A 57,671-nucleotide genomic window follows, 5' to 3' on the forward strand; every position below is an offset into this window, starting at 1 on the left:
GCTGGAAACCGGCCGCGACCGCCGCCGCTTCGCAAGCCTTGAGGATTTGCCCGCCCAGGCCGCGCCGTGTCCAGCCGGGTTTGACAAAAAAAGCACGGATACGGGCGGCATCGATCTTCGGGTCAAGCCGGTTATCCTCCCGTCCCGCCAGGGCATCCGCGCCATAAAGCGTCTTGCGGAAGCTCCAGCCGCCACAGGCAACGATCTCGCCCGATGTCTCGATCACGAAATAAGTCTGGTCGATGATCAGTTGCGTATCGACGCCGAACACCGTGCCGAGCGCCGCCCGGCGCTGGGCTTCGCTGTAATCGTCCGCCTGGAGGGTCATGACGGATTCGGCAATCAGATTTTTCAGGACGGGAATATCCGCCATTGCGGCGGGACGCAGGATAAAGCTCATAGATGGAGCAATATCAGCGCGATCAGCGCGGGCAAGGCCTGAATGACGAGGATCGACTTTTTGACGGTAAAGCCGCCATAAAGCCCGGCCACGATCACGCAGGTCAGGAAGAATATCTTGATATAGAAGCCGTCGTGCGGCGCCAGAAGTCCCCAGATCAGGCCGGCGGCCAGAAAGCCGTTATAGAGCCCCTGATTGGCGGCGAGCTTGGCGGATTGCGCCGCGAATTCCGGCGTCAGGCCGAAAATGCGCCGCCCGAGCGGCGTCTGCCACAGGAACATCTCCAGAATCAGGAAACCGATATGCAGGGCGGCGACAAGGCCGGTGATAATATTGGCGATGGTGTGCATGACAGGCTCCCTGTTGTTGACAACAGGGTGGGCCAGCCCTTGCCAAAGCGCAATGAAAAAAGCACTCTCGGCATCATTGCCAAGGAGTACCCCATGACCGATCTCTACTCTATCCCCCTGAAACGTATCGACGGTACGCCGACCACGCTGGCGGCCTTCAGGGGCAAGGTGCTGCTGGCCGTCAATGTGGCCTCGAAATGCGGGCTGACGCCGCAATATGAGAGTCTGGAAGCCCTCTATCGCCAGAAATCGGCTGACGATCTGGAAATCCTTGGTTTTCCGGCCAATAATTTCCTTGGCCAGGAACCCGGCACCGACGCCGAAATCGCCGATTTCTGTGCCACCAGCTATGATGTCACCTTCCCTATGTTCGCCAAGATCAGCGTGGTGGGCGCAGATAAGCATCCCCTTTATGATGTTTTCACCAAAGCGCAACCTAATGCCGTCAGCGCCGGTCCCATGCGCGAGCGACTGGAAAAGTTCGGCATCCCGGTCAGCCCCGAAGGCGAGGTTCTGTGGAATTTCGAAAAGTTCCTGATCAGCAAGGACGGCCAGGTGGTCGAACGCTTCGCGCCGGATGTGACCGCCGATGATCCGCGCCTTGTGGCCTCCATCGAGCGCGAACTGGCGAAATGAAACAGGCGGCAATCAAAACGTTGCCGCCAAGCTTATGACTTTATTACAGTTTGCCGGCCTGTCCGGCATTTAGACCCGATACAGCCTGCCCTATCCCTGATTTATCGTTTCAATCATGGGAGGTTTTCTTATGGCTAAAGGTATTTTGTTGTGGCTGCTGGGGGTGCCTATCCCCGTGATCATCATCCTGGCCCTTCTGTTTCACTGATCGGAGGGCAAGACATGGCACTCCCTGATCCCCTCACGGCGACCGACGGCCCCAACCTCGAATCGTCAAAATCCGGCATTCACTGGGCGTCTATCCTTGGCGGTGCCGCGGCGGCCGCGGCGATTTCCGCCATCCTCCTGCCGCTTGGCTCGGCGCTCGGCTTTGCCTCGACCTCGGCCTATAATCCCGGCGAAAGCCTGGTGACCTTCACCGCCGGCATGGCCATCTGGCTGGTGGTGATGCAGTGGGCGTCTTCCGGCGTTGGCGGCTATATCGCCGGCCGGCTGCGCGTCAAATGGGCCGACACCCACAGCGATGAAGTCTTCTTCCGCGATACGGCGCACGGCTTCCTGGCCTGGGCCGTGGCCACTTTGTTCACCTTCACCCTTGCGGCCTGCGTGGCCCTGGGTGCGGTCAATGCCGGCGTCCAGGCGGGCGCCACCGTGGCGGCTGGCGCTGCGGCCGGTGCCGCCGGCAATGCCGACGACCTGGGTTATTACTCTGACAGCCTCTACCGCACAACGACTCCGGCCACGCCCGCAACAGCCGCAGACGTCAGCGCGGAGACCACGCGCATCCTGGCCAATGGCGCCAGGACCGGTGTCATTCCGCCCGCCGATCGCACCTATCTGTCTGCTCAGGTCGCCGCCCGTACCGGCCTTTCCAAGCCCGAGGCCGAAGCGCGCGTCAATAATACATTGGCCCAGATCGATGTCGCAAAGGCCAAGGCGACCAAGGCTGCGGAAGATGCCCGCAAGGCCATGGTCGCCTTCCATACAGCCCTGTGCATTTCCCTGCTGGTCGGCGCCTTTATCGCCTGCGTCACAGCGGCACTGGGCGGCAGGCTGCGCGACAACTACTAAAACCACAACCTGCTTCAATAGGGCCGGGGCCAGATGGAAACATCCGGCACCGGCTTTTTTGTTGCCCCACGCCCAATTATACAATATGTATGATGTATTATATATAAATAGGAAACGCGCCTATGCCCAAGCTCAACCGCCGCCACTTCCTTGCCGTCAGCGGACTGGCGGCGGCTTCCGCCCAGGCATCGAGCATACAGGCCGCCGCAATGCCTTTCGGTGTAACCGATCTGCGTGCCGAACAGACGACCGAACTGCTGGGCACGCAGGTCCGCGAGCCGCGCCTGTCGTGGCGGCTGACCGGCCCAGAACGCGATCCGGAGCGCGGCCTGATGCAGACCAGCTATCGCATCCGCGCCGCTTCCACGCCCGATACGACAAAGGCCGATCTGTGGGACTCCGGAGTCGTCAATGCGAGCGATTGCTTCGATATTCCTTACAAAGGCACGGCGCTCAAATCGATGCAGCGCGTTTGGTGGTCAGTCGAGATCACCGATAATAAGGGCCGTACGGCCGCATCGGCCACAACCTGGTTCGAGACCGGCCTGCTCGATCCGGCCGACTGGCGGGCGCAATGGATCATCGCCGAGGACAACCTGGCCGCCGGTGATCGCGCCGCCGCCCTGCAATGGATCTGGTCGCCCAAGGCACTCGACGATCGTCTACACGCCTTCCGGCTCGATTTCGATGCGCCGGCCAATCTCGCGTCCTCCGAAGTATTGATTTCCGGCAAGGACTGGATCAGGGGCGTCTGGGCGAATGGCGAAACCCTGCCCCTGCCCGACCAGCCGGTGCCCAATTGGGGCACGCTGGTGCCGGTGCCCGCCAAAATCGCGCCCGGTCGTAACAGTGTCTGCGTCCTGTTACAGGCCGAAACCACCGGCTTTTTTCCGGTCGATGGCGGCGCCTTCGCGGCCCTGATCCGGCTGCATCTGGCCGATGGTTCCATTCAGCGCTTCGTCAGTGGCCCGGACTGGAAGGTCCGCCCGCTGCCGCCTGAAAACTGGTGGGCCGCCGGTTTCGACGCCAGCGACTGGGACAAGGCGCAAAAATCCGGCTCAGATGCCCAGAACGATCCCCGTCCGGCAGAGCCGGCCCTGCATCTGCGCACAGCCTTCACGTCAAAGGGCAAGGTTGTCAATGCCCGCCTCTACGCCACGGCCCTGGGCGCCTATGACGCCCACCTCAATGGCGAACGCGTCTCACCGGCGCGTTTATCGCCTGAAATCAGCGTGGCGCGCGACCATATCTTCTACCAGACCTTCGATGTCACCAAATTGGTCCATGCGGGTGAAAACGCTTTGGACATCACGGTCGGCGACGGCTGGTATGCCGGCGCCTTCGGCTGGCGACTGGAGCGCTATGGCTTCGGCCCCGCGCCGCGCCGTCTGCTGGCGCAACTGCGGCTCGACTATGCCGATGGCACCACGGACTGGATTGTCACTGATGACAAATGGCGCATTGGTCCCTCGCCAATCGTCACCTCGGAAATCTATAATGGCGAAGTGTACGATGCACGCCTCGAAACACCGGGCTGGGACAAGCCCGGCTTTAAACAGAACTGGCCCGCCGCCCAGATCGGCGAGGCACCGAAAACCCACATTCTGGCCCAGACCAGTCCCCTTTTAATGCCCGTGGCCAAACGCCGTGCCGCGAAGATTACGCAGCCGAAACCCGGCGTCTATGTCTTCGATTTTGGCCAGAATTTCGCCGGCTGGGCGCGATTGTCCGCCAAGGGCAAGGCCGGTCACACCATCACTCTGAAATTCGCCGAATACCTCAAGGCCGATGGCGAGGTAGACCAGGCCAATCTGCGCATGGCCAAATGCCAGGACCACTACACCCTGCGCGGCGACGAAAATGGCGAGACCTGGGAGCCGAGCTTTACCTATCACGGCTTCCGCTATATCCAGGTCGAAAACTATCCCAGCGTGCCGAAAGCGGCCGATATCGAGGGCATTGTTGTCACCACGGCCTGCAAGGTCACTGGCGATATGAGGTTCGACTCCGCGCTGATCCAGCAATTCTGGAACAACGCCATGTGGAGCCAGCGCTCCAACTTTTTCGGTGTGCCGACCGATTGCCCGCAGCGCGACGAGCGGATGGGCTGGATGGGTGACATCCAGGTCTTTCTCGATGCCGCCGCCTTCAATATGGAGGTAGATCCCTTCATCCGGCGCTTCCTCAACGAGGTCCGGGCCGCCCAGACGCCGGAAGGCGCCTACCCGATCGTCGTACCGCAGCCCCTGTCCTTCCCGGATATCGTGACCGCGGGCTGGTCGGAGGCCGGCATTATTTTGCCGTGGACCCTGTGGAAGCGCTATGGCGACACCGCCGTGGTCAACGAAAACTGGGCCGCCATGACGGCGTGGATGGATTACCTGCTCAGGCATAATCCGGACTATATCTGGCGTCACGAACGCGGGCTCGATCTCGGCGACTGGCTGTCGGTCGATGCCGTCAAGCCCGACGACGAGACGACGCCGCGCATCCTCTGCGCCACCGCCTACTGGGCCTATTGCGCCGACCTGATGACCGATATGGCGCACGCCACCGGCCGCAGCGACCTGGCGACGAGATATGCCGATCTGCGCGCCAGAATCGGCGCGGCTTATGCCAGGGGATTCATCGATGCCAACGGCAAGGCCGGTAATGGCAGCCAGACATCACAAGTGCTGTCTCTTCACTTCAAACTGGTGCCCGCCGATCGCATCGCCGGGGCTTCCCAAGTGCTGGCCGACGAAATCCGCGGTCGCGGCATGAAGCTTTCCACAGGCTTCCTAGGCACACCCTATCTGTTAGACGCGCTCGCCGACACCGGCCAGTTGGAGGTCGTCTCCGGCCTGCTGCTGCAAACCCAGAAACCGTCATGGGGCTATATGCCCCTGCACGGCGCCACCACCATGTGGGAACGCTGGGATGGCGATACAGGTGATCTGGCGATGAACAGCTATAACCACTACGCCTATGGCGCGGTCTGCGGCTTCATGTACCGCCGCCTGGCCGGCCTCTCCCCCGCCTCGGCCGGTTTCCGCACCCTGCGTGCAGAGCCCATTTACCTGCCGAAAGCCGGCACGGTCAGCGCCACCTATGACTCGTGCCTGGGTCGGATGGCCGGCCGTTGCGAAGGTGATGCCACGGGCCTTAAACGCTACGACCTGACCGTACCGCCCAACGCCACGGCCGAGGTCATCCTGCCGGAAGGCGCCTGGCGCGAAAGTGGCAGGGCGCTGGATGGCCATGACGATATTCGCAACCTGCATCGTGAAAAGGGCAAGGTCAGGTTCGAGATCGGTTCGGGCGATTATCGTTTTCGCGTCGCGTAGTGGCCTTCGGAAACTCCGGGCTATCCCATTAACCGCTCCAGCGCCGTCATCTCGTCTGCTTCGGCCGCCGGCTTGTCCCAGCGGATGCGGCTGATGCGAGGAAAACGCAGGGCATAACCGGATTTATGGCGCGTCGAGCGATGGACGGCGTCGAAAGCGACCTCGAACACCAGCTCCTTCTTCACCTCGCGCACCGGCCCAAAGGTCTTGAGCGTGTGGTGGCGTATCCATTTATCCAACTCGACCAGTTCGGCATCTGTAAAACCGAAATAGGCCTTGCCGATTGGCAGCAGTTCACCATCGCGCCACAGGCCAAAGGTGAAATCGGAATAGAAGCTCGACCGCCGGCCGGAGCCGCGCTGGGCGTACATCAGCACGGCATCCACCAGCTTGGGATTGATCTTCCACTTGTACCACGGGCCGGTCGGCCGACCGGCGACATAGGCGCTGTCGCGGCGCTTCAGCATCAGGCCTTCTATGACCGACAGATTATCGACACTGGCGCGCGCATCTTCCAGTTGGCTGAATTCATGCCAGGGGATCTGCGGCGACAGGCTGATCCCGACCGGCTGGTATTTATCGAGTGCAGCCTGGAGCAGTTCGCGGCGCTTTTCATAGGGTAGCGGCCGCACATCCTCGTCTTCCAGCATCAGCACGTCATAGATGATCATCGCCGCCGGATAGTCTGTCATCAGTTTAGCGGATGGGTTCTTGCGGCCGAGCCTTTGTTGCAGGTCATTGAACGAACCCAGCTCGATGCCGCGCTGGACCAACAGTTCGCCATCGAGCACGGCATGGAAGTTGAGATGCTCCAGGGCGTCGGGAAAACTGCCGCTGATATCATCACCGGTGCGCGTGAAAAGCGCGCGGCCAATGGCGCTGTTGACGCACTGGACTCGGATGCCATCATATTTCCATTCAGCGGCGTAGGTTCCCGGCACGATCAGGCCGAAATCCTTTTCTTCCAGCGGATGGGCCAGCATGACCGGCGTGAAAGTAAGCCGCTCATTGACCGCCGGCGCTTCCGCCCGCCCCTCCAGCCAGGCGAACAGGTCTTCATAGGGCGGATCAACGCCATGCCACAGGGTCTCGATGCGCTCGATCGGCTGGTTACCATACTTGGCCAGAACCTGTTTCAGCAGCCGCGCCGATACGCCTATGCGTAAGCTCCCGGCACCAATCTTCAGCAGGGCCCAGCGCTCAGGTGACGTCATGCGATCGAGCAACCCGGCGACATAGTCGGGCAGTTGCGCCTTGGGGGTATGGCGCAGGCCGGCCACCACCTCATGCAGCGGCGGCAGGTCGGGGTCATTAGGCGGAATGGCCGCGGTTGGCCACAGGTGGGCTACCGTTTCGGACAACTCGCCGACATAGTCATGGCTCATGGCCAGCAGTTGCGGATCGGTGCGCGCCCGGATCAGGTCGAGCACCATGCCGCGCTTGAAATTGGGCAGGCTCAAGCTTCCGCCGATGATCGCCACGGCATAGCCACGATCCGGATCGGGCGCGGTGGCAAAATAATCAAGCAGCAGCCGCTCCTTGGCCGAGGTCGCCGGCTCGTAATAGAGCTTTTCCAGCAGACGCGAGAAATCCCTCATTCGCTGTCATCCTCATAGCCCAGCAGGTGCAGGGCCTGAGCCTTGAAGCCGTGCCGCTGGGCGTAATAGACCAGGGCGTCATCGCGGCCGTGCGTCACCCAGACCTCCGGCGCGCCGACATCGATAAGCGTCTGGGTCAGTTCGTCCCAGTCGGCATGATCGGAAACCACCAGCGGCAGTTCAACGCCCTTCTGCTTCGCCCGGGCCCGAATGCGCATCCAGCCGGAAGCGGCGGCGGTCAGGACATCCGGCAGCTTGCGCGACCAGCGGTCCTGCAGGGCCGAGGGCGGGCACAGCACGATCTTGCCGGCAAGGTCGCGGGCGTTTTCCGGCGTCACCAATTCAGTCTGCCCCAGCGAAATGCCGAAGCCTTCATAAAGCTCACAGAGGCGGATCATGGCGCCGTGCAGATAAATGGTTTCCTGATATCCGGCGGCGCGCAGGGCGCAGATCATGCGCTGGCACTTGCCAAGCGCATAAACCCCAACCAGATGGCAGCGCTCCGGGAACTGCTGAAGTGAGCCCAGCAGCTTGGCGATCTCGTCCTCCAGGGGCGGATGGCGAAAGACCGGCAGGGCGAAGGTTGCCTCGGTGACAAAGACATCGCAAGGCACCGGCTCGAACGGCGCGCAGGTCGGGTCCGACCGGCGCTTGTAGTCGCCGGAAAAGACGATGCTGGCACCGGCATGTTCCAGCCGCGCCTGGGCCGAGCCGAGGATATGCCCCGCCGGATGCAGGCTCACGCGCACATCGCCGATCTCAACCCCCTCGCCATAGGCCAGCGGGTTCTCGGTCATCAGATAGTGCGTCTCGCCGTAGCGCGCCCGCATGATGGCGAGCGTTTCGGGCGTCGCCCAGACATGGCCGTGGCCGGCGCGGGCATGATCGGCATGGCCGTGGGTCACCACCGCCCGGTTCACCGGCTGCATGGGGTCGATGTAAAAATCGCCCGCCTTGCAATAAACGCCCTGCGGCCTCACCTCTATCCAGTCCCTGGGGTGCATTTCCACCTTTCGTCTTTATTTCCGGCCACGATACAGTCTCAGCATGGTGAAGATTCCTCCCCGGTTCCGGCAGTGGTTCGACCAGCAGGGCTGGACCATATTGCCGCACCAGCGCGAAATGGTCTCCCGCTACCAGAAAGGCCAGTCGACCCTGCTGACGGCGCCCACCGGCACCGGCAAGACCCTCGCCGGTTTCCTGGGCTCGCTGATCGAGATCAGCGAAACCCAGCCGAAAGGGCTTCACACCCTCTACATATCGCCGCTCAAGGCATTAAATTACGATATCGAACGCAATGTCACGGCGATCATAGACGCTCTGAATCTGCCGGTGCGCGTCGAGAGCCGCACCGGAGATACCTCGGCCTATCGCCGCAAACGGCAGCGCGCCAAGCCGCCCCACATCCTGATGACCACGCCGGAATCGCTGATGCTGCTGCTCAGCTATCCGGAGGCGCGCGACATGTTCGGCTCGATCGAGGCCGTGGTGATCGACGAAATCCACCAGGTGGCGGCAAGTAAACGTGGCGACCTGATCACGCTCGCCCTGGCCCAGATCGAAGCTTACCGGCCGGGCTTCCGGCGTATCGGATTGTCCGCCACCGTGGCCGATCCCGACCTATTCTGCCTATGGCTCGGCAAGACCGGACAGCCCGTCAATCATTTCAACAGCCCGTCCACCGGCAAGCCGCCGCAGGTCTCGATCCTGAAGACGAAAGAGCCCGTCCCCTTCACCGGCTTCGTGGCGCAATATGCCGTTTCCGAAATCATGGCCGAGATCGAAAAAGCCGGCTCAACCATCGTCTTCGTCAATACGCGATTTCAGGCCGAACTGCTGTTCCAGTTCCTGTGGGAGGTCAATGATGACGCCCTGCCCATCGCCATCTTCCACGCCTCCCTGACCCGGGAGATACGCGCCAAGACGATGAAGATGATGGCCGAGGGCAAGCTGCGTGGCCTCGTCGCCACCTCGGCCATCGAACTGGGTATCGACTGGGGTGACGTCGATGTCGTCATTCAGGTCGGTGCGCCGAAGGGCGTGTCGCGCCTGCTGCAACGCATCGGCCGCTCCAACCACCAGGTCGATGTGCCGTCAAAGGCGTTTCTGGTGCCGGCCAATCGTTTCGAGGTGCTGGAATGCGAGGCCGCCATGCTGGCCATCAAGGCGCGGCATCTCGATGGCGATCATCCCCTGCCCGGTTCGCAGGACGTCGCCATCCAGTTCATATTGAATGCTGCCTGCTCGGCGCCGGTGACACCGCATCAGTTGCACCAACTGGTCATGCAGTCCTGGTCCTATCGTCAACTGACCTATGAGCAGTTCGAGGAACTGTTCCAGTTCGTCATCGATGGCGGCTATGTGCTGCGCAATTATGACCGCTGGCAGCGGCTTATCAAGCAGGATGACGGCAGATGGATACCCGCCAACAAGGCGGTTATCCAGCGCCACCGCAAGAATATCGGCGTCATCATCGAGGCCGGCAAGCTGAAGGTGAAGCGCCGTCATGGCCGTGGTGGCAAGTATCTCGGCGAGATCGAGGAATCCTTCGGGCAAAGCCTGCGGCCCGGCGATACCTTCTATTTCGCCGGCGAGATCCTGGCCTTCGAGCGCATCCACGACATGACCCTGGAAGCCCGTGCATCGGCGGCCAAGGAGCCGATGATCCCGACCTATGCCGGGGGCCAGATGCCGCTCTCGACCTTCCTGGCCGAGGGCGTTCGCGCGTTTTTGCAGGATGAAAAAGGCTTCGAAAAACTGCCGAAGATGGTGCGCAACTGGCTGCAACTGCAAGCGCGGTTTTCCGTGCTGCCCGATCGCAAAAGCCTGCTGGTCGAGAGCTTTCCGCGCGGCAAGCTCAACTGCGTCATCTTTTATACCTTCGAAGGCCGACGCGCCAACCAGACGCTGGGTATGATGGTCAGCCGCCGCATGGAGCGCATCGGCCTCCACCCTCTGAGCTTCACCGTTACCGACTACGGCCTGGCCATCAACAGCCTCCAGCCGGTGACGGCAGAGACCGTCTATGACCTGTTGTCGCCCGATATCCTGGCCGACGAACTGGAAGAATGGCTGGCGGAATCGCCCATGCTCAAGCGCTCGTTCCGCCGCGTGGCCACCATCGCCGGCATTGTCGAACAGAACAACAATGCCGCCCGCAAGACGCTGAAGCAGGTCACCTTCTCCACCGATCTGATCTATGATGTGCTGCGCAAGTACGAACCCGGACACGTCCTGCTGGCATTGGCACGTTCCGACGCCGAGCGCGAACTGCTTGATCTCGACCGCCTGACCGACATGATCCTGAAATTCCAGCGCCATATCGAATTCCGCGACCTGCCGCGCCCGTCGCCGCTCAGCCTGCCGGTGATCCTCGATGTCCGCACCGAACGTCTGCCCGGCGGCGGCATGGAAGCCCTGCTGGCACAGCAAAGCCTGGCCGAGACCGCCGAAACCCTGATGCACGAGGTCGAAGATGCCTTCAAGTCTTGAGGTCGATTTCGCCGGCCAGCGTCTGGTGCTTGATGCCGCTCTCGGGCTTTACTGGTCCGCGCGGCGTATGCTGGTGGTTTCCGATCTGCATCTGGAAAAGGCCAGTTTCCTGACCCAGTTCGGCTCACCGCTGGCCCCTTACGACACGCTCGACACCCTGAACCGGTTGGAGGCTCTGGTCTCAAAATACCGCCCGCAATCCCTGGTCATGCTGGGTGACAGCTTTCATGACCGCCACGCCTGGGAACGGCTGGAAACGACTGCGCGCCAGCAGTTCAAAGCCATTTGCGGGGCGGTCGATACCTGCCATCTGGTGGAAGGCAATCACGATATAGGCCTGTTGAGCGAAAGCGGCCTGACCTTTACCGACAGCGTGACGCTGGACGGCCTGACCTTCCGTCATGAGCCCGATAGCCACGCGGCACCGCAGATTATCGGCCATTTTCATCCCAAGCTGCGCACCTCCCTTCAGGGCCACCGCCTGACCGGCAAATGCTTCGCGATAAATCAAAACCTGTTGATCATGCCGGCCTTCGGCAGCTTCACCGGCGGGCTGGACATGCGCGATCCTGTTTTTGCCGAACTTGGCGCCGATGATCCCCTGCGACCCTATATCATCCACGGCCGGACGATTGCCGCCCTGGACCTTCCATCCTGATCACACCCCTTGGTGTTCTGCAGAGGCAAGTCCAAGTACCGCCTGCCGCAACTTCGGCTGAGATGTCCGAGGGCCCAGGCAAATGCCAAAAAAAGCCTCTGAAAATCCATTTTCCGCGATATGTCCCAAAGATCTGTCCCCGTGAAAAAAGAGGACCGCGCCCCCCTGGTCCCGCACGCCGGTCAGCACGTCTCCCCGCCGCATATCGGGCAGGACCGTTTCCAGTTGACGCTTCCAGAGTTCCAGGCGCCCGGCATCGCCTGCCCCGATGTGCTGCATCTCATCCCGGATATGACCAGCCATCCTGCGCGCCTCCAGATCGCGCAGGAAGGTGACCTGCAAGGCATAGGGCCTGTCAGGACGCCAGTGTGACTGCGGCGCAAAGAGCGATATATCCAGCACCGGGACCGCCAGTATATTCAGCCGGCCCGAGCCCACCAGACCCGGTTGCGGCACGAAGGTCAAAGCCGCACCCGCCCTGGCGATACCGGGCAAGAGCATAGCGGAAACAGCAGAGATAAACAGAGTGCGGCGGTTCATGACCATGATCCTCCATCCATGTTCGGCACCGGCAGGCCGATGCCCCTTGCCTGACAGACACCGCCTGCGGCCAATACCCGTAATCCCGCCCCGCAAAAATTTTTCCGGCGCCAGTACGACCTCCGCAATGCGGCGGTGTCGTTTGGATGATCCACCCAACGGAGATCTATTGTGGTTATTAAACGTCTGTTGCCGCGCCTGCTCGCCGGCCTGTCCCTCTTCGCCAGCGCCACCCTGCTGGCCAGTGCGCCGCCCGTCATGGCGGGCGAGCCTCTCGACCTGTCCGCCTACAAGGGCAAGGTCGTCTATCTTGATTTCTGGGCCTCATGGTGCCACCCCTGCGAACAGTCCTTCCCCTATATGGAACAGCTCAAATCGCGCTACGGACCCGATGGCCTGGTGATCATCGCCGTCAATGTCGATCACAGCCGCGACCGCGCCGACAGCTTCCTGAAGCGCGTCGGCAGTGACCTGACCGTCGTCTACGATGCCAAAGGCACCCTGGCGCAACGCTACAAGGTCCACGACATGCCGACCAGCCTGCTGATCGGACGCGACGGCCGTATCCGCTATACCCACCTGGGTTTCCATCCGGAACAGGCCGCCAATTACAACGATCAGGTCGCGGAGCTTGTCCATGAAAATTAAGGCTTTGCACATGGCCACGCTGGCCGCGTCCGCCGCGTGCCTGATGCTGGGCGGCTGTTCCTCCCTGGGCGCCAAATCCTGGGACCGCGACCTGATGGCTCGGCGTTCCATGCAGCCCGTCACCCATCCGCTGATCGCCGGCGCCGACGATCATATCTATTTTTCCAAGGAAGGCGCTTCCGGCGGCCGCTCTTTTGACGGCGGGGGCTGCGGATGCAACTGAGGAAACGCAAAGGCCGCCTGACGGCTGCGCTCGGCCTGATGACCGCGGGCCTGTTTGCCGGTGCGGGCGTCCACGCCCAGCAGGCCAGCCAGAATATCAATGACGATACCTCCACCGACGCCGGCTTGACGCGTGTCGATACGGCCGTCCTGTTCTACCAGGAAGCCGGCGGACGGGTGAAGGCCACGGAGCCAGTTGCCAGCTTCACACTCAATGACGACAGCGGCGATGTGCTACATGTCAAGCTGACCGCCGACACCCTGACCGGGGCCACCCCCAATGGCGCCGCGCCCTGGACCCATGACCAGACCTTCATTACCCCGTCCAAAACCCAGGGGCAAAAGACGACGGTCACCAGCGCGTCGGGCAACAGCACGCTCGTCACCATTCCCGGCACCGATGTCACGGCGCGGCAATACACGGTCGCCGCCAACACCCTGCCGGTGGACAGCGGCTTCCAGGACCAGAGATACGCCATCGATCTCGGCTATACCGGCACGCGCGACAATGGCGACCGCCTGAGCATCGGCGGCAGCTATTCCAGCGAGCGCGACTACAGCTCGATGTCGGCCAATGTCGGTTATGCCCGCGATTTCAATGACAAGAATACCACGGCCTCGGTCGCGCTGAATTTTGAATCCGACACCTCAAAACCCTATTTCGGCACGCCTGAACCACTGAGCCAGATGAGCGGCATGATAAAGGGTGGCAACCGTCAGAAGACGGTCGTCGATCTGGTCGCCGGTGTCAGCCAGGTGATGAACCGCTACTGGCTGATGCAGGTCAACTACTCGCTGGGCGACACCTCCGGCTACCAGACCGATCCCTACCGCATTATCTCGGTGGTAGATGGTGAGAGCGGCGCGCCGGTGAGGTATCTCTACGAAAGCCGGCCCGGATCGCGTCTGCGACAGAGCCTCTATATCGGCAACAAGCTGGCCCTGTGGGGAACAGTCGCGGATGTCTCCGCCCGGCTTTATCACGATAGCTGGGGGATCAATGCCGAGACCCTGGAAGTGGCCGAGCGCATTCCGCTGACCTCCTTCCTCTATATCGAGCCGAGTTATCGCTATTACCACCAGACCAAGGCCAACTTCTTCCGCGATTATCTGATCGACGGCCAGGCTCTGCCCGAAAACGCCTCCTCGGACAGCCGGCTGGACAGTTTCGATGCCTCGACGATCGGCCTGAAACTTGGGATGCGGGTGCGCGGCAATGATGAGCTTTACCTGCGCGCGGCCAGCTATCAGCAGACCGGCACCAGCCATCCCTCTTATGCGGTAGGCGACCTCAAACAGGAAAACCTGTTCACCGGTGTCAAGGCAACCAGTGTGATCCTTGGCTACAGTTTCGCCTTCTACTGATGACGGAGGCCACAGCCGAGCTGGAGCAATTGGATGACGGCTTTGTCTATCGCTTTGCCGCCATGCACTCGCCCTGCGAACTGCGTATCGAAACCGACGATCCCCGGCTGGCCGAAGAGGCTGGCCGGGCGGTCGAGGCCGAAGCCCTGCGCATAGAGACAACCTACAGCCGCTATCGCCCGGACAGCGTTATCGGCCGCATCAATGCTGCGGCCGGTACACCGGTCAGGGTCGATGCCGAGACCCGCAGCCTGATCGATTTCGCCGATCAGGCCTGGCGGCTCAGCGGCGGACGGTTTGACATCACCTCCGGCGTGCTCAGGCGTATCTGGCGGTTCGACGGTTCGGACAATGTGCCGTCGCGCGCCGATATCGCCTCCCTTCGCCCGCTGATCGGCTGGGGCAAGGTGCGCTGGCAAGCCGGAGAGATTACGCTCGGCGCAGGCCAGGAGATCGACTTCGGCGGCTTCGGCAAGGAATATGCCGTCGATTGCGCGGTCAATCGCTTGCGCACCTTCACCGACCGGGCCTGCCTGGTCAATTTCGGCGGCGACCTGCGGGTCACCGGCCCGCGCCGGGATGGTCAGCGCTGGCGCGTCGGCATCGAGGACACCGACCGGCCGGGCGAAATGGCTGGCCGGCTGGAGATCAGTGACGGCGCCCTGACCACCAGCGGCGATGCGCGCCGCTTCCTGCTCAAGGACGGCATTCGGTATTCACATATTCTCGATCCGCGCACGGCCAGGCCGGTCACGGACCCGCCGCGCTCGGTAACCGTGGCGGCCCCGACCTGCATCGAGGCCGGCTTTATCTCCACCCTGGCCATGCTGCACGGCCGCCGGGCGGAAACATTTCTCAAACAGGAAGGCATAGCCTCGTGGTGCGTTCGTTGATCCGCTTCAGATACCTCCGGGTCAGTCTCGCGCTGGCCGCCCTGCTGCCTGTGGCGCCGTCATGGGCCGCCGTGCGTTCCGGCCACATGACCGCCGCGCTGGAGACCGCGCCGGCGGCCATTACGCCCGGCGGCGAGACCGTGCTGGCCGTGACCCTGACACCCGACAAAGCCTGGCATACCTATTGGATCAATCCCGGCGATACGGGCCTGCCGACCGACATCAGCCTTAATGACGCGCCTGAGGTCAGCCTCGTGCGCACCCAGTGGCCGACGCCGCAAAAACTGACCTATGACGGCGTCGTCACCTATGGCTATGATCAGCCGGTCACCGCCTATGTGCATGTGCGCGCGGCGCCGGATGTGAAAATCGCCAGCCGCCTCCCTTATATCCTGCATATCGACTCCCTGGTCTGCCGCGATAGCTGCGAGCCCGTCAGCTTTAATCTGACCGGACGGCTGAGTGTATCCGCCCAAATGGCGCCCGTCGCCACGCCGCCCGCCCTGCCGGTCGATCTCCAGGCGCCAGCCACCTATAGCCGAGAGGCTGGCACCCTAAACATCCGCTTTTCGCTGCCGGGCAATCGGACCCAGCGCATACGGTTTTCCCATCCGGACGGCGCCTACGTCTTCAGCGAAATCGCTGATCTGATTCCGCCCGTAGCCCCGCAAACCCTGACAACCGACCCACAGGGCTTCACTGTCAGCCTGCCGATGGCCAGCGGCACGGACCTGCCCGCCCTGGCGCCGCTGGTGGTGCGCTTTGCCGATGGTGCGGCGGTACGCGTCCTTGCGCACGAGGCTGCACCGCCCGTTGCGAAACCAACCGCCCCGGCATCTGACGGCATAGCCCTGGCGGTTCTGCTGGCCTTCCTCGGCGGGCTTGTGCTTAACCTGATGCCCTGTGTTTTCCCCGTATTGTCGATGAAGTTGCTGGCCCTGACCCGCACCGGCCACGATCACGGGCTGGCTCGGCGCGAGGCCCTGATCTATGGCCTGGGCGCCGTCCTGAGCTTTGTCGGCCTGTCGATCCTGCTCGATGTGGCGCGGGCGCTCGGCGGCATGGTCGGCTGGGGCTTTCAGTTGCAGTCACCCTATGTCACATCAGCCTTGAGCCTGCTGATGCTGATGGTTGGCCTTAATCTCTCCGGCCTGTTCGAAATCGGCGGCTCATTGCAGGCCGCCGCCGGCGCACAGCCGATCGGCCGCCATCCCTATCTGGCCGCCTTCATGACCGGTATACTGGCGGTGATGGTCGCCGCGCCGTGCAGCGCGCCCTTCATGGCCACGGCCACCGGCGTGGCGCTGGCGCGCGGCGGCTTCGCCTCCGTAGCTATTTTCACGGCCCTGGGCCTGGGCTTCGCCGCGCCCTTCGTAGCCCTGACCTTCGCCCTGACCTGGATGCCGTCACTGGCGCGCCTCATGCCGCGCCCCGGTCCCTGGATGGATCGTCTGCGCCAAATTCTGGCCATCCCCATGTACCTGGCCGCTGCCTGGATGGCCTGGGTCTTCTGGCAACAGGCCGGCCCAGCCGGCCTGGGCCTGCTGGCGCTCGGCATGGCGCTGGTCGCCGCCGCCATCATCGCCCGCAAACTGCCGAACGGGTGGCGCGCCACCGCCGTCATCATCGGGCTGGCCCTTGGCATTGGTTCGGCAATGCAGACGCCCGCCGCGCCGGTCACCGCCGCCACTGTGGGCGAGGTCGCGTTCTCGCAAGCCCGCCTCGATGCCCTGCGCGCCAAGGGGCAGCCGGTTCTGGTCGACATGACCGCGGCCTGGTGCCTGACCTGCAAGGTCAATGAGCACGTCGCCCTGGCGGACACGCACGTACAATCGGTGCTGAGGGCGCAGAATGTGGCCTACATGGTGGGGGACTGGACACACCGCGATGCGGAAATCACGCGGTATCTGACACAGAATGGCCGGTCGGGCGTGCCGCTTTATGTCTATTACGGTCCAGGTCAGGCCCAGCCAGTGATCCTGCCGCAACTGTTGACGCCTGACACCGTGATAAAGGCTGTGCAGGCTGGCAGATAAGGCGCCCATATCGAGGGGTCAGGCCGCCCTCGATACTGGTGACGCAACGCTTACTTTTACGGTTAGCCCTGGCTGGCCATCATGGCCTTCGCCTGGGGCGACAGGGTCACGGTGGTGGCCGGGCCGCGCGAGGTTTCGGCGGCTTCGGCGGCTTTCGACTTGCCGGCGTCATTGTCGCCGTCATGATCGGGATCGACACGCGCGACGGGTTGCGACGCGGGTGTCGGGCTATAGGCGCCAACCGCACTGATAGAGGTCATCTGGATATCCTTTCGGTAAGTTCTTTACCCTGCAAACAAGGGCCAAGGCCCTGTGGCAAATGGATTTGCCACAGTTGAAAGATGCGCCAGCACCCTTAACAACCTATTAAATTTCAATGAGTTGTCAGGAAAGCAACATCACTTAAACGTGCGCCTTACGAGGTCTGGCCAGCGGCGGTGTCATGGGATTATGGCCGCTTTGTCAGAAGTCCCGCGACAGGCTGATCCACAGGGTGCGCGGACGTGGCGGTGTCTGTTGCGGCGTCAGCCCCAGACTGAACGGATTGCCATAGGCGAAGCTGTTGCCATCGGCGCCCAGCGCATTCTCCAGTCGCAGGTTTAAGCGCATCGTGTCCGCCTCCAGGCTGGTATAAAGGCCCAGTTCGGCATAGCCGCCCATTTCAATATTTTGCAGCGGCCCAAAGTTTAGATGCGAGCGACCGCGCCAGGTCAGATCGGCGCCGGTATGCCACAACGCCCCGCCAAGCGTCCGCTGCCAGTCCGCCGACAGGTTGAAACTCTGCCGGGCGATATAGGGCAGTCCTGCATCCTCATTGGTGACAAAGTCTGGATTTGGCCGGGTCAGGCGCGGTTCGTTGATCAGGCCGGCCGCCTTGAGCGTCAGGGCCGGCACCGGCGTCCATGTCGCTTCAACCTCAAGGCCGGTATTGACGCCATTGCCGATATTGACGGTGACCGGCAGGCCATCCGCCTGCAACTGGTCGCTTTGCAGATCGCGCCAATAAGCCTTGAACAGCGCCATATCAAGCCGCAGGTTCACCGCCGGAAACCGCAGCTTGGCACCTAGCTCATAGGCATTGAGCTCATCGCCGGCATATCGCGCGGGGACCGCCGGTGTGCCGTAGAGATGCGTGGTATTGAAGCCGCCGCCGCGATAGCCTTCGCCCGACTGAAGATAATAGGTGGCGGTATCGTTCGGCCGGTAACGCAGGGTCACCTGATGCGACAGACGTACTGTTGAGGCACGGTCGCTTATCTGTTCGTCATGATCGCCGCTGACGGTTTCGGTATCGATATGGCTGTCAAGATCATGCCGGGTGCCGGTCTGGCGCAGGCCCATCACGGCGGTCCAGTGCGGCGTCAGGTCGTAACTCAGTTCGCCAAACGCCGCCAGGGTGGTGATGCGGTCGTGGCGCTGCTCGCTGTAAAGTGGGCGGCGCGTACCCGGTTCGGACAGTCGCGGTGTCAGCCGCTCGGTACTCTGGGCGGAAAACACCCCTGCCAGCCAGCGCAGACGATGGTTTGACGGCGATACCAGGGTCAGTTCACGCGTCGTCAGTTCCACTGCCTGGGCCTGGTCGTAGATGAGCCCTGCCGTCGCCGGCAGACCGTATTGCCCCGCCAGTGGTGAGGCGTCATAGCGGCTGTCGAGATGGTGATGCAGATGATTGAGCGACAGCTTCAGCGTCCCCAGTCCGGTGCGCCCCTGCAAGCCGAATGATGCCTGGCTGAAATCGTTGTCGTGCGGTTCGCGGATGGTCAGGTCACGCGCATAGGCGCCGAGATTGCCGGAGACGTACTGGCTGTCTTTCGCATTGATATGTTGGGTCGCCTGCGAAGCGGACACCGACCAATCGGCATTGACGCGCCAAAGCGCCGAAAAACGTGATCCGAAGCGCTGCACACTGTTGATATGGGTTTGCCCGGTCGAGAGATCGCGGATATAGCCGCCCGCCTCGTCACTGTAGGCCACGACGCGGACACCGAGACGATCTTTGATGATGGGCAGGTTGAGAACGCTGTCCCAGCGGCTGGAGGAGGCGGCCTGATCACTCAAACCGACGCCGGCGCCCACACTGCCGCCAAACCGGCTCAGATCCGGCGTCCGCGTCACCAGGCGCACCACGCCGGAGATCGAGCCCTCGCCATAGAGCGCGCCCTGCGGCCCTTTCAGCACCTCGATCCGCGCCATATCGACCAGAAGCAGATCAGGATCTGGCGCATTATAGGTGATCGGCGCGTCATCGAGGTAAAGCCCGACGCTGGACTGGGTGCGGCCGGTGAACACGCCATCCGACAGGCCGCGCAACAGGATTTTATTACGGCCGGCGCCGAGATTGGTCAGGGTCAGCCCGGCGGCCTGAGCGGCGACATCGGACAGGTCACTACCTTGCCGCGCCAAGGCATCAGCACCGATGACGCTGATCGCCGAAGCGGCCGTCGCCGCGTTCTGAAGCCGGCGGTTGGCGATCACCATGACCTCGGTTGGCGCTTCCGCCGGCGTCGCTTCGGGGCGCCGCACAGGCAGGCGCAGAACCGGGCGCGGACGCAGTTTGAGCACGAAGGTGTTGGCGTCCGGCTGATCGAACCGGCAATGGCTGCCGCGCAGCAGCCGATCAAGGGCCGCCCGCGCAGTCATAGCGCCACGAATGGCTCGCGGCGGCGCGGCACACAGGGCGGGATCAATGCCACCGATATTGCTGCCGGTCTGGCGGGCCAGATCGACCACGGCCAGAGACAGAGGCTCGGCGGGAATATCGATGGGGACTGTCTGCGTGGCCAGGGCGGGCGCCGCCACCACCAGTGCGCCGAAGCTCACAAGGCTAAGGCTTCCGGCGCAGGATAATCGCCTTGTCGCTCTCGGTGGCCTCGACCGGCAGGAAGTCTTGCAGGTGACGAACAACCGAAGCCTCCGAATCGAGGGTGAGCACTGCCGTGACGTTCAGTTTGCCCGTTTCGGCGTCAACCACAATCGGTTTATCGAAATAACGATTGAGATCACTGACCACATAGGCCAAAGACCGGTTGCGGTAAACCGCCTGTCCGCGCTGCCAGTCGAAGCCCGGCCCCACCATGATCCTGGAACGCTCTGCCCGTCCAGTCTTTTCATCGATGACGGCCTGGTTGCCCGCGCGTAAAACCCTTTCCGGTGCAGGGGTTTTTGACGTTTCTCCCGCCCGCAGCAGAGCCACCGCCCCGCTTTGGACCGTCACCGTGACCGCGCCATCATGCCGCAGCACATCGAACACAGTGCCGACATCGCGCAGTATCTCATCGCCGGCATGAACGCTCAATGGCCGATCTGCATCATGGGCCACATCAAGCGCGACCTCGCCCTTATCGAGCACAATATCGCGTTGCTTGCGCGCATAGCGTACTTCAAGCCGGGTGGCGCTGTTGAGATGCAGTTTGGTGCCGTCATCAAGAGCAACTTCGCGCGTCTGGCCGGTCGCGGTCTCATAGATCACGGGCGCCTGCGTGTTCCACAGACCGGGCAGCAGGGCCAGAGCCGCCAGTCCCGCCGCCAGGCTGCCAGCGATCAGCCACAGGCGGCGCGACGGCGCGGCCGGCCTGCTGATTTTCCCGGCACGCGCGATGGCCAGATCAACTACGGTTGCTGTTGTTTCGTTTACGGGCATCTCACCGATCCAGACGCGTTCGGCGGTGTCATAAGCGGCCAGATGCGCCGGGTCGGCCTCCAGCCATTCGCTCAGAGCGATAATATCGTCATCCGACATGTCGGAGGCGTGCACGCGCACGACCCAGGCAATGGCCTGGTCCTGAAGCGTCTGCGTCCTGATAGCGTCGTTTGACATGGTTTAGTCTGGTTCCGGCTGCGGTTTTGTTTGTACCTGTCATAACGACACCGCCGCGAGGGGAGCATCGTACAGGCCAGGGCGATTTTCTGCGAAATATTTGCATCATCGTGGCGATTTTGAGGCTCTTTCAGGGGCCGGGGCCAGCGCGCGCCAAGGCCATAAGGGATTTCAGCGCCGCGCACAGGTGCTTCTCGACCGTGCTTTTCGAGACGCCTAGCTTTTGCGCTACCTGCGCCTGATTTAGCTCTTCAAATTTGTGCAGGCGGAAAATATCGCGCGTCCGCTCAGGCAGGGCCTCGACTCCCTTCATGACCAGCGCCAGTTGCTGACGCGCCGCCAGGCGGGCTTCCGCATCGGGTTCATCGACAATGACATCTTCACCGATCGATTGGCGAACCGTTTCATGCCATTCGCCATTGCGGCGCCGGTCGCGGCCTTCGCCACGCAGGCGATTCAGCCAGATATTATTGGCGGCGCGAAACAGGAAGGCGGAGGGATTATCGACGCTGTAATCATCCGGCTGCGCGGCGATCTTCAGATAGAGTTCCTGCACGATGTCTTCCGCCACGCCGGCGTCACGGGTACGCGCCGTGAAATAACGCACCAGCAGAGTCCGCTTTTCCATATAGGCGCTGAGTAAAGGCGAAGTCATCGAGCCCGGCGAACCATTAGACACATTGCTATTATATCGCTTGGCCTTGAAAAAAGGTCAAAATGTGGCTCATCCCGGCCCCCGCAACAGGCTTTGAAAAAAAGCCGCTGCATGCTTTACGACTTTACGACGCGGGCGGTGTCCATACATCAGCGCCGCTGATATCGGCCGTGGCCAGTCCTGATTTCAGACCTAAAAAGGATAGTAATGACATCTCCTGTTTCCGGTCCCGCCAACCTGTCTTCGGCCTGGGCCATGACCGGCGCCAGCGCGCCCATGCCGCCGGCCAAACGTATGTCCGACCTCTTCGCCAAGATCGACACCCAGAGTAGCGGCAGCATCACCAGGCCGCAGTTACAGACGGCTTTCCAGACCCTGAGCCCGCCAGTGAACTTCAAAGCCTATGGTGTCGACAAGACCTGGTCCGCCCTCGATCCGAACAACACCGGCAGCGTGTCGAAGGACACGTTTGTCTCGACCATGACCGGCCTGATGACGTCTCTTCGCGGCTACGCCGCCTCCCAAGGCGGCAAATAGATAAGGTCAACAGCCAGCCGGACCGTCCCGGCGGCTGACGAGAAGGAATGCCGGTCGTCAGGCCACCGGCATTCCTTTTCCCCAGTCCAGGAGCAGGCAGGCGCCTTGCCTGAAGCGAAGCGGATTTAGGATATAGTTATGCGCGCCGACCGGGAGTCAACCCGCTATTCGGAAAACTGCAACGTCAACTTGTCCCCATTATAGCTGGCGGTTTTTACCGGACTGGCTTCGCTTATGCCGGCGGCATTGCCTGGCGCGGCGATTACGACGTTAAAGGTGCGCGACTGAACCAGCCCAGGAAAAGTCCCCTGACGCTTTCCGAACACCAGTGTCCTGGCTTTGTCATCCCAATGGATATCAACCGTTGCCCGCGCGCCCTTCTCGTAGGCGTAGGTTTCATTGTCATCTTCATAGAGGGTGAAGCTGGCATCGGCGCCCGGATAGATCCTCAGTTCATAGGGCGCTCCGGGGTTTTCGGTGGCGTACTGAACGACCGGCCCCATGGGGACGATAGATCCCGCCCGGACATAGAGCGGGAAGCGATCGAGCGGTGCATCCGTTGAAGCCGTCTGCCCGCCCTTGAAGGCTTCATTCGTCCAGAAGTCGTACCAGTCCGATCCCTGCGGCAGGTAGGTTTCGACGCGGGTGTTGATCGCGGGCGTGTTTGCTTTCAGCGCGCGCAACTCAGCCGGCGTGCGCCACGCCAGGCGCAGGCTTCGCTCGCCGCCGCCCTGGAAATACTCGATCCTGACCGCGACCTGTTGCCCCTTGTGCAGGCTGACATTTGCGCCCTTGTAGCGCTTGGCGCCCTGGGACCAGTCTTCCACGACCAGCTTGCCGTCGAGGAAGAGGCGATAGCCGTCGTCGCCCTCCAGGCCGATTTCATACGTGCCCTCTTCCGGCGCGGTGACAAAGCCTTCCCAGCGGGCGGAGAAGTTGTCCAGGCTCTCCAGGCCGGCCGGAATTTCGGCCAGCGGCGGTCCGGGCCAGCGGGCATCCAGGGTCGCATCAACGACCTTACCTTTCGGCGTGTCGAAATTGATGCCGGCAAAATATTGCCCGGCCAGTCCGGTTTTTCCATCGGCGGTGTGGAGCGCACTGGCGGGAATGGTCTCGGCCGGCGGATCCTGCACATGGTACATCGCCCGTGTGACCGGGTGGACGAGGAAAGACGGCCCGAACATGAAGGCGTCGTCGATGTCGTGCGTCGCCTTGTCATCCGGAAAATCCATAGGCAAGGCGCGCATCAGGGTCGAGCGGTTGGCGGTGACCTGCCAGGCCTCGCTGTAGATATAGGGCAGCAGCCGGTAACGCAGGTGCACCGTATCCAGCAGCGACTGGTACATCTCCGGGTTCAGGTCTTTGAAGATATAGGGTTCACGCTCGATACTGGTGCCGTGGACCCGCATGATCGGATTGAAGGCGGCAAACTGGAACCAGCGGGCGAACAATTCCTGATAGGCCGGATTGTGTTCACCGCCGGGGAATTCATTGACAAAGAATCCGCCGGTATCCTGCGTCCAGTACGGGTTGCCGGTAATGGTCACATTGACGCCGCCGCTGATCTGTTCACGGAAGGTCTTCCAGTTGGCGAAGATGTCGCCCGACCAGGAGGCCGCCGCCGTGCGCTGGGCGCCGGCCCAGGCGGAGCGCGTCAGGGTGAAGACACGCTGATCGCTGGTGGCGCGCTCACCGTCATATGTGCCCTGCGTCGTCATCAGCGAATAGGGATTAAGGTAGCGGGTGAAATCGCCCATGGCGTTCACGCCCAGCCCCTTGATATCGCGGATATTTTCCTGCGCATCCCAGGCGGCCGATCCGACTTCGACCTCGGTGCCGTCCATCCACAGGGCGTCAACGCCCTTATCCAGCAGGCCCTTCTTGATGTATTTGAAATAGATTTGCCGGCCGAGCGGACTGTAGGCGTCGTAGACCCTGGCCTTCTTGGAAATCCAGTGCAGCGGCGTAAAGCGCAGATTGTGCGCGTCGAGTTCGTGCGCCAGCTCGGTATCGTTGCCGATCGATGGCCAGATCGATACCATCAGCTTCATGTGCAGGTCATGTATCTCACGGGTCATGCCCTCCGGATCGGGATAACGCTCCGGATTCCAGATCATGCCGCTCCAGGTGCCGTCGGTGTCGCTGCCCCAGTATTGCCAGTCCTGAACGATGTAATCGAGGGGGAACTGTTCCTTGCGGAAAGTGTTGGCGACTTCGACAAGCCGCTTCTGATCGCGGTAGCGTTCCTTGCTCATGAAGAGGCCGAATGCCTGTTTCGGGAACATCGGCGCATCCCCCGTCAGCCCGCGATAATCGGCAACCACCTCATCCAGCGAATTGCCGGCCATGAAATAGTAATCGACACCGCCCGGCGCGCTTTCCGCCCACAGCGTGGCCTTCCCGGCGTCATCCTTGAACCGCATCTGGGAATAGGTGTCCCACAGAATGCCGTATTTTTCGCTGGACACCATGACCGGAATGACGATCCCGACATTGGTCTGCACCAGCAGCAGATCCTGGTTACGGCGGTTGAGATGGCCCTGATCGACAAAACCGAAACCGTAAATGCCTTCGTCCGGCTTGAGGGTGAAACTGTTGCTGACCTCATAGGTCGGCGCATCCGATATGGTCTTCTTCTCGACCATTTGTGGATGAGCGGCGTCCTCGCGCGTGAATACGTGCCCGTCCGGTCCCTTGAACGTCAGGGCGCCCGTGGCGGTATCGATATCGATCTGCAGCCGGTCACTGCGGATCGACGCCGTGCCGCCGGACCGGCTGATCTTGAAATCGATATCATCCGGCGCGTCGGTGACGACAATACTCGGCTGCGTCCAGTAGTTTTCACCGAGGTTGGTGTTCACACGCACCGTGGTCGGCGAATAGAATATGACGCTCTTGGTCATGCCGCCGACGCGGAACTGTACGCCGTTCTTCAGGCGGACCATATCAAAACCGGCGGCATTCGCATTGGCGACCTCCACCATATGGCCGCGGCCATCGAGACCGGTAGGCGTTTCCGCCAGGCCGGCGGAGGCGACGAGCGCCAAAGCCGAGACAGCCAAGCCTAATGTTTTGAGTCGCATGTGTTTCTTCCCTTTTTCGCCGTCGCCCTGAAGGCCCGTCTTTTATTTATTCAGCAGGGCGGCATTGCCCCAGGTGACCACGGTCGGCGTCTTGTTTTTTCCGCTCTTGCCGCGCGCCACCAGTTCGACAATCCGGACGCCGGTGACATCCGCCGTCACGGCCTGGGCCGGCTGACCAAAGCGCATGGCCTTCGATGTCGCCAGCAGCTTGCCATCGCCGTAGACCGAGAAGGTCACGTCGTCTTCGGCATCGAACGTCGAATCATCCACCCCGACCTCGGCGGCGAAGCGACGGAACTGACCGTTGGCCTTGACCTCCAGCCGGGAATTGGACAGCACGCCGAGGCCGGTCTCATAGGCCATACCATTGATGCGCAGCATTTGCCGGAAGGGCGTGGCGTCGGCCTGGGCGCCGCCCCAGCCGGTATAGGCCGGCGGCTCACCCGTATCGGTCGTCCCGCCCCAGGGCGTGATCATACGGTGGATCGTCGGATCGGGTTGCGGCGTGACCACGCCGTCCACCGCCGGGTTCACGCGCCCGGTCATTTCCGACAGGTAAAGCCCATCAGGCAGGCTTCGGGTGCCGGTGGCATCAAAGATCAGCGTCTGGCGCGGATCGAGATGCAGACGGGTTTCGCCGCTGAAAGCCGGCAGGGCCTGGCCGTCCCACAGGTTCCTGAGCGCAACCGGCGCCTTCCCGTCAAATTTCAGGTGGTGCGCCGTCAGTGTGACCTCGGCGGGCGCCAGTCCCCGGTGGAAGCTGGCCACCGCCTTGTGACCATTGGCAACCGTCTTGACCAGTATCTGGATGTCGTCGGTGTCGTAGGCGAGGACGGCCTGGTTACCCGCCGGATCCTGATCGACGGCGATGATGTCGCTGTTGCCCAGGATATCCATGAGCGGCTGCGGCGCCTGCCGGAGATCATAGCCGATGAGTAGCGGCGCCGACAGCATGGACCACAGGGCAAAGTGCGACCTGGCCTCGGTCAGATGATGTTCGTCGAAATCGCCGTGACCGATAAACAGCATGTCCGGATCATTCCACGAACCGGGATGAGCATAGAGCGACCGCCCGACGGCGCTGTCGAAATTGGCCAGCATACGCGTCCAGCTCGGGGTGATATCATCGCTGGTACGCGAAAGGTTTCCCACGTCTTTGGCCCAGGCGCGGACATCGGCCGAGCCCCAGGCGCAGATCGAAAAAATGTAGTCATTATCCGGATTGGTGTGGTGAAGCGCGTCCGCGACCTGCTGGTAAAGCGCGCGCACGGCCGGAATGTCGGTACGACGGATTTCCTTTGTATCAATCAGCGGATCGAGCGCCCGGTACAGGCCGGATTTAACCTTCGCACTATCCGCCCCGAAAGCACGAATGCCGCAGGCATCGACCTTGATATAGTCGAAGGCCCAGTCACCGAAATAGAGCTTGATGTCCTGATCGATGTGACCGTACAGGCCGACCTCGCGCTCGGCGACCGTGCCCTCCGGCAGGTTTGGCGTATCGGGGCCGCCGAAAGCCTGCGAACAGTTGTTGGCGCCTATATCGGAATAGATCCCGGCCTTCAGCCCCATGGCGTGAATGCGGTCGGTAAAGGGCTTAAAGCTTGTCTCTTCGGCACCGCCCACGGCGGCAGAGGGGAAGATCGCCGTGCGCACGATCATGCGGCCGTCCGAAGCCCGCCGCTTCAGCCACCAGCCGTCATCGATATTGATGTAGCGGTAGCCCTTGGCCGCCAGCCCGCTATCCACAATGGCCCTGGCCGAATCCAGAACCTTTTGTTCGGTGACATCCGTATGGAACGCGTTCCACGAATTCCAGCCCATGGGCGGCGTGGATGCCTGCCCGGTTGCCACCGCCGTCCAGTGACCAGCCGGCGCCAGCGGATCCGGCGCGGCATTAGCGACGCCCGCAAACAACCATACTATAGCCAGCCCCGTGGCAAGCCCTTTTCCAAATCGCATGACGTCTCTTCCCAAAAATTCAATTTGTGCCCGTTTTTTACCGGCCCGCCTAATGTTTCAGCCGATACGGATTTACCGCGCCCTCGATGGACACATTTCACTGACCGGGTCAGCTCCGGCAACGGTAATCAGGGCCAGCCGGTAAGGCAGCTTGAGATAGTCCGGTTCCTGGCTGTCCGGGTCAAGTCCCTGATAAAGAAATTGCAGCGGCCGGCACGGATCGATCGACAAGGTCTGATCGAAACCTGAACGGATCATTTCGCCATGCGAGACGCCCTGCGACCAGGTTTTGCCGTCAAAGCGAACATTGCCCGCCCCGGCAAAAACATTCATTGAGTCGCCGACTGGGCTCCATTCACCATCCAGGCGATCGCTTTTCCATACCCGGAAATACCGCCCTTTGGGCCCTATGGCCTCGACCAGCGTGATGTAGTTTTTCGTACCCAGAACCCTGTAGGTATTGCTGGCTTCAAACACATCGTCCCGTTGCCCGGTCATTACGCGGGTCGTGTTATGGAAGCCGGCCGGGAAGGCATCGAGCGTTGTTTCGGCGCGGAAGAAACTGCCATTATCATTGGTGAAGAAAAGATAGCACTTCGCGTCATCGCAAATGACCCAGAAGTCCAGCCAGCCGGCCTCGCCGTTCGGTTGCCTGACCACATCCGGAACGGTGTCGAAGAAGGGTGTGGGCGTGCTCCACGAAAGGGGATCGCTGATATCCGAACTTGTGGAGTACAGCGGGTCGCCGCCCTGGTAGACCATGTACCAGAGCTTTCGGGGCGCGAAGTAAAAGACCTGCGGCGCCGCGCGATAACCTGGCCCCATCGGCGACTTGTCCAGCGGTACGATCGGCGACGTTTTCGCCTGCGACCAGTCGGAGAAATGGGTATAGGCCAGTCCCCACCCGTTTGTCCCGGCAGTAGTCATGAATACATGATATTGGCCGTCGTAAAAGACGACCGACGGATCCTTGACGCCGTAATAGGTTATCCCCTCGCCTTTCGGCGGCACGATAAGCGGCGGGCTGGAGGCCCAGTGAAAGCCTCCGCCCGCATCTGCCTGCGCCAGCCCCGGCAGTATGGCGAGCGCGATGAGGGCGGAAATGACAGATTTGCGTTTTTTCATAAGGGCCTCAAAAATCCAGGGTCAACCTGACTGTCAGCGTATGTCCAGGGTGAAGGGGGATGCTGGCAGGTCCGCCCCGTCATAGAGATTGAGGTAAGGCACATCAGCCCATCCGAAGCGCACCGACCTGGCTTCGGCGCTGCCTTCTGCCGGTAAAATGACCGAATTGCCCTCGATATGGGCGCTGGCGAAGTGACAGACTGCCGCACAGACCTCGAAGCCCAGTACATCCTTGCCACCATAGGCGCGAAGCGAACCATTCACGCCCTGGAATTCGACGACCAGATCATTGCCGCGCCGATAAACGCGCTCCGGCCGTGGCCCCAGTTTCAGCGGCTCGCCATAGGCCACCTTGCGCGCGGCCAGGGCCAGTCTCAGCCCGACCTGGCGTTTTTGCGTCGGATGAATATCGAACCGGTCGCCGACATCATAGCTGACCGCCATGCCGACATGCGGATCATCCTGCTCCAACTGGCGCTGGATATCGCGGATTTCGGCCCAGCCGGAGGGCAATGGCGTATCCTGGGGCGTACCGAACGAACTCAACTGCACCACCAGGAACGGCAGGTCAGGCGATTGAAAACGTTCTCGCCAGTCTTTTACAAGAGTCGGCAGGAGTTTGGCATATAGTGCGCCCGCGCCCGCATTGGCCTCGCCCTGATACCAGGCCACGCCCTTGAGCGTATAGGGAACAACCGGCGCGATCATGCCGTTATATAGCACGGCGGGCGCAGCGGCTTCCGACCAGGGCGCCGTCGGCGGCGCCCCCACCGTCTTGATATCGGCGCCGATATGATAGCGCCACTCTGCCGGCAGGGCGACCGTCGCGCCGCTGTCCAGCGTCAGCGTCCGTTCGGCCGGTGCGCCGTAAAGGCCGCCGCCGCCGCCCGAATCCAGCACGCGCACGGCAATGACGTTTTTCCCCGCTTTAAGCGCCCCTTTTGGCAGGGTGTAATGTCGCGGCAGGTTCCAGCCGTCGGTCGATCCAACCCATGTGCCATTTACCCAGGTGGTGTCGGAATCGTCGATCGGCCCCAGGTCGAGCGTCACGGCATGAGCGGCCTGATCCGCGGTCAGGGTGATCGTCTGGCGATACCAGACGATGCCGTCAAAGGTTTTCAGATCCGCGACGCCGCTGTTTTCCCAGACGCCCGACGGTACCAGTGTCGGCCAGTTCGTGTCGGCAAAGCCCTTGCCCGACCACTCGCCGACCTGGCGGTAGTCCGGGTCGTGATCGCGCCACCAGGCCTGTGTGTAGGTCTTCCAGTAGGATTGGGCGGCCTGCGGATCAACACGGTACAAATCCTCTACTTTAAGCGCCTCGCGCATCTCGTCAAAGGTCGCCAGGCTCTCGCGGCTGATCCAGAGCTGTGCCGCCGTGCCGCCCCAGGACGCATGGATCATGCCCTGGGGCACATGCAGGGAGTCGGCGAGTTGCCGCGCCATGAAATAGCACACCGCCGAGGTGTCGGCGGCGGCCGCCGGCGACGACACTTTCCACTGCGTCTCTTTGGCAAAGCCGGTGACCGGCGCCGCTTGAGAATTTCTCGGCACATCAAAGATGCGCAACAGCGGGTCCGACGCCCCGGCCACCTCGCCGGCGCCATTATTGGCCGCCTTGAGCGGAAATTCCATATTGGACTGGCCTGAGCACAGCCAGACATCGCCGACCAGGATATCGTTAAGGGTTTGCGTATGGTCGTGCGTATCCGAAACCGTCAGCACATAGGGACCGCCCGCCGCCTGTTGCGGCAGGGAGAGTGAAAAACGGCCCGAGGCATCCGTTTTACCGCTGGCGCTGGCCACTATGCGGCTGCCATCGGACAGGGTCAGGCTGACTGCTTCATTCGCCGGCGCCTGCCCCCAGACGGCCACGGGCTTGTCGCGCTGCAGGACGGCGTGATCGCTAAAGACCGGCGCCAGACCGAAAGCCCCCTGTGCCTGGGCGCCGGAAGCGACCGCCAGGGCCAGCAGGCTGACAAACATCTCAGCCGCAAATCTATGTGTCATGGGACGAATTCCTCTGATGTATAACTTGTAGCCTGCCCGCCTGCGGAGGCTGACGGCAGCCGTGTTTCATCCAGCCGGGTGAAGGTTTAAGCGATTTAGCGGCTGGGTTCAAAACCGTTCCGGCGCACCTGCGCGATCAGCCTTGCAGTACTGGTCGATGAAATCCTGGTGCGAAGGAACCGCCTGCGCCGAACGCATGATCTCTTCGCGGCGCGATTTCATGCCGTTGCGGATCTGCTCCAACGGATAGAGATCAGCCGCTACGGCGTAGCGCTCTGGAACGACGCCGTTGCCCAGCAGGATGGCGAGCCAACTCGGCTCCATATAGGATTCGAGATCACCGAGCGCGATTTGCCCGCTGGCTTTCCAGATATCAAGCTTGTGCCGGAGGCTGTCGGGTATTTCGATGTCGCGGGACGCCGCCCACAATGGCTCGGGCCGGCGTGAGAGGTAATAGTGCGCGATGATGAAGTCGCGTATGCGCTCGAGTTCAAGGGTGGTTATCCGATTATATTCGTCACGCAAAACGGGGTTGATAGTCCCCTGGGGGAAGAGTCGAAGCAACTTCAACACCCCCGTGACGATCAACTGCAGTCCGGTTGATTCCAGTGGTTCGAGGAAGCAGGAGGCGAAACCAATCCCAATACAATTGCGGTTCCAGAACCGTTTGCGATGCCCGGATGTAAAGCGGAACACCCTTGGTTCAGCCAGTAGTTCGCCGTCGAGATTTCCCAGCAAGACGTCGCGCGCCGCGTCGTCGCCCCAGATATCCGAATTATAGACCATGCCATTGCCATTGCGATGTTGCAGCGGAATGGTCCAGCGCCAGCCCCCGGCATGGGCGGTGGATCGCGTAAACGGCATAAGCGCGCCAGTACGCTTCGATGGGGCCGCTATGGCGCTGTTGCAAAGCAACCAGCGCGACCAGTCAACAAACGGCGTTTCCAACGCCTTACCCAGCAATTCAGACGCAAAACCCGTGCAATCCAGGAACAGGTCGCCGGGAACCTTAACCCCATCGGCAAGATGGATTGCGGTAATATTGCCGGAGGCGCCATCCAGATCGAAGTGCGTCATCTTGCCTTCGATACGCTGCACGCCCAGCCCGGTGGCCATGTCCCGCAGATAGCGGGCGTACAATGCGGCATCAAAGTGATAGGCATGGTGATAGCGCGAATTCTGCGGATCACTGGGCGCAAAATTGTTATTCTTTGCGACGGCGTAGGCGAACGAGTAGTCATCGATCGGACGTTCATCGCCGGATTGCCGCAATCTCAGCCAGTAGTGGTGGGTCGATACATTGTCAACGTGGTGACCATAGTCGCTGAACGCGTGGAAATGCCGGTTTCCGGCAACGCCCCAGTCGCAAAATTCAATACCCAGCTTGAACGTACCCTGGGTGCTGCGAATAAAATCATTTTCGCCAATCCCAAGCAAAGCGTTGCAATGCGTCAGAATCGGAACCGTCGCTTCCCCGACCCCGATGATGCCGATTTCCTCGGATTCAACCAGAGTGATGCGGATTCGACTGCGATCCGTCCTCTTGGCGAGCAGCGCGGCTGCGATCCACCCCGCCGCGCCCCCCCCCAGTATGACGATTTCCTGTTGCTGTACGCTATTCATAACACACCTCGCCATGACTGCACCCGACGCCATGTCTGGCGAAGGGGCTTCAGGCTTATACGGTTTGGATCCGGGCAAGCCGCCTGCGCCTGTGCCCATGCCTGCAATAAGCGGCCGGGAATGATCCGGCCGCCAGACTTTATTTTAAAAAGGGAGGGCGCTCCGCGATGAAGCGCCCTCCCCTTAGCCGGTTAGTAACGTGCCCGAATGGTGACCTCGTAGCGCTGATCACTGACGTTATAGTCGTACGGCTCGAACACGCCAGGCACTGGCTCCTGAAGCGTTCTCGACTTCGTGTTGGTGAGGTTGTTCGCGTTGAAGGAAACGGAAATCTCGTCGTTCACCCGATAGTCAAAGCCCATATCCAGGTAACCGGCCGCTGCCATGTAGGCAGGGACCATATTGTACACCGGATAGGAATGGGCGCTGTCAAAGTTGGTCGGGCTGGTGTTGAGGACGTAGGGGTTGCCGCCGCTTGTCGCATAGGACAGCGGATTGACGTTGGTCGACAGCAACGCCTTGTCGCGCCAGTTGTACGCCAGACGGAAATTGACCTTGTCACGGCTGTACAGCAACTGGATGTTGTAGGCCCACTTCGACAACCCGGCGTAGGGGAGCTTGGAGTAGGTCTGCGGCACCGTGCCGTCCGGGTTGAGGCCCGGCAGGGCCCCGCCGGCGGGAGGTGGGGTCAACACGCTGTTGGCCTGCTGGGCAGGGTTTCGGCTGTCGATGTAGGTCACGTTGCCATCAAGGCCAAACCCGCGAAGCAAACCGGGGAGTTGATCGAAGAATGTGCGCCCACCGAGCTCAAAGCCCTTGATATAGGCCTTCTGCTCCGACGTCTTGTTCTGCAGGTAGAGCCAGGGAAGATCGAGTGTTGTCGCGGTCCCCGGATCCGGATCCCCTGCATTGACCGGAGGGGTGTCACCATTGGCGTAGGCCAAAACCGGGATGGGAAGGTTGTTGGCGATGAACGAATAGAACACCGGGTGATCCTCAACCTGCTTGGCGAACAGATCGAAGTACAGGAAACTGGACGACGACGGATAGTATTCGAACGTCAGATCCTGGCTGTTGATCATGGTCGGCTTCAGATTTGCGCCCCCACCGTTAACGGAAACACCTGTGAGAATCGAAGGCGCCTGCGGATTTCCGGCAGAAACTGATCTGGCGGAAATCGAACCGCCTGCGCGGATATCATTGAGATTCGGCGGAGCAGACGCCCTCGATGCCGCAGCGCGAATGATGAACTTATTGGTTACGTCGAACTTGATGTTGAACGAAGGCAGGATACGATGGTAGCTGTAGTCGCGGGTCTGCATGCTATACCCAGGAACAAACGAATAGAGCGTCGGGAAGACCGGCGATGAATTCGGATCAGCTGCCAGCGCCTGCTGCGCGTTGTAGTAATCCAGGCTGTCCTGCAAGGTCAGAGCAAGGTTCGCGGCATTCGGCGTTTGCAGCAGACCGCTCGCATGCAGGGTTTCGCTGAACGAACGAATGCCGATATTGCCCGAGAACGCCGGAATGAAACCGAAACCATCGTGCGCAAACTTGGCCTGGATATAGACCGCATTTGTGGCGATGTGGCTATTGGTCTTGTTCAGCCCCTGATCAATATACTTCGTCCAGTAGTCATCCGCTGTCCCGTTAGCGATCTGCCCGTTATACGTCGAGAGCAAATGATACCAGTCATAACTCTGCATGAGCGATTGGCTGGGGACGAGAAGCTGGGCCGGAACAGCCGCTTCACCACCAAAGAAATTCTTGAAGGTGCTGATTTCATAATCTGACGACGGGACATTCGTATTCGTCAGATATAGTATATTCCCCGCGCCATAAGTCGGGTCTCCCGGATGCGATCCCCACGGATTCCCGAGCCAGGACTGACTCAGAGGCGCCCAATAGGTTCCTACAAAGTCGTCGTTCTCGTCACGCGTAGCGGAACGACCGCCGAAACTGATGCTGCGCAGGAATCCATCATCACTGACCTGGTATTCAACATCGATGTGGGCAGCGACCATCTCCCCCTTGTTATCGGGTCTGTGATAGCCGAAATTGCTGAGATACGCGCTGCTTTTATCGAGCATGCCAGTGGTGGAAAGACCAGACAACACTGGCAGAGCCCCCGTCAGGTCAACGTCCATTGACGTCACTAACTGGCTGGTCTGAGCAAGGCCAACAAAAAACTGTTCCCCGGTCGAGCTGGAATTGACATATTGCACACCACCCCGAACCGCCAGACGGTCTGTGGGCGTCCACATGAAGCTCTGCGAAATATCGAGCGTGGAACTTTTGCCGTGCGTGGCCGACGCCCCGCCGCTCGGATTAAACGTACCCGCGGGGCCACACTGCACCAGACGCTTACCATCCCAATCCGCAGGGGGATTGTTCGGATCAATACCACTGTTGGCCGACCAGTCCCACTGAAGCGACGACGCGGGACTGCCAAAGACGCCGCCGCAATCCATCATATAATAGGAGGGGAACCAGCCGTTCGCCGCCTTAAAACTGTCGCTCGCGGTCGTATTCGACCAATCCACCGAATTGCCGGTGGACCCGACAGTGAGGCTACCCGCGCGCAAAGCGCCATTGGCGTCATACTCAACCGGGGTGCCGACCTTGGGCATAACGGCAGATGCCGCCGAGGGGGAAGACCCTACGCCACCGCTGTTGCCCCAACTATCGTCGTTGTACTGCGTGTAGAACACCGTGTTGGTCAGCGTCAGGTTGTCATTCGGCTTCCACTGAACGGCCTGATAGGCGCCGTACCGTTCGCGCTTACTCGTACTGGTACTCCAGTTGAACGAGCTGGGAACAAAAGCCAGATGATCGTCACGCGTGGAAGTCGGCGCGTATTCGCCGAACATGGCACCAACCTGCAAATCGCTGCTCTGCTGGTGCAGAGCGCTGTAGGCCACATCCCACAACACGCCCACTTCACCGAATTTGGTGTCGAAACGCTTGGAGAACATGGCGGAAACACGGGGCGAACCCTTGTTTACCTGGCTGCCGTAACTTGCACCGACGGTGAGCTGGCGCTGGGTCTCCTTGAAATCGAAGGGCAGATGGGTGCGAAGATTGATCAAGGACGCCCCGCCTTCAATGAGGTCAGCACGTGACGCCTTGTAGACATCGACACCCGCCATCAATTCGGGCGTGACTTCGTTCCAGCTGATGGCGCTCGCGCCATTAGCGCTGAATAGCTGCTGGCCGTTAAGCATACTCGAATTGAAGGGAAGACCGCGCACAGTGACGCCCGTACCCTCGATCTGGAACGCGGTGCTGCCTCCGTTAGCCCCAGTGAAACGGGATATCGACACGCCCGACACGCGTTGAAGCACTTCTGTGATCGAATTGTCTGGCAGCTTGCCAGCCTCGTCGGCGACGACCGAGTCGACGATCGTGTCCGAATTCTTCTTGATCTGGATCGCCGACTGCAAGGCTTTCCGACGCGCCGTAACAATAACAAGCGTATCGTCCGCGGCCGCCTTGGCTTCAGGCGCGCTGTCATTTCCGGTCGCAGCATCCTGCGCCATCGCGGACACGCCCGTGACCGCCAGAACAATGGCCGATACGCTTGCGCCCAATAAAATCCTACTCGTGAGCTTTTTCATTTTCTTCCCTCTGATCCGAAACTGACGCTGTCGCCGCTTCTTATTCTTCGTGGCAGCCGCGCCGCCATTTGTAGGATAATAGCCTTGGCATTTTTAATTCAAGAATAAAATTGAATTTTATATAAGAAACGTCATGATTGTTGCGCCTTTGACACAAGGCGCCGTCTTCATAAATTTCGGAAAAAAGCCCCTCGCGCTGCGGAGCGAGGGAGTCGGGGAGGAAGCGCAATCGGTTGGGACGATTTGCGCCTTGTTCACAAGCTTGCTCGAAACGCGCCGCAGCAACCTGACAGGACTCCAGGCGCCAAGCTTATTGTACGACAATACACCCGTCCGGCAATTTTATCAAATATAATTTTATTTTTTGCTTATAAAATACATTTGAGCGCCGAAATTCAAGGCGGCGCCGACGGCCATAACCCATGTAACTAATTTAGTTTATTCACATTTATGTGCAGAAAATGCAAAAAGACAGGACCACCTCGCACATCGCCTATAAAATGGCTAAGTCGTATTTTGCCACGAAACACTTTTCTAGTTGCCTCTTTCTTTTGAAATGAAGGCATGGGTTTTCTCAACCGCTTACATCAATCGTAAGCAGCGAAAATTACCCTGCCGGATGCGCGATGCTTCAAGCCCACAGCCCCACCCGTTGCGCCAGAAGATGCGCCAATACGATGGCCGCTTAAATTTCTCTAATAAATTTTATTTTTATTGATGCAATTGCGTCTTCGCGTTACATAAAGCCAAATATCTATGGCTAAGGAAGATAACAGCCGACCACTCATCATGCAGGTAGGAATATGAATAAGATAAGCAAACGCAGCTTTCTGGGCGCGCCCCTCCTGGCGACGGTCGGCCTGGCAAGCGCTCCCCTGGCGTTTGGCCAGGAAACCGCAAAATCCGGCGCGGACGGCGACTGCAAACCCGCCGAAAAGCCCGCAGAGTACAGGCTGCCGATCGCTTCCGGGCCGTTCGCGCCGGACATGGCCTCACTGGAGCAATATCATGCGCCGGAGTGGTTCCGCGACGCCAAGTTCGGCATCTGGGCCCATTGGGGACCGCAGGCCGTGCCGCGCGCCGGCGATTGGTATGCCCGCCAGATGTATATTCCAGGGCATCCGCACTACGAACACCATCTCAAGACCTACGGGCACCCATCCGAGGTCGGCTACAAGGACATCATTCCGCTCTGGAAGGCAGAAAAGTTCGATCCCGAAGCCCTGATGGATAAATACGTAGCGGCCGGCGCCAAATATTTCGTCAGCATGGGCGTCCATCACGACAATTTCGACCTGTGGAACTCGAAAACCCACCGTTGGAATGCCGTTGCGATGGGGCCAAAGCGCGATATCGTCGGCGCCTGGAAGGCGGCGGCAAAAAAACGCGGCCTGCGCTTCGGCGTGTCCGAACATCTGGGCGCCAGCCACAACTGGTTCTACCCCAGTCATATGTACGATCAGATGTGGCCAAAACTGGGCGTCAATTATGACGGCGCCGATCCGCGATTCGTCGACCTTTATCACGACAACAAGGACGAACCCTATCGCGGTACTGACACCTGGTACACGCGCGATCCTGCCTATCACCAGATTTGGTTCGACCGCATCCGCGATCTGGTCGACAATTATCAGCCCGATCTGCTCTATTCTGACGGTGGTCTGCCCTTCGGCATTGTCGGACGCTCTCTCCTGTCGCACTACTATAACAGCGTCACTGACAAAAGCGGCCACACCCAGGCTGTATATAACTGCAAGGCATTCGGTTCCGGCGAATACAGCGCCAAAATGTGCGTCCAGGACGTGGAACGCGGTGTTCTCAAGGGCATCAATCCCCTGCCCTGGCAAACCGATACCTCGAACGGCGACTGGTTCTACAGCGACAACTATACCTACAAGACGGCGCCTGATGTCATCCACATGCTGGCCGACATCGTCAGCAAGAACGGTAATTTGCTCCTCAACATCGTGCTCTACCCCGATGGCAGCCTGCCCCCCGAATCGCAAAGCCTGCTCGATGAACTCGCGGCGTGGATGTCGGTCAACAGCGAAGCAATCCACGACTCTCGCCCATGGAAAATCTATGGCGAGGGCCCGACCAAAACCGCGGATGGCGCTTTCATGGAAAATAATGTCTACACCGGCCAGGACATCCGCTTTACGACCAAGGGTGATACGCTCTACGCCATTACGCTCGGTGATCCGGGCGCGACCTGCCGGATCGCCGCGCTCGGCTACAAGTCAGGCCATCTCAGCCGACCGGTCCGCAAGGTGCAACTTCTCGGACAAGCGAAACCTGTGTCCTTCCGGCAAACCGACGAGGCTTTGGTGGTGGATATGCCTGCGAACCTGCCGACACGACACGGCTGTGTGCTGAAACTGAGCCTTTAACCGCGCACTTTTTTCCGGGGACACCCATGTTTGACCGCCGCAGCCTGATCGCCGGGACGCTGTCCCTGCCCTTCACCGCATCCGCGCTCATGGCCCAGACCGTAACGGACGAGCAGCGGTCCGCGCAAAAAACGGCCAATGCCGACCCGACCCTTGCGCCTGACCTGCTGCTTCCGGAGCGCAAGATGGCCTGGTGGCGCGATGCCAAGTTCGGCGTCTTTGTCCATTGGGGCCTTTATGCCATTCCCGGTCGCGGCGAATGGTACATGTTCAACGAGAAGGTCGCGCCGGAGGACTACGCCAAGCTCGCGCAGGAATTTAATCCCCGCCACTATGATCCGGATAGCTGGGCCCGCCTGGCAAAAACCGGCGGTGCCCGCTACATGGTCATGACGGCGAGGCACCATGACGGCTTCGCCTTATGGGATAGCCCGGCCAGTTACGGTCACTATGATTCCATGCACGCGGCGGCCCACCGTGACCTGATCGCCCCCTATGTGAAAGCGGTGCGTCATCAGGGCCTGCGCGTCGGCCTCTATTATTCTCCGCTCGACTGGCGCTTTCCCGCCTACTTCCACCCTAAGGAAATGCCCGAAAACGCCGCCCTGTTCAAACAACAGACCTATGCCCAGGTCGAGGAACTGATGCGCAACTACGGCCATATCGACATCCTGTGGTGGGATGGCGGCTGGCTGGCGCACACGGGCACGGATGCCGATGCCGCCTGGTTCTGGGAGCCTGACAAGCTGAATCGCATGGTGCGTAAATACCAACCGGACATCGTCATCAATCCGCGTTCCGGCTGGCAGGGCGATTTCGATACCTCCGAAGGCCCCAGCCCGATCACCGGCCCCATCCGTGCCCGTCCCTGGGAAAAAGCCTTTTCCATCAATAATGGCGCCTGGGGCTATACGCCCGAAGACAGCATCATGACCACGGATCAGCTCGTGCGGCTGCTCGTCGATGCCATTGTGCGCAATGGCAACGTGATTGCCAATCTCGGCCCGGACCGTGACGGCCTTATCCCGCCCAAACAGGCCGAGACTCTGAAAGGCGTGGGGCTGTGGCTGAAGCGGCACGGCCGCGCTGTTTACGGTACACGACCGGGACCATTCCAGCCCGTGGATGGCGTCTATGGCGCCACCGTGGCCGGCAAGAGCATCTTCGTTCATATTGTCGGCTGGCCGCAGGATCAGCTGGTATTGCCCCCGCTGGCGGGCAAGATCGTCGATGTCCGGAATCTGTCGGGTGCGACGGTGAAGTGGTCCGCCATCAGCGACGGTCTTGCATTGTCCGTCCCCCCGGCATCGCGCGGCCCGGCCGTCACGGTCATCGAATTGCGGCTTGCCTGATCATATAGATCCAATATGGCCAGAAAAAAGTCTCCCGCGCCACGCCGCGGGAGCAGGCCAGTTGTAAAATTCGGCACCTTTCCAGGGAGAAGCAGGCGCCGCGCCAATTCTGACTCATATATTGCGTGGAGAGCCGGGAAGACCCGCGAATGGATAAGTCAGACATATAGAGACGCTTCAGAAAATGTCAAATATAAATATCATTTTTACAAATGAATTTGTATGTCGAAATTTGAGTTCGTTGATCGGGCCTATGCTCCTTGGAGAATGGGCTTATGCAGCGAAGCACGTGCCGGATGGCGCCGATGCAAACTCCATCATCACAAAAACAGGTGTGGTGATGCGAACAGCAGCCTGAGCCTAGAGCCCCCCTTTCTGGCGGTTGTGTTGACACCCCGATGAATAAATTTCAAATTTAAATTTTTACTTCACATACAGTTTTCTCTTGACGGCTGACGGCTTAATCGTTCTGATCCGGCCATCTGCTTCATGGCTTTCAAAGACGAGCGTTTTCATGACACCTCCTTACCTGAACCGCCGGTCGGCGCTTTCCGGCCTCGCCCTGACCAGCGCCCTGACCGGTCTGGGCGGGCCTGCCTTTGCCGCCAAGGCCACAGCGCGTCGCGCCGTGCTGGATCTGCGCCAGGCGACGCAACCGCTTGACCGCTTCTTCGACCTGTCGGTCGGGGCGGATTTTCCCGGCACGACCATCCGCGACGCCAATCTGGCGCAACTGAAAGAAGCGTCGGATGAGTTGGGCTTCCGCTATATGCGTTTCCACAACATCTTCGCAGACGATCTGGGCACGGTGAAGCGCAAGGATGACAAGCTGGTCTATGACTGGACGCGCGTTGATTATCTTTATGACGCCATGCTGAAATCAGGCATCAAGCCTTTTGTCGAACTCGGCTTCACCCCTGATGCGCTCAAGACCTCCGACCAGACCATCTTCTACTGGAAGGGCAATACCTCCCATCCCCGTCCCGACCTGTGGAAGCAACTCGTGGATGCTTTCACGCGGCATATGATCGAACGGCACGGCCTTGACGAGGTGCGTTCCTGGTTCTTCGAGGTGTGGAACGAACCCAACCTGGACGGTTTCTGGCAATATGCCGATCAGGAAGCCTATTTCGCGCTCTTTGGCCTGACCGCCCGTACCCTCAAGGCTATCGATCCGCAATTGCGCGTCGGTGGTCCGGCCACCGCCGGTGCGGCCTGGGTGCCGGAATTCCTAGCCTACGCCAAGGCCACCAACTCACCCGTCGATTTCATTACCACCCATACCTATGGCGTCGATTACGGCTATCTCGACGAGGAGGGGAAGATGGACCTGCAACTGTCCAAGAACCCTGACGCCATCATCGGCGACGTCAAAAAGGTGCGCGCCCAGATCGAGGCTTCGGCCTTTCCGGGCCTGCCGCTTTATTTCTCGGAATGGAGCACCAGCTACAATCCGCGCGACCTCAGTCACGATTCCTACGTCGCCGCGCCCTATATCCTCAGCAAGCTGAAGGCCGTTCAGGGCATCGCCCAGGGCATGAGCTACTGGGTCTATTCCGACCTGTTCGAGGAACCTGGTCCGCCGTCCAAACCGTTCGAGGGCGGCTTCGGTCTGATGACGAAAGACGGCGTGCGCAAGCCGTCATGGTTCGCCTACAAATATCTGCACGCCCTGCAGGGCAATGAAATCCCTTGTGCGGACAGTCAGGTCTGGGCAGCGCACGACGATCAGACCGTCTCGGTCGTCGCCTGGGATTTCCAATTGCCTGACCAGCAGGGCCGCAGCAATGGTACCTTCTTCAGCAAGCTCGTGCCTAATAAGCCGTCGCAGCCGCTCGAACTCGCCTTCGAGGGTTTGCAGCCCGGTGTTTATGATCTGAGCATTCAGCGCACAGGTTATCGCAAGAACGACGCCTACAGCGCCTATATCGCCATGGGTTCGCCCACCGCCCTGTCGCCGGAGCAGCTCCGTGACTTGCAGGCGCTGACGCTCGACCGCCCGGAATCTAAGCGCACGCTCAAGGTGGGCAGCGACGGCAAGGCGCAGGTCAAACTGGTCATGAACAGCAATGACATCGTGCTGGCGCGGCTGACGCCGAAAGCCTGACCGACTGCCGGGCGCGGCTTTGGGCTGCGCCCGGACACGTCCGCCTTATGGGGCCACAGAGTTTTCCGAAACCACATTCAGCGTCAGATATTGCGTCGGCAGGCCCTCGGCCTCGACCGCGACATGGATTTCGCCCGCCCGGTTCAGGCTGCGCAGCACGAAGGCGAGCTGGCCGTGGAATGTGGTTCGCACGCCCGACTGGAAGCTTGAGGCATCCATCGGGTTGCCATTGCCGATTCCGGCCAGGACGGCGGCGCCTGACACATGCACCGTCACCTTGCGGTCGCCGCTGCGGGCATAGATGGGCGTGCCGTTCTCATCAGCCAGCTTGAGAGTGACATAGGCCAGATCCTCGCCATTGCCCCGGATCTGCGTCTTGTCGCTGCTGAGTTGCGCCACGGCGGGGTCGCCAGCGGTGCGCAACTCCCAGCGCCCCGCTTCGTGACCATCGCGGTAGCCGACCGCAACCAGTCTGCCCGACGCGTAGGGGACGGAATAAATGGCCTTATATTCGCTGTCCACGCCGACAGCCTTGCGGCCCAGACTCTTGCCGTTGAGGAACAGCTCGACCTGCGGGAATTCTGAATAGACATCGACTTCCAGAGCTTTGCCCTCCTGACCGGGCCAGGTCCAGCTTGGATGGACATCATCCAGCGACCAGTCAAGGTGCGGCGGCGTAATCGGGAAAAGTTGGCGATCAGGCAGGTCTTCGGTGCCTGCCGGCTGGCGCACAAAGGCCGAGATCGGGTCAATGCCCGTCTTCCACAGCACCTCGCGGTAATAGGCCGCCGGGCGCTTGCGACCGATGGCGTCAATCTCGCCGCAATAGGCCAGATGCCACGGATAGGGCCCCAGCTTCTGCCAGTCCTGGCTGTAGCCCATCCAGCCGATACCGGTTTCGCCGATATAGTCCACCGCCGTCCAGACGAAATCGCCAATCACCCACGGCATGGTCTCCACCGGCCGCCAGTACTGGAAAGCGTCCTTAGAGGTCGACTCCGAGGTGAACATGACGCGGTCCGGGAATTTATCGTGGTCGCCGGCGAAAAGCTGAACATGGTAATTATAGCCCGCCACGTCGCCCGTGGCGAACTGCGCGTCATCAAGCGGCGGTTCGGCGTTCACACCCTGCGTCACCGGACGCGACGGGTCCAGCTTACGAACCAGCGCGGCCAACTTATGGCCTGCCTTCACGCCCAGGGGCGTGCCGCTTTCCGGAATTTCGTTGCCGATGCTCCAGAACAGCACGCTGGGGTGATTGCGCCCGCTGCTCACAAGGCTGGTGATGTCCTGCTGCCAATTATTGGCGAAAAAGCGGGCATAATCCTTGGAACGCTTGTCCTTGTTCCAGGCGTCGAACGCTTCATCGATTACGAGCATTCCCAGTTCGTCGGCAGCTTCCAGTGTAGCCTGGCTGGCAGGATTGTGGGCGTTGCGGATGGCGTTGTACCCGGCCGCCTTCATCAGCGCGACCTTGCGCGCATCGGCGTCATGAAAGCCCGCCGCGCCGAGCATATAGTTGTCATGGTGGATATTACCGCCACGCAAGCGAACCGGCTGGCCGTTGATGCGCAGACCGTTGACCGCATCGACGCTGATCGTGCGGATGCCGAAGCGGGTGCGGCGTTCATCGACGACGGCGCCATCAATGCGTACCCGCTGGACAAGGGTGTAGAGGTTGGGCGCATCCGTCGACCACAGCGCCGGAGACGGCACGGTCAGTTTTTGCGTTAGCGGAACGCCGGCCTTTGCCGGGGCGGAAAGCGGCACGGCCGAATGCGCCACGACCGTTCCATCCGCCGCCACCACTTCGCTGACCAGTTCCGCGGATTGCGGTCTTGCCGCACAGTTGGCAAGGGTGGTCGCAACCACGACCTCCCCGCTTTGTGGCGTGGCCATCGGCGTGGTTATCGCCACGCTGTCCGGTTCGATGTGAGTGCAACTCAGCAGGTCCAGAGACACCGGACGGATCAGGCCCGTTCCCGCATACCAACGCGACGACGGGTCTTCATGATTGACGCGTACCGCGATCAGATTGTCACCTGCGCGCAGCTTGCCGGTGAGATCGACCGAAAAGGCGCTGTAGCCGTAGCGATGCGTGGCCACGGACTGGCCATTGACCCAGATTTCGGCATCCATATAGACGGCCTCGAAATTGAGCCGTGCCACCTGCGCCACCTGCGCGTCGGTCAGGTTCAGATGCTTGCGATACCAGACCACGCCGCCTGACAAATAACCTGAGTCCTGTCCGGCCGTGGCCTGGGCATCGAAGGGCGTGCCATCCGGGCCATCCATGATTGAGGCATCGTGAGGTGCCACTACTTGCGTCCAGCCCTGATCGTCGTAGGCGACTTTATCGGCTCCGGCGGCATCGCCCTTATGGACCCGCCAGTCCTGCGACAGGTTCAGATGCTCGGCCCTGGCCGCCAGCGGCTGAACAGAAATGAGCCCAGCCAGAATAAGTGCGCTGGCGGAGGACGTGAATTTAAGCAAGATCTTTCCTTTCGGAGATGTTCAGGAATTACTTTTGCGCCGGCGGCGCAGGGTTCAGATCCGAAGCCGGCTGTCCCAGGGCAACGCCGCGGCCGGATGTGGTGATATAGACCAGTCCGTACTGGCGCGGATCACCGATGACCTGGCCGCCCATGCCCCCGCCATACTGGTGCGCGTCGTCATTGATCCTTAGCCATGACGCGCCGGAGTCATCGGAGCGGAAAATCCCCCAGACACCCTTATAGCGCCCCCACATGTAAACGGCGGGATAGGTCTGGCCCGGCGCGCTCTTGCCGAAGCCGACCGCCGCCGCCTCGGAAATATCGGCCAACTGTTTGAAGGAAGATTTGGCGTCGGCCGAATGGAAGAGCCCCTGCGGCGTCGGCAGCCAGATATCACGTAAATGCCCAGGAACCGCCCGCGGCTGGCCCACAGGCCGCCAGGGTTCGAGGACCGGCAAACCTTTGACAAAACCCTGGAAACTCGCGCCGCCGTCGGCGCTGACCAGCATAGAGCCCGTGCTGGCGTCGTAAGCATAAAAGACACCCTCGGTCGAGCGGTCCGAAAAGACCGGGAACAGGCGCCCCTTGACCTGCGGAAAGCCCTTGGAAGCCGCCCATGACTTGCCGCGATCCAGCGAATAATAGGCATCCCCCTTGCCGGTCACCCAGACCATGGCGCCGCCCTGCGCCGATACAGCGATCCGGCCCGGCGCATACCAGCCATCGGCATCATGCCTCACGATCGGCGGAGACGACGGCATATCCGCCCAGGTCTTGCCGTTGTCGAGCGAGATCAGCGCGTGGGTCTTGGCCGCGTCGCCGTCGGCAACACGCACAACAAGGCCAGGATTCAGCTCGGCAAAGTCGATCGAGCGGTTGGACCCGGCGGCCGGCTGGAAATAGCCGCCCTCAGCCGGTGGCGACGCCTCGAAGCTCAGATAACGGAACCCGCCAACATCTCCGACCGCGGCCATGAGATGCGCACCGGCAGACGGGCTGATCAGGTCCAGCGGCGCGGTCTCTTCGAAATTATAGACCTCGAAAGTCCATGCCACTGATTTGCCTGCATCAGCGGCGCCAAGATTTTTGGTCATCCACAAGCCGTCGCCCGTGCCGTAAACGGCTGCATTGGGATCGAACGGATCGATCTTGATGTCGGACATCCAGTGCCCCATGGCTTCCTTGCCGCCGCGACTGACTTCCATCCACGGGAAGCCATCGGCGCTGTGATGCGAGGCTGCGCCCAGATCGGTCCAGTGCGCGCCGCCGTCCGTGCTGCGATAGGCTGTGTCGCCGCCCCACCACCGATCCAGAGTCGTCGTCACCACCGTTCCCGGCGCGCTGGCCGCCGCACTGATACCGGCATAGCAGAAGTCTGGACCGCCCTTGCCGGGCTTTTGCGGCGTGATGTCTGTCCAGCTTCCGCTGGCCGTGTCGAGGCGCCAGACGGCGCCGTCCTTGCAGTCATTGGGACCGGGGCGGTCGGCGAAAGTGACATAAAGCCGCTTGCCGTCGCCATCGAAGGCGGCGTGGTCGGCCATGAAACCACCTGTCGGCGCGCCCTTGACGGCCTGCCATGAGGCACCGCCATCATGGCTGACATAGAGGCTGGCGGATTTCGCGTTCACCCCGGCATAAAGAGTGGGCGTCGCCGCGCCATCCACGCCGGACGCCGGATCGAACAGCACGAAGCTGACATATTTTTCCGGAAATGAAGATACCGTGCTCCAACTCTTGCCGCCGTCCGCGCTTTTCAGCAGGCCGCCTGTCGTCGTGCCGAGAAACAGAATATCGCCTTTATGGGGATCGACCTGAAAACGCTCGCCGGTATTGCGTCCGTCCTCGTTACCGCCCAGCTTCACCGGCAGAGCGGTTTTCGCCCAGGTCTGACCCCGGTCGTCCGAGCGCCAGACCGCGCCATTGCCCGCCCACTGGCTGGTATAAAGGCCGGTGGCAACATAGACCCTGTTCGCGTCTTCAGGATCGAGCGCCAGACTGAACACGCCCAGATCGTCGGATGTATTCGCCCCGTCCAGCAGCGGAATCCAGATCTGATCGGCGCCGTCCCAGCGATAGGCGCCGCCCACATCGGTGCGCGCGTGAAGCAGGCCCTTCTCTTTCGGATGATAGATGAAGCCATCGACAAATCCGCCGCCGCCCATAGGCGCCGTGGCCCAGACATAGGGCACGCTTTTAACTGCGGAGGTTTGCGCCAGGGCGCCGCCAGCCATCAAAGCCATCAGAGCCGTACCCCAAAGGGCACTTAAGCCTATGCGTTTCATCGTCTGCCTCGCTGCCCGTATTTTTATGAAACCGGGAAATTTTCGATTATGCCCGCCGCCTCTTCAACACACCTGCATCAGACGCGGCGGTTTTGCCCTGCTCGAAACCCGTCTATATAATTATATTACATACAAATAACTTCAAATGTAAAATATATTTTCACATGCAAACCCGCATGAATAAATTGACAGGCAGTCGAATGATCCTGACATTTGCGCGCATAATCCAGCTTATGCCTGTGCAGGCGACGAAATGAGTTCAATATGCCGGTATTTTTTTCGGACTACTCTTTTCCGGTGACGTTATTTTTTCTTTTCATATATGATCGCCATTGGTAAGACTCATTCATACCTGTGAAAACATCGCAAGGCGTTCATTTTCAAGGTGGATGCGCAGGCATACAGAGGCATATCATGGCGAAGCTAAATCTATCTGTTCAGGACGACACAGAGGAGAGCGAACTGAAATATCGCGCGCCGGCCCTGGAAAAGGGGCTGGATATCGTCGAGCTTCTCGCCGCCTCTCCCAAACCCATGCCGCCCCGTCAAATTTCGGAGCAGTTGAATCGCTCCGTCAGTGAATTGTTCCGGATGATCGCGGTGCTCGAACACCGCGGCTATGTTGCCATGGCCGAAAACCAGAGTGGTTACGAACTGACCAACAAATTGTTTTCACTCGGCATGTCCCGTGGCGTCAGCAAAAATCTGCTCGATTACGCCATTCCCGCGATCCGGGCGCTCAGCGATGAGATTTTACAGGCGACACACATCGTAGTCGCTTCCGATGACCAGGTTGTTGTCATCGGGCAGATGGACGCACCGGCCGCCCCCAGTTTTCATGTGCGCGTCGGCTATCGTCAGGAGATCGTCGAGGCGACCGCAGGCACCGTACTGTACGCCTTCCAGACTCCGACGAGCAAGGCGGCGTGGCGGAAAGCACTGCAGCCCACCGTCTCCGAAAGTGAATGGGCGCGTTTTGAGCAGCAGGCCATACGCGCCAGGGAAAATGGTTTCCTCATCGCCCAAAGCGCCTATTCGGAGAGCATTACCGACATCGCCTGTCCGGTCTTTAACGATCGCGGCCTGGTTGCCGCCATCACCATACCGTACATCCGCAGCAAGCTGAGCATCAGTGTCGAAGACTGTGCGAACGCCCTGGTTGACACCTGCACCTCCCTGTCGAACGCATTGGGGGCGGCACCGCGGGAAACCTTCTAGCTATCCGCCAGACTCTTACTGCCCGGCAACCTGAACATAAATACCGAAGACCAGGGCTCTGAGTGTTCCGTCAACCGCAGGTCACCACCATGCGCCAACGCGATCTGGCGGGCGAGGGACAGACCTATGCCGGCGCCTTCCGGCTTTGTCGTTATAAAGCCGTGGAAAATGCGGTCCCGCATCGCCGGTTCTATGCCAGTACCGTTGTCCGCGATCACAATACCCATATCATTATCCACACACCGCAGAGTAATATTCACACGCCCCGGCCCGCTATTATCGCGCGTGGCCTCGGCCGCATTGGTCAGGACGTTGATCATCGCCTGCGCCATTAGGGCCTCGTCCATTTCCAGGAACGCCTCGCCCTCGTCCATCTCAAGGGTAACGATTACGCCCTTAGCCACGGCGCTTTGCTCAAACACACGCACGACATCCGCGACAAACCCTGAAACATCGACGCGACGCAACTCAGGCTGCGGCAGACGCGCCAGCGAACGGTATCCCTCAACGAACCGCTTAAGGCCCCTGGCGCGCCGCTCAAGCAAGGCCAGCGCTTCCCTGGCGGACTGTACGTCTTCGGGCGCCTGGCCCTCAAGGTAGTGTTGTGCCGTCTCGGCGAGAGAGGCGACCGGCGTCAGCGAATTCATGATTTCGTGACTGATGACCCTCAAGGTATCCCCCAGGGCCGTGGCCTCCGCTATGCGCATCTCGGCCTGAATATCCGTCAGGCTGATAAACCGCTCCTTGCGTTTCTCAAAAGACAGTTCGCTGACCCCAAGGGCATAGATGCTGTCAAAAAGCCGGATCGAGGACCGTGCCCCTCTTTCCGCACGCATCACCGCCATTACCAGCGCCGGCGGAGGATCGCTTATAAAATCATCCACCCGAAAAAGCCGGCGTGCGGCCAGGTTCAAGGCATAATAGCTCTCCCCTTCGACAGACCTTAACAATGGCACCGGCACCTGATCCAGCAGGGCCGAAAGGGTTGGCGGCGTCGCTTCGGAACGGATGCTAGGCTCGGCGGAATCATCCTTCTGGCGCCTCCATGTCTCACTGGCTGCCAAGAGCACCACCGTGCTTACAGCCAGCCCCATAAGACACAAGGCCATATTGGCCCACATCTGATCACGCGCCGACGTGAATGCCAGGATCGCGGTCACCGCCACGCCCACGACACCCATAAGTTTGATGATCACGCCCCTAAAGACCATGGCGGCTCATTCGGCGGTAGAGAGTCTGCCGTGTCACGCCCAGTTCGGCAGCCGCCTTGGTGACATTGAAATTGTGGCGCTTGAGGGCCGACTCGACAACGAATTTTTCCGTGGTTTCCAGACTTGAGACGGTCGTTCGGAGGTCGATATCCTGAATGGACGGTATGTGCAGATCCTTCGGCCCCAGCACCGGTCCGTCCGTTTCGATAACCGCACGCTCCATGACCTGACGCAGCGCATGCAGATTATCGCTCCAGACAGCCGCCTTGAGATGCGCGATGGCTTCCGGGGTCAGGGCGCGGTGCGACAGATTTTGCCTGTAGACGCACAGGTTGGCGAAATGCTCGGCCAAAACACCGATATCGCCAGTACGTTCCGCCAGGGTAGGCAGATTGATTTCAAGGGTACTAAGCGCATAAACGAGGCCACGCGGCAGATCCATATCGCCGCGCCCACGCGCAGAGGTTGCGACCACACGCACATTACGGCGCTCAAATCCTGGTAGCCAGTCCAGCAAGACCTGATAAAAACCGCTATCGAGCCTTTCAATCGCTTCAATAATCAGAGTGACGTCCCGCAGCTCTTCGGACGCAATCGTCGAGATCGATGACGCGTCAACCACTTTGAGATGCGCCCGCCCGGAGCGGTTATGCAGGGCGCGGGCGATATGCGATTTTCCTGTTCCTGGTGCCCCCGACAATAAGACCGGGACCGTCAGCGGCGCGTAGCGGTCCACCAGCGCCTTGATACGCGTCATGGCCTCGGTGTCCCCGATAATGAATTCCGCGTCGGAAACCGATGGCGGCTCTGAAATCGGACCGATGTCTGCACTCGGGTTTCGCTGCCCCTGCCCCAGCCCCTCTTCGATTGCGGCGATGAATTTGTCGTTGCTCCACGGCTTCATGATGAAGTTGGTGGCGCCGGCCCTCAGGGCGCGAACAGCCACGGTTAGTCCGCTGTGACCGGTCACGACCAGCACGGGTAAACCCGGCGCATAGCGGCGCAACTCCTGCAAACTGGCGAGGCCCTCCTCACCTGAAGTCTGAGCCTGGGAAAAATTGAGGTCGAGCAGGATCAGATCGACGGCCTGTGCAGACAATAACGCATAGGCCTGTGCCGGCGAACTGGCCTTGAGAAGGGTATAGCCTGCCCTATTAAGCAACAACTCCGCCGTCTTGAGGACATCGGCATCGTCATCGATAAACAGGAGGGTTTTATGCGTTTGCGGCATGTACGATTCCGGACAACTCGGACACTTGATGCGTCAAAATTCACTCAAATTATGAAAAAGTCAAATAAAATTGACGCCTTAGCTTATTTTTGGAAATCCGCTAAACTGTCAAAAAGAACAAAGATACGGACAATGCGGAGGAAGCCACATGATGATGACCCAAAGAAGTGCTTTTGTCTTGAATGCGCAATGCGAGGACATGACGGACTGCGCAAGGCCGGTTCTGGATCAGCTCGCGGAGACCCTGCAACAGTCCTGCCAGCTTGTCATGCGCCAGGAAGGATGCTTCCGCGTCATCCTTCAGAGCGTCCCGTCGGCTGCTTTCTATGTCAACATGCCCACAGGGATGGTTTACGAGGTTCAGGACACCGGAAACACTGTATCTGATCAGCCATATAAGGCCGACCAACAACCGAACCCCAACCTGCCTGACATTACGGATGTCTATGCCCCCATCTTCCAGGGCACGAAGCAGGTCGCCCTTCTTGTGTCGTCCTGCGTGAAGCGTCGCAACGGGCCATCCCTGGAAGAGTGCCGGGCGCAGGTCGCGGCGGCCGCAAACCGCCTGAGCCAATCCTTTATTGCACAGTCCCTGGTGGCTTAACTTACCGCAAAACCTGTATTAAGCTCGTTGACCAGACGCGCCTTGCGGCTCCCAGGGTTTCCAATTGCCAGCGCAAAACACAGTATCGGATACGACCGCGCCCCTCATAAGTTTGAGGGGCGTGAATTTCTCCTATCGAGCCGCCGGCCGTCGCGTCGACGCTCTGCGTGACATCACGCTCGATATCGAACGCGGTGAGTTCGTTTCCATTTGCGGTCCCTCCGGTTGCGGCAAATCCACCCTGCTTAACATCATGGGGACTCTGGATCGTCCGGAGACAGGCAGCGTGTTGTTTCACGGCCAGAACGTCGCGGATGCCGCCCCCGGCGCACTTGCCCGGTTGCGCGCCTTTGACATCGGCTTCATTTTTCAGAGCTTCAACCTGATCGATAGCCTCAGCGTTTACGAGAATATCAAGCTGGCCCTGCTCTACCGGCATAAGCCGGATTTTCACATCGATGAACGGGTCCAGGAAGTCATGGACCTTGTCGGCATCGCCCACAGGGCCAATCACCTGCCAAACCAGCTTTCCGGCGGCCAGCAGCAGCGCTGCGCCATTGCCCGTGCCATAGTGGGCAAGCCATCGATCATCCTCGCTGACGAACCGACCGGCAATCTGGATTCCGAAAATGCCGCGCAGATTTTCAATATCCTGAAAGCCGTCAATGCCGAAGGATGTACCCTTGTTATTGTGACGCACGCGCCGGCGCAGGCCGATCAGGCCGAACGCATTGTTGAAATGCTGGATGGCAAGATTCAGTTCACCCGCCGGCGCCTGTCATGATGCGCCTGGCGCAAGGTTTCGGGCAGCCCGGCCGGATATTGAGCCGGTACTGGGGCATGAGCCTGCTGAAAGTCCTGAGCCTGGCGATTGGTTTTGCCGCTGCCTTCATCGTTGCGCTGGAGGTCAGGAGCGAACTCGGCTTTGATCGTTTCATACCCGATGCCGACAATATCTATCTCCTCAGAACTCTGTACGCGCCCGATGGCCCCGAACAGGTCAGCAGCGACCAGTCGCCTGCGGGCATGGCCAAATGGCTGGCCAAGGACAACTCCTCGATAGACGCCGCATCGCGTCTGGTCACGGCCGAGTGGCCGATGCGAACGCCGCAAATTACGACGCAGCAGGCGTTCTACTGGGCGGACTCCAACTTCTTCGACCTGGTGCCCTTCAAAGCCGTTTCCGGGGATTTAAGCCATGCCCTGCAGAAGCCCGACAGCATGGTATTGACGCAGAAAATGGCGCGGGCTTTTTTCGGACGCGAAGACGTCGTCGGACAGACCGTTATGCTGAGCGACTGGCTGCCCGTTACCGTCACGGCCGTGCTCGCTGATTTTCCCGACAATACGAGCTTCGGAAGGCAGATATTTATATCCAGCGAAGCGGGTTACAGTATGCTCTCCATCCTGGACACGCATCCGGAATGGAACTGGACCTCGTGCCTGACCTTCGTGCGCCTGAAACCCGGCGCATCGGCTCCAGCGGCGTCGCTCAGCGCCTTGGCGACCCGCCACGGTATTTCGTCACGCGAGCGTCCCATGACATTTGAAATCGTCGCCCTGCCCAGAGTTCACTTCCTGCCGAGGGCCGATGCCCCGATCGCGCCGCGCGGACACCCCGATACGATTATCGCCATGATTGCCGTGGCCGTCCTCATTGTTGTGCTGGCCGTGGTCAATTTCAGTGAACTAATGGCCATACAGATCGATGAACGGCGCCATGAGATGGCGATCCGCAAAACCCTGGGGGCGAAGACGCACGAGATCTGCCTTCAGGTCCTGGTTGAAGCCGCCATCCTGGTCGCTCTGGCTTTGATACTGGCTGCCGCCGCGGTTGAACGTTTCCTGCCCGTGCTTGATCCGATCATGCGCATAGGCCGGTCCCCCTGGTCCGAAGCCTGGTTTTTATGGGGAAGCTTGTCGGTTGGTTTCATAATCGCCATGGTGGGCGCCTTGTACCCCGCCCTGGCCCTGGCGTCCGCCCATCCCCGCCTCAGCCGCAATCGCCCCCCGTCATCAAGCGGTCCCTCATTGTCGCGTTCATTATGGACGGTGGCCCGCTTTTCTCTGCTGATTTTGCTGCTGATGACCTCTTACACGGTTTACCAGCAGTGGCGGTTTGCGACGAGCGACGCGCTGAACCATGATGCCAGCCACATCCTGCTGATCAACACGTCATCAGACGTACCGGCGGACTTAAGCCTCAGGCAGCCCTTGCTGGCGCTGAAAGGCATTGAAAAAGCCACCTACTCACGAAGCCTCCCCGAACAGGCCAACATCTGGCCGGACTGGATACGCAGAGCGGATGGACAGATTATCCAGGCGCAGCGGCAATCCGTCGATCCACATTTTTTTGAGTTTTACGACGTACGGCGTCTTGCCGGCCAGACCTTTGCAACTACCTACCCGGAACTGACACCCGCGCGGGACGTGGTGATAAACCGGGCCGCCTTGCAGGCCCTTGGCTTCAGGGCGCCACGGGACGCCATTGGCCGCGACATAAACCTGGCGCGTAACAATGGTGACATTGTCTCACATGTCATAGGCGTGGTTGACAATATACGTTTGGCCGACGTCCGCGAACCCGCGCCGCCGATGATTTTCGACAATCAGTCGGCCTTCTTTAATCGCCTGAGCGTGAAACTGGTGCCTGGCACCGAGGCAGAGACTCTGGATCAGATCGACCGTATCTGGAAACAGGCCTATCCGAGAGCCGGCCCGCTGGAAAGGCAGTTCTATTCGGAATATGTCCATGCCGAATACGCCGACATGTACCAGCAATGGTATGTCTTCGGACTGTTGTCGGTTATCGGCGTGACCGTTTGCATATTCGGCCTGATCGGCTTGTCTATCCATATTTACAGGACGAATCGCAAGGAAATCGCCATCCGCAATGCGCTCGGCGCCAGCAAGGCCGATTTGATCGCGCTCCGGCTGAAACCCTATCTGCGACCGCTGCTGATCGCCAATCTGATCGCGGGGCCGCTCGCATGGAGTATCGCCGTTACCTGGCTGCATACCTTCGCGCTGCACGTAACCCCCAGTTGGCTGGCTTTCATCCTGGCGAGCGCCTCCACATTTGTCATCGCCTTCGGCACCCTGGCGATCCATACGGCGCTGGCGCAACCCGCCCGGTCAAGCAGCCCGTTGAGAAATCTGGAATGAGCGTCTTTATATTTGAATAATAGATTTATATATAATACAAATAAACAAAACTATTCAACTGAAGGGGAAAAAGATGAAATTTATGAACAGCCTGATGGCGTCCTTATTGATCGCCACAGCCATCCCCTGTGCTGTTCATGCCAAGACGGTGGCAGAGCATCCCAACTGGCCCGGTGCTGGACAATTGTTCGTCGGCACCTGCTATCAGCCTGTCGATCGGAACCCCGAGCAAATTCACCGTGATATTGCGCTCATGAAGAAGGCCGGGTTCAATATTGTGCGCATGGGCGACCTGTCGTGGGATTATTTTGAACCCGAAGAAGGCGTCTACGATTTCAAGGCGTTTGACGCCGTTATGGCCGAGATGAAGGCCAATGGCATTCGTGTTATCCTCGATATACCGGGCCTGCCCGCGCCTTTGTGGCTGCATCGAAAATATCCGGGGGTTGATCTCGTTGCACAAAACGGAACGCGGCTCAACCCGGCCGAACGCTATATGGACAATATCAGCGATCCCGATTATCGGCGCCTTGTGACCGATTTCGCCGATACGCTGACAAAAAGATACGGCGCCGATCCCAACATTATAGCCATCGGTTTCGATAACGAAATCGGCAACGGTTTCATGTCCTATTCAGAGGCCGACAGGCAGCGTTTCATTACCTGGCTCAAGGCACGTTACGGAGACCTGGCCAGTCTGAATAAGGCCTGGGCCACCCAGCGCTGGTCGAGACGCATCAGTGCCTGGGATGAGGTTCAGCTCCCCTATGGCGATGGTCCGGGGCCGGCAGAGCGCTACCTGGACCTGCATCGTTATTGGTCGGATGTGACCATCGGCGCCCTCAAGGATCTGGACGCCATTCGCCAGCGTAACGCACCGGAAAAGCCAGCGATTTCAAACCTGTGGGACAGCTCCGATCGCAAGGGATTCGACTATCTTTCGACCTACCGCCAATATGTCAATTATGGCGCCTACGGCTATTACAACGGCGACCCCATCAGCGGCGGCTTTGAGACATCAATGATGCGCGGCGCCTTGACGACTCCTGTCTGGTTCAACGAGTTTCAGGCCGGCGGCGGCGGCTTTTACGGCAGTAAAGGCCGTTCGCGCATGTGGGCCTATTTCGGCCTCCTCAATGGTGGACAGGCCGTCCTCGCCTGGACGTTCAACAGCCATCTTGGCGGAGAGGAACAGGCCCTCTTCGGACTGATCGATCACGACGACACGCCTTCCTGGAAGCTTGATGAATTCGGTGCCATCGCCCAGGAATTCCGCGCAATGCAAACCCTTGGCTTCCCTCGACAGGTCTCGCCTGAAGTGGCTATCGACTATTCGTTTGACTCGCGCGTCGCCTCCAATCCGAATGGGCCCAGCAATACGGTGCGCGCCTACTACACCACGCCCTACCTGACGCAGAAGCACAACGCCTTCGCGCCACTTTATAACGACAATATCGACGTGGCGGTGATCAATGTCGCGCACGAGGATTTGAGCCGATACAAGCTTGTGGTTGTCTCCGGCGAATACCTGATGGACCAAAGGGCGACCGACGCGATCCGCGCCTATGTCGCAAATGGCGGCACGGTCGTGATGACAGCCTTATCCGACAAGGCCGACGGCACCGGCCAGTGGCACAACACACCCTTGCCGGGCAGGCTGTCCGATGTCTTCGGCCTGAAAACAAATGCGTTTTATCGCACCGACACGCCGCTGACCGGCCGGATCGGCGACACAGATTTCAGCACCACGATCAATTTCTACGAAGTGCTCGAACCGTCAACCGCAAAAGTCATGGCCCGGTTTTCAAATGTTGAAGGATCACCGCCCGTCATAACCATGAATAGCTATGGCAAGGGCCGTGCGATCTACGTGGCCACGCCCGCTCAGGCGTCCATCATGACGCCGCTATACGAAAGCCTGTATGCCGACCTGAAAATCGCTGTCGGGCCTAAAACACCCGAAGGGGTCTATGCCCGCGAGGTGAATGGCCGGACCCTGTATGTAAACACAACCACGACCGATAAGGTCGTGCCGATTTCCGGTCAGAAAACAGGGCTCGTTACGCATACGACCTGGAATAGGGAGATGCATCTGGGGCCTTACGGTGTTGACCTGTTGCAATAGGGAAAAAGTACGACAAAACGGCATCACTTTTCAAAGAAGTGGGGCGACAGCGCGTATTTTATTTGCAAAATGCTATTTTATTGACAAATTAACACTACCCCCATGCGTTCAACCTTCATGATCGGGCGCACAACAAAAATATCGAGGAAACCAAATGATACTTGGCAGGCGTGCATTTCTTTTGTCGACAGTGGCCATCGCCGCCACCTGCAGCGCGTGCGGCGGCGGAGGTTCCGGGTCATCCGGTTCTTCTGGCGGCGGCTCGTCCGGCGGCGGATCTTCGTCGGCCTCGTCCTCGTCTTCTTCGTCTTCTTCGAGTTCCTCGTCCGCCAGTCTGTACCCGGATTACAATACAAGCCCGCTGGCCGCGGATTCCACCGGCATGACCAGCACCGCGGCGCAGATTTCCAGCAAAATCAAGCTGGCCATCAACATCGGCAATACGATGGAAGCCATCGGCGGCGAAACTGCCTGGGGCAATCCATTGATTACCCAGGATCTGGTGAATAAGTACAAATCACTGGGCTTCGATGCCATTCGACTGCCTTGTGCATGGGATCAGTATGCCGACCAGGCCACCGCCAAGATTTCCGCCACCTGGCTCGATCGGGTGAAGACGGTCGTGCAATACTGCATGAACGCCGATCTCTATGTCGTGCTGAACATTCACTGGGACGGCGGCTGGCTGGACAGTCATATCAACGACACCGACAAGGCGGCGACGGCTGCAAAGCAAAAGGCGTTCTGGGAGCAGATAGCTACTCATCTCCGCAACTTCGACGAACGACTGATATTCGCAGGCGCGAACGAGCCACCTGCCGACACCGCAGAAAAGATGAGTGTCCTGAAATACTACCACCAGACCTTCATAGACGCCGTTCGTTCGACTGGCGGCAAGAACGCCTATAGAACTCTGATCGTCCAGTCGCCAAATACCAGTACTGAATATGCTGTATCACTGTGGACTGGTATGCCTACCGACACTGCGACCGATCGCCTGATGTTCGAAATCCACTATTATACCCCCTCACAGTTCATGATCATCAGTGAGGACCAGTCCTGGGGCAAGATGTTCTATTACTGGGGTAAGGATAACCATTCAACCATCGAGCCCGACCGCAATGCGACCTGGGGCGAGGAAGACTATGCCGATCAGCAGATGCTGGCGATGAAAACACATTTTGTCGACCAGGGCATACCCGTCATCATGGGCGAATACGGCGCCTGGCGTAAAACCACGCCGCTCGATCTGCCGAAGCACAACGCCTCCGTGACCTACTGGAACAAATACGTCACCCAACAGGCCCTGGCCAACGGCGTGGTGCCCTTCCTTTGGGACACCGGCAGCCTGATCGATCGGACCACACTTGCCGTCAAGGATACGGATATTCTCGACGGCCTGCTCACGGCCGCCGGCAAGAAATAAAGCTGTGTCACGATCATCAATTGGTTTTCTGCTAACCAGGTAAAAGCGCTCCGGATATCTCCGGAGCGCTGGCTTCGGCTGATCACCCGATAATGATCATTACAGGAAACCAATAATCATGCGGCAGCGCTTGTCGACCCTTCCCCAGCCTGCGAGACCCAGACTATTTTTTCGCCATTATTCGATTGATAAAACATAATAATTTTCAAAATCGGCAATAATGCTGCAAATTTGCGACGCCTCTACAGCGGTTTACAAACGAAAAAAGTGGTGTAATTGCACCGCTTTTTTTTCGTTCAAGTCACTGATTTTAATTGACGCACTCGAAGAGATTGATGCGCGTTGTTTTAACAACGCTTACCCCTTCAGGGCGCCTGCGGCGTCGGTCGCCCTTTCGGGTC

The 57,671-nt window shown here is 60.0% G+C and carries 39 protein-coding genes; 20 read left to right on the forward strand and 19 right to left on the reverse strand.

The features are described from left to right. Both ACTHND_RS09245 and ACTHND_RS09250 read right to left on the reverse strand, forming a co-directional pair. A partial coding sequence (locus ACTHND_RS09245; protein ID WP_440177658.1) for a GNAT family N-acetyltransferase occupies nt 1–400 on the reverse strand: 400 nt, incomplete at its 3' end. Beyond that, complete coding sequence (locus ACTHND_RS09250; protein WP_440177659.1) at nt 397–750, reverse strand: DUF1304 domain-containing protein; 354 nt, start codon at nt 748–750, stop codon at nt 397–399. The genes ACTHND_RS09245 and ACTHND_RS09250, both read right to left, overlap by 4 nt. Nucleotides 751–843: 93 nt before the next feature. Between ACTHND_RS09250 and ACTHND_RS09255 the strand changes: the two genes are divergently transcribed. The 3 genes from ACTHND_RS09255 (at nt 844) to ACTHND_RS09265 (ending at nt 5,783) form a co-directional block, all read left to right on the forward strand. Then, nucleotides 844–1,386 carry a glutathione peroxidase gene (locus ACTHND_RS09255; protein ID WP_440177660.1) on the forward strand — a complete coding sequence of 181 codons (543 nt, stop codon included), beginning with the start codon at nt 844–846 and terminating at the stop codon, nt 1,384–1,386. A 222-nt stretch (nt 1,387–1,608) separates the two neighbouring features. Further along, nucleotides 1,609–2,457 (forward strand): hypothetical protein, encoded by an 849-nt coding sequence (locus ACTHND_RS09260; RefSeq protein WP_440177661.1) that lies wholly within the window; start codon nt 1,609–1,611, stop codon nt 2,455–2,457. A gap of 122 nt (nt 2,458–2,579) precedes the next feature. Beyond that, a complete protein-coding gene (locus tag ACTHND_RS09265) occupies nt 2,580–5,783 on the forward strand; it encodes a family 78 glycoside hydrolase catalytic domain (protein ID WP_440177662.1) in 3,204 nt (1,067 codons plus the stop codon). A 20-nt stretch (nt 5,784–5,803) separates the two neighbouring features. On the opposite strand, the gene ACTHND_RS09270 is transcribed toward ACTHND_RS09265, so the two are convergent. After that, nucleotides 5,804–7,381, reverse strand: coding sequence for a cisplatin damage response ATP-dependent DNA ligase (locus ACTHND_RS09270; RefSeq protein WP_440177663.1), 1,578 nt, complete (start codon nt 7,379–7,381; stop codon nt 5,804–5,806). Beyond that, nucleotides 7,378–8,385, reverse strand: a complete 1,008-nt coding sequence (locus ACTHND_RS09275; RefSeq protein ID WP_440177740.1) for a ligase-associated DNA damage response exonuclease — start codon at nt 8,383–8,385, stop codon at nt 7,378–7,380. Before ACTHND_RS09275 ends, ACTHND_RS09270 begins: the two co-directional genes overlap by 4 nt. A gap of 43 nt (nt 8,386–8,428) precedes the next feature. On the opposite strand from ACTHND_RS09275, the gene ACTHND_RS09280 reads away from it, so the two are divergent. Beyond that, complete coding sequence (locus ACTHND_RS09280) at nt 8,429–10,873, forward strand: ligase-associated DNA damage response DEXH box helicase (RefSeq protein WP_440177664.1); 2,445 nt, start codon at nt 8,429–8,431, stop codon at nt 10,871–10,873. Beyond that, nucleotides 10,857–11,531, forward strand: a complete 675-nt coding sequence (pdeM, locus tag ACTHND_RS09285; protein WP_440177665.1) for a ligase-associated DNA damage response endonuclease PdeM — start codon at nt 10,857–10,859, stop codon at nt 11,529–11,531. Before ACTHND_RS09280 ends, pdeM begins: the two co-directional genes overlap by 17 nt. Here pdeM and ACTHND_RS09290 read toward each other — a convergent pair whose 3' ends face one another. Further along, nucleotides 11,532–12,071 (reverse strand): chalcone isomerase family protein, encoded by a 540-nt coding sequence (locus ACTHND_RS09290; RefSeq protein ID WP_440177666.1) that lies wholly within the window; start codon nt 12,069–12,071, stop codon nt 11,532–11,534. 171 nt (nt 12,072–12,242) lie between these two features. On the opposite strand from ACTHND_RS09290, the gene ACTHND_RS09295 reads away from it, so the two are divergent. Genes ACTHND_RS09295 through ACTHND_RS09315 form a run of 5 tightly spaced genes read left to right on the forward strand, consistent with a single transcriptional unit; the run spans nt 12,243 to nt 17,235 of the window. After that, the gene (locus tag ACTHND_RS09295) at nt 12,243–12,719 is read left to right on the forward strand and encodes a TlpA disulfide reductase family protein (RefSeq protein ID WP_440177667.1); all 477 of its coding nucleotides are present in this window, start codon (nt 12,243–12,245) and stop codon (nt 12,717–12,719) included. Continuing rightward, complete coding sequence (locus ACTHND_RS09300) at nt 12,709–12,942, forward strand: DUF4266 domain-containing protein (RefSeq protein WP_440177668.1); 234 nt, start codon at nt 12,709–12,711, stop codon at nt 12,940–12,942. The genes ACTHND_RS09295 and ACTHND_RS09300 overlap by 11 nt, the downstream gene beginning before the upstream one ends. Next, entirely contained in the window at nt 12,933–14,306 is a 1,374-nt protein-coding gene (locus ACTHND_RS09305) for a DUF3570 domain-containing protein (RefSeq protein ID WP_440177669.1), read from the forward strand. Before ACTHND_RS09300 ends, ACTHND_RS09305 begins: the two co-directional genes overlap by 10 nt. Further along, the gene (locus tag ACTHND_RS09310; protein ID WP_440177670.1) at nt 14,306–15,199 is read left to right on the forward strand and encodes an FAD:protein FMN transferase; all 894 of its coding nucleotides are present in this window, start codon (nt 14,306–14,308) and stop codon (nt 15,197–15,199) included. The genes ACTHND_RS09305 and ACTHND_RS09310 overlap by 1 nt, the downstream gene beginning before the upstream one ends. Next, the gene (locus ACTHND_RS09315) at nt 15,184–17,235 is read left to right on the forward strand and encodes a thioredoxin family protein (RefSeq protein WP_440177671.1); all 2,052 of its coding nucleotides are present in this window, start codon (nt 15,184–15,186) and stop codon (nt 17,233–17,235) included. The genes ACTHND_RS09310 and ACTHND_RS09315 overlap by 16 nt, the downstream gene beginning before the upstream one ends. A 62-nt stretch (nt 17,236–17,297) precedes the next feature. Here the strand turns inward: ACTHND_RS09315 and ACTHND_RS09320 are convergent, their stop codons facing one another. The 4 genes from ACTHND_RS09320 to ACTHND_RS09335 form a co-directional block, all read right to left on the reverse strand. After that, nucleotides 17,298–17,495, reverse strand: coding sequence for a hypothetical protein (locus ACTHND_RS09320; protein ID WP_440177672.1), 198 nt, complete (start codon nt 17,493–17,495; stop codon nt 17,298–17,300). A 202-nt stretch (nt 17,496–17,697) separates the two neighbouring features. Next, a complete protein-coding gene (locus tag ACTHND_RS09325) occupies nt 17,698–20,055 on the reverse strand; it encodes a TonB-dependent receptor (RefSeq protein ID WP_440177673.1) in 2,358 nt (785 codons plus the stop codon). Nucleotides 20,056–20,059: 4 nt separating this feature from the next. Beyond that, nucleotides 20,060–21,052 (reverse strand): FecR family protein, encoded by a 993-nt coding sequence (locus tag ACTHND_RS09330; RefSeq protein ID WP_440177674.1) that lies wholly within the window; start codon nt 21,050–21,052, stop codon nt 20,060–20,062. 130 nt (nt 21,053–21,182) lie between these two features. Next, nucleotides 21,183–21,707, reverse strand: a complete 525-nt coding sequence (locus ACTHND_RS09335; RefSeq protein ID WP_440177675.1) for an RNA polymerase sigma factor — start codon at nt 21,705–21,707, stop codon at nt 21,183–21,185. Between the two features lie 207 nt (nt 21,708–21,914). Between ACTHND_RS09335 and ACTHND_RS09340 the strand changes: the two genes are divergently transcribed. Continuing rightward, a complete protein-coding gene (locus ACTHND_RS09340) occupies nt 21,915–22,244 on the forward strand; it encodes a hypothetical protein (RefSeq protein WP_440177676.1) in 330 nt (109 codons plus the stop codon). Nucleotides 22,245–22,408: 164 nt separating this feature from the next. Here ACTHND_RS09340 and ACTHND_RS09345 read toward each other — a convergent pair whose 3' ends face one another. The 6 genes from ACTHND_RS09345 to ACTHND_RS09370 all read right to left on the reverse strand — a co-directional run bounded on the left by ACTHND_RS09345 (nt 22,409) and on the right by ACTHND_RS09370 (nt 35,664). Continuing rightward, nucleotides 22,409–25,327 (reverse strand): TIM-barrel domain-containing protein, encoded by a 2,919-nt coding sequence (locus ACTHND_RS09345; protein WP_440177677.1) that lies wholly within the window; start codon nt 25,325–25,327, stop codon nt 22,409–22,411. Nucleotides 25,328–25,369: 42 nt separating this feature from the next. Further along, nucleotides 25,370–27,289 (reverse strand): NPCBM/NEW2 domain-containing protein, encoded by a 1,920-nt coding sequence (locus tag ACTHND_RS09350; RefSeq protein WP_440177678.1) that lies wholly within the window; start codon nt 27,287–27,289, stop codon nt 25,370–25,372. A 72-nt stretch (nt 27,290–27,361) separates the two neighbouring features. Then, the gene (locus ACTHND_RS09355) at nt 27,362–28,414 is read right to left on the reverse strand and encodes a non-reducing end alpha-L-arabinofuranosidase family hydrolase (RefSeq protein WP_440177679.1); all 1,053 of its coding nucleotides are present in this window, start codon (nt 28,412–28,414) and stop codon (nt 27,362–27,364) included. A gap of 33 nt (nt 28,415–28,447) precedes the next feature. Beyond that, nucleotides 28,448–30,424, reverse strand: coding sequence for a sialate O-acetylesterase (locus ACTHND_RS09360; protein ID WP_440177680.1), 1,977 nt, complete (start codon nt 30,422–30,424; stop codon nt 28,448–28,450). Nucleotides 30,425–30,532: 108 nt separating this feature from the next. Next, complete coding sequence (locus ACTHND_RS09365) at nt 30,533–32,047, reverse strand: tryptophan halogenase family protein (protein ID WP_440177681.1); 1,515 nt, start codon at nt 32,045–32,047, stop codon at nt 30,533–30,535. 191 nt (nt 32,048–32,238) lie between these two features. Further along, a complete protein-coding gene (locus tag ACTHND_RS09370; protein WP_440177682.1) occupies nt 32,239–35,664 on the reverse strand; it encodes a TonB-dependent receptor in 3,426 nt (1,141 codons plus the stop codon). A gap of 803 nt (nt 35,665–36,467) precedes the next feature. Here ACTHND_RS09370 and ACTHND_RS09375 point away from each other — a divergent pair. The 3 genes from ACTHND_RS09375 (at nt 36,468) to ACTHND_RS09385 (ending at nt 41,513) form a co-directional block, all read left to right on the forward strand. Further along, complete coding sequence (locus ACTHND_RS09375) at nt 36,468–38,054, forward strand: alpha-L-fucosidase (RefSeq protein ID WP_440177683.1); 1,587 nt, start codon at nt 36,468–36,470, stop codon at nt 38,052–38,054. 26 nt (nt 38,055–38,080) lie between these two features. Beyond that, on the forward strand, nt 38,081–39,406 hold the full coding sequence (locus tag ACTHND_RS09380; protein WP_440177684.1) for an alpha-L-fucosidase: 1,326 nt from the start codon (nt 38,081–38,083) through the stop codon (nt 39,404–39,406). Between the two features lie 514 nt (nt 39,407–39,920). Further along, nucleotides 39,921–41,513, forward strand: a complete 1,593-nt coding sequence (locus tag ACTHND_RS09385; protein ID WP_440177685.1) for a GH39 family glycosyl hydrolase — start codon at nt 39,921–39,923, stop codon at nt 41,511–41,513. 45 nt (nt 41,514–41,558) lie between these two features. On the opposite strand, the gene ACTHND_RS09390 is transcribed toward ACTHND_RS09385, so the two are convergent. Continuing rightward, on the reverse strand, nt 41,559–44,006 hold the full coding sequence (locus tag ACTHND_RS09390) for a glycoside hydrolase family 2 TIM barrel-domain containing protein (protein WP_440177686.1): 2,448 nt from the start codon (nt 44,004–44,006) through the stop codon (nt 41,559–41,561). 28 nt (nt 44,007–44,034) lie between these two features. Further along, entirely contained in the window at nt 44,035–46,248 is a 2,214-nt protein-coding gene (locus ACTHND_RS09395) for an exo-alpha-sialidase (protein ID WP_440177687.1), read from the reverse strand. 456 nt (nt 46,249–46,704) lie between these two features. Here ACTHND_RS09395 and ACTHND_RS09400 point away from each other — a divergent pair, with 456 nt between their 5' ends. Beyond that, nucleotides 46,705–47,508: an IclR family transcriptional regulator gene (locus ACTHND_RS09400; protein WP_440177688.1), complete on the forward strand. Its 804-nt coding sequence runs from the start codon at nt 46,705–46,707 to the stop codon at nt 47,506–47,508. Here the strand turns inward: ACTHND_RS09400 and ACTHND_RS09405 are convergent. Both ACTHND_RS09405 and ACTHND_RS09410 read right to left on the reverse strand, forming a co-directional pair. After that, a complete protein-coding gene (locus tag ACTHND_RS09405; RefSeq protein WP_440177689.1) occupies nt 47,505–48,668 on the reverse strand; it encodes a sensor histidine kinase in 1,164 nt (387 codons plus the stop codon). The genes ACTHND_RS09400 and ACTHND_RS09405 overlap by 4 nt on opposite strands. Nucleotides 48,669–48,708: 40 nt before the next feature. Next, nucleotides 48,709–49,950 carry a sigma-54-dependent transcriptional regulator gene (locus tag ACTHND_RS09410; protein WP_440177690.1) on the reverse strand — a complete coding sequence of 414 codons (1,242 nt, stop codon included), beginning with the start codon at nt 49,948–49,950 and terminating at the stop codon, nt 48,709–48,711. 148 nt (nt 49,951–50,098) lie between these two features. Here ACTHND_RS09410 and ACTHND_RS09415 point away from each other — a divergent pair, with 148 nt between their 5' ends. From ACTHND_RS09415 to ACTHND_RS09435, 5 genes are all read left to right on the forward strand, one after another. Further along, nucleotides 50,099–50,554 (forward strand): hypothetical protein, encoded by a 456-nt coding sequence (locus tag ACTHND_RS09415; protein ID WP_440177691.1) that lies wholly within the window; start codon nt 50,099–50,101, stop codon nt 50,552–50,554. 121 nt (nt 50,555–50,675) lie between these two features. Beyond that, the gene (locus tag ACTHND_RS09420) at nt 50,676–51,338 is read left to right on the forward strand and encodes an ABC transporter ATP-binding protein (protein ID WP_440177692.1); all 663 of its coding nucleotides are present in this window, start codon (nt 50,676–50,678) and stop codon (nt 51,336–51,338) included. Next, nucleotides 51,335–53,719 (forward strand): ABC transporter permease, encoded by a 2,385-nt coding sequence (locus ACTHND_RS09425; protein ID WP_440177693.1) that lies wholly within the window; start codon nt 51,335–51,337, stop codon nt 53,717–53,719. Before ACTHND_RS09420 ends, ACTHND_RS09425 begins: the two co-directional genes overlap by 4 nt. Nucleotides 53,720–53,792: 73 nt before the next feature. Continuing rightward, on the forward strand, nt 53,793–55,844 hold the full coding sequence (locus tag ACTHND_RS09430) for a beta-galactosidase (RefSeq protein WP_440177694.1): 2,052 nt from the start codon (nt 53,793–53,795) through the stop codon (nt 55,842–55,844). Nucleotides 55,845–55,998: 154 nt separating this feature from the next. Further along, complete coding sequence (locus ACTHND_RS09435; RefSeq protein WP_440177695.1) at nt 55,999–57,270, forward strand: glycoside hydrolase family 5 protein; 1,272 nt, start codon at nt 55,999–56,001, stop codon at nt 57,268–57,270. Nucleotides 57,271–57,671 lie beyond the last annotated feature (401 nt).

The organism is Asticcacaulis sp., assembly GCF_051954415.1.
In the GTDB taxonomy this organism is placed as follows: domain Bacteria; phylum Pseudomonadota; class Alphaproteobacteria; order Caulobacterales; family Caulobacteraceae; genus Asticcacaulis.

Excerpts from the sequence above, each read along its gene's own strand:
- ACTHND_RS09250 (WP_440177659.1), bottom strand. The coding sequence starts at position 750 with ATGCACACCATCGCCAATATTATCACCGGCCTTGTCGCCGCCCTGCAT.
- ACTHND_RS09255 (WP_440177660.1), top strand. The coding sequence starts at position 844 with ATGACCGATCTCTACTCTATCCCCCTGAAACGTATCGACGGTACGCCG.
- ACTHND_RS09260 (WP_440177661.1), top strand. The coding sequence starts at position 1,609 with ATGGCACTCCCTGATCCCCTCACGGCGACCGACGGCCCCAACCTCGAA.
- ACTHND_RS09265 (WP_440177662.1), top strand. The coding sequence starts at position 2,580 with ATGCCCAAGCTCAACCGCCGCCACTTCCTTGCCGTCAGCGGACTGGCG.
- ACTHND_RS09270 (WP_440177663.1), bottom strand. The coding sequence starts at position 7,381 with ATGAGGGATTTCTCGCGTCTGCTGGAAAAGCTCTATTACGAGCCGGCG.
- ACTHND_RS09275 (WP_440177740.1), bottom strand. The coding sequence starts at position 8,385 with ATGCACCCCAGGGACTGGATAGAGGTGAGGCCGCAGGGCGTTTATTGC.
- ACTHND_RS09280 (WP_440177664.1), top strand. The coding sequence starts at position 8,429 with ATGGTGAAGATTCCTCCCCGGTTCCGGCAGTGGTTCGACCAGCAGGGC.
- pdeM (WP_440177665.1), top strand. The coding sequence starts at position 10,857 with ATGCCTTCAAGTCTTGAGGTCGATTTCGCCGGCCAGCGTCTGGTGCTT.
- ACTHND_RS09290 (WP_440177666.1), bottom strand. The coding sequence starts at position 12,071 with ATGAACCGCCGCACTCTGTTTATCTCTGCTGTTTCCGCTATGCTCTTG.
- ACTHND_RS09300 (WP_440177668.1), top strand. The coding sequence starts at position 12,709 with ATGAAAATTAAGGCTTTGCACATGGCCACGCTGGCCGCGTCCGCCGCG.
- ACTHND_RS09305 (WP_440177669.1), top strand. The coding sequence starts at position 12,933 with ATGCAACTGAGGAAACGCAAAGGCCGCCTGACGGCTGCGCTCGGCCTG.
- ACTHND_RS09310 (WP_440177670.1), top strand. The coding sequence starts at position 14,306 with ATGACGGAGGCCACAGCCGAGCTGGAGCAATTGGATGACGGCTTTGTC.
- ACTHND_RS09320 (WP_440177672.1), bottom strand. The coding sequence starts at position 17,495 with ATGACCTCTATCAGTGCGGTTGGCGCCTATAGCCCGACACCCGCGTCG.
- ACTHND_RS09330 (WP_440177674.1), bottom strand. The coding sequence starts at position 21,052 with ATGTCAAACGACGCTATCAGGACGCAGACGCTTCAGGACCAGGCCATT.
- ACTHND_RS09335 (WP_440177675.1), bottom strand. The coding sequence starts at position 21,707 with ATGACTTCGCCTTTACTCAGCGCCTATATGGAAAAGCGGACTCTGCTG.
- ACTHND_RS09340 (WP_440177676.1), top strand. The coding sequence starts at position 21,915 with ATGACATCTCCTGTTTCCGGTCCCGCCAACCTGTCTTCGGCCTGGGCC.
- ACTHND_RS09345 (WP_440177677.1), bottom strand. The coding sequence starts at position 25,327 with ATGCGACTCAAAACATTAGGCTTGGCTGTCTCGGCTTTGGCGCTCGTC.
- ACTHND_RS09350 (WP_440177678.1), bottom strand. The coding sequence starts at position 27,289 with ATGCGATTTGGAAAAGGGCTTGCCACGGGGCTGGCTATAGTATGGTTG.
- ACTHND_RS09355 (WP_440177679.1), bottom strand. The coding sequence starts at position 28,414 with ATGAAAAAACGCAAATCTGTCATTTCCGCCCTCATCGCGCTCGCCATA.
- ACTHND_RS09360 (WP_440177680.1), bottom strand. The coding sequence starts at position 30,424 with ATGACACATAGATTTGCGGCTGAGATGTTTGTCAGCCTGCTGGCCCTG.
- ACTHND_RS09365 (WP_440177681.1), bottom strand. The coding sequence starts at position 32,047 with ATGAATAGCGTACAGCAACAGGAAATCGTCATACTGGGGGGGGGCGCG.
- ACTHND_RS09370 (WP_440177682.1), bottom strand. The coding sequence starts at position 35,664 with ATGAAAAAGCTCACGAGTAGGATTTTATTGGGCGCAAGCGTATCGGCC.
- ACTHND_RS09375 (WP_440177683.1), top strand. The coding sequence starts at position 36,468 with ATGAATAAGATAAGCAAACGCAGCTTTCTGGGCGCGCCCCTCCTGGCG.
- ACTHND_RS09380 (WP_440177684.1), top strand. The coding sequence starts at position 38,081 with ATGTTTGACCGCCGCAGCCTGATCGCCGGGACGCTGTCCCTGCCCTTC.
- ACTHND_RS09385 (WP_440177685.1), top strand. The coding sequence starts at position 39,921 with ATGACACCTCCTTACCTGAACCGCCGGTCGGCGCTTTCCGGCCTCGCC.
- ACTHND_RS09395 (WP_440177687.1), bottom strand. The coding sequence starts at position 46,248 with ATGGCTTTGATGGCTGGCGGCGCCCTGGCGCAAACCTCCGCAGTTAAA.
- ACTHND_RS09400 (WP_440177688.1), top strand. The coding sequence starts at position 46,705 with ATGGCGAAGCTAAATCTATCTGTTCAGGACGACACAGAGGAGAGCGAA.
- ACTHND_RS09410 (WP_440177690.1), bottom strand. The coding sequence starts at position 49,950 with ATGCCGCAAACGCATAAAACCCTCCTGTTTATCGATGACGATGCCGAT.
- ACTHND_RS09415 (WP_440177691.1), top strand. The coding sequence starts at position 50,099 with ATGATGATGACCCAAAGAAGTGCTTTTGTCTTGAATGCGCAATGCGAG.
- ACTHND_RS09425 (WP_440177693.1), top strand. The coding sequence starts at position 51,335 with ATGATGCGCCTGGCGCAAGGTTTCGGGCAGCCCGGCCGGATATTGAGC.
- ACTHND_RS09430 (WP_440177694.1), top strand. The coding sequence starts at position 53,793 with ATGAAATTTATGAACAGCCTGATGGCGTCCTTATTGATCGCCACAGCC.
- ACTHND_RS09435 (WP_440177695.1), top strand. The coding sequence starts at position 55,999 with ATGATACTTGGCAGGCGTGCATTTCTTTTGTCGACAGTGGCCATCGCC.